Source organism: Thiofilum flexile DSM 14609 (assembly GCF_000380185.1).
In the GTDB taxonomy this organism is placed as follows: Bacteria; Pseudomonadota; Gammaproteobacteria; order Thiotrichales; family Thiotrichaceae; genus Thiofilum; species Thiofilum flexile.
Genome location: NZ_KB904751.1, coordinates 1 through 57671, shown reverse-complemented (window position 1 = coordinate 57671; position 57671 = coordinate 1). Strand labels below are relative to the sequence as shown.

Sequence of the window (57671 nt, the reverse complement as noted above, 5' to 3'; positions counted from 1 at the left end):
AACCCTGTTTAGTCAAGGTTTGGCGCATGGAGTGGCACAAGGAGTCATTTCTAATCTACGCAGCGGGAGCTTTAAGTCGGGTTTTGTAGGAGCTGTTATAGGCAAGCTCTCAGGTGTAGCAACGGACGGCATGGGTGGCTCAAGTGGTATGGCGATCACCCTACGCACGGTCACGGCTACAGTATTTGGCGGGCTAGCAGCAGAGGCTACAGGTGGGAGTTTTCAGGATGGAGCTTTGAGTGCGGCGCTTACTCATTTGTTTAATGAGGAAAAGGGATTGTTGGATAAGACTATAAGCTATGGGTTACGAACACTTGGCTTTGTAGGCGGAGCAGCACAAGCAGGATTAGGTGGAGCCTTATGTTCTACTGTTGCGGGCTGTGTATTAGGTGCTCCTATTATTGGATTAGGAGCTAGCAATATGTATGAAGCATATACCACAGAAGATGGACCAGCCAGAAAGCTGACTTATACTGTTGTTGGAAAAGAGTATGGCGATTTGGCCTATGCAGGGGTTAATATAGGTGGCGGACTAGCTAGGCCGGTTCTACGTCAAAATACTTTAAATAATTATCCTTATATGAGATCTATTAATGGGAGAAATAGCTTTCCTGGAGATTATGAAATGGCAATAAGACAAGTATCACGAATCGGTTTTTCTTCTGAGGTAGTATTTTCTTCAGACGCAATTCGTGATGCTTATAATAGAATGACAATGAAGGCTGGTTTATGTTATTCATAATAGCGGTAATTGGTTTATTTTTTATTAGCTATAGTTTGTATAAATTACATAGATTAATATCTAGTTATAGTAGTAAACTAAAATTATTAGGGGCATGGTCATTAAATTGTTTAAACGTATTGGTTATGGTTACAGGAGTTTATCCTTACCTTTTTTTACTACAGGAAAAGAATGTTGCAAAGAAAATAGGAATTAATATAGAAAATCCTATTTCAGCAGTATTATTATTGCTTGGTCTAGTATATTGGATTTATAAATTTAGTTATGTTGTATTTTTAAATAAAAATCATCAATAATGGTGGGTGGTGTTGAGGTAAGGTGGAACTATGATATTTCTAATCTAGTAGAAGAAGGTACTTTGATTACAAAAGAGTGTCCCAGTGGCAAGTATTTAGCCTCTGGGAGTTTTACTATTGATCCTAAAATATCGCCTGATAACCAAGAAAAGCTGGCAGAAGTAGTTTGTGTTTTATAAAAAGCCTATTCAGTACTACATAACGGGCACCGACCTAATAGCTCTCCTATTAACTCATGCTACATATAGCCATCCTCCATCAGGAGTATGGCTATAACACAAACAGTTAGCCTACCTCCCCTCCCTCACCAGCCTCGGTTTTACAAAACTCTTTTAGTTTTGATCTGTATTAGCAGTGACAGGCCTCACCCGCTTCATAGAACAAGCAAATACCTCAATTTAATGGTTTAGTGGATAGCAATACCTTTGGACGTTACAGTTAGTCATAGCTATCCATTATTTTTTATAATCTAGTATAAATCATACTTTTATATTCAATTTTTTTGAATTGAAAGCATAGAAAAATCGAATTTTTTTACCACTCATTCTCCTCTATAGTTAACTCCATACAAGACATTAACCACAAGGAGATTAGTTATGACACTATCTGAGCAAAGCTGGAACGCTATTATGAGCATGGTGTTACTAGCTAATCACGATGAGCCACAAGCCTTACGTCTCAAAGACTTACAAGCTCATTTAGGTGTATCGCGCCCACAGATGGAATTGATTATGGCGCGGCTACGTGAAGCTGGTTTGGTCGAAGGTATTCGTGGCACAGGTGGCGGTTATTACCTCAAGCGTGCGGCTTATAAGATCAACCTCGCCGATATTGTCAGTGCGGTGGAACCGTCAGAACATGGGTTTGCGTGGTTAAATACTGGCACTGAAACAGAGCGGGCGTTAGCCAAACAGGTATGGCAAGACCTTAATAACAAACTTAACGCCCTGCTCTCTGGTATGTCACTAGCCGTATTAGCTCATCAGGAAAAACCGCGTCTAAAACCGCGTATGGGACAAACTGCGAATATGATTGCGAATATGTTTCCCGCTCATCATGCGAGTTTAGTGGTGGAATCGAATCATATGATGGCCTAGACCCTTTTGATTGACCTTAAATTGATTGACCCAGATAATATAAAAAATTCTTAATAATCCCCCTTAACCTACTGGTTTATACCAGTAGGTTTTTATTATGGGGTTTTAGTTTGACTTAGGCACTCGCCACAAAATAAGTCCCCCCAGCACGAATAAAATTAATAAGGCTAATAAACCAATCCGTGAGGAACCTGTCCATAATCCCACCCAACCGACTAAAGCAGGGCCTAATACCGCTGCAAATTTGCCGAGCATATTATAAAAACCAAAAAACTTAGCCGCCTCATCGGCAGGAATCAGACTAGCGAAATACGAGCGACTTAAGGCCTGAATTCCCCCTTGGAATAACCCCACACTAAAGGCTAGTCCATAAAATCCGCGTACCGTTTCCATTTGACTCGCCCCAATAGTAATCAGAGCATACCCAACAATAGCGATTAAAATACCATTTTTAGCACTATATTTTGTCCCGATCCAACCAAATAATAAGGCGGCAGGGAAAGCCGTAAATTGCGTCACGAGTAAGGCGGTAATCAGACTATCCGCCGGTAAGCCTAAACTTTGCCCATAATCCACCGCCATCACCACAATGGTGTCAACACCATCTATATAAAACCAATAGGCTAATAAAAATAAGGCCACAGTGCGATGCTGGCGAATTTCGCGGAAGGTGGCGATAAAATCAACGACGGCTGATTTTAATAACGCAAAAAAAGGGAGTTTATCACTAGCCACTTTATGCTCACGCACATAGAGGAATAAGGGGATAGAAAAAATAGCCCACCATAAAGCGGTTAAAGCAAAGGCGACCTTCACTCCGGTGGCTTTATCCGCCAAACCAAACCATTCTGGATGTAGCGACAATAAGATACTCAGAATTAAAAATAATCCGCCCCCTAAATACCCTAGGCTATATCCCAAGGCTGACACCCGATTAAAGGCTGGCTCCGCCGCCACATCCACTAAGAGCGAATCATAAAAAATATTCCCCCCCAGAAACCCGATCATACCTAGCGCAAACGCAAACAACGCGAATTGCCATTGGTTTTCCCCTAGCGTTGCTAAAGCAAAGGTAGCGACTACCCCAAGGAGTAAAAAGCTGGCTAATAAGCCTTTTTTCTTACCACTGCGATCCGCTATGGCTCCTAGAAAAGGCGCTAGTATGGTAATAGTTAAGCTCGCTAGAGAGTTGGCATTACCTAGATAAAAGGTGACTTGCTCGGAGGGTAAGTCTTTTGCCCAATAATTACGGAAGAAGATAGGAAATAAAGCCACCACGACGGTGGTAATAAAGACTGAATTGGCCCAGTCATAAAACGCCCACGCCCAACGCTCACGCCACGAGTGCGGCACTAATGGATTCATATAACCCCCTCTTTAAACCTATGAATGCCTTGCATCATAAGCTTAATTTTTTCCGGGTGTCATGCTCTTTTTGTGGCTGAGTGGTAGGTGAAACAAAGGTAAGCAGGCATTTCCTCCTCAGTCACTGTGAAAATCGTCAAGAACGCCTTTTCACAGTGGCTCAGGAAGCGCAGTGGGTGCACCGAATGATACTTCCTTGTATGTTAGAAATACCTGCTTACCTTTATCAGCTCATCAGCTATTCTGTTTAAACCAAACATATAACCAATAAGCAGCAACCGGAACACCAAATAGCATCAAATGAATGGGTAATTCCTCCGCTAAGGTGTAACCGTGTGATAAACCTGTGTTTAGGTTCCAAAGTGTTGCTAGCAACCAACCCACGGTAAACACAGCACCAAATAGCAAACGCTTAGCGGCTGGTGTGAACCAGAGGGTCAGTGCTGCAAGCGCTAAACCAATGCAGATAATGATTAAAGTACGCAAGGGCGTCCTCTCCTAATACTTTGAAATGTCACTATGATGTTCAGTACTTGAGTCAAAGTAAGCGGGTATTTCTTAAGCAGTCTTGGCGGCAGGGATGCCTCCTTGTAGCATACAGGGAGGTATTCACAGCGGCTGCGGAGGAAATACTCGATTACTTTGATAGACCTACTTATTTAGTGGTATAGCCACCATTAATCAAAATAGTTTGTCCGGTAATCCACCAGCCATCAGTAACTAAATGACGAATGAAAGGCACTACATCCTCAATATGGGTTAAACCCGTAGGGCTAAAAGCCGATAGTGCCGCAGCAGTTTTATGATAAGCCACCGCCTCAGCTCCTTCAGCCGGATAAAAGAATGGGGTATCCATGGGACCCGGTCCCACGGCAGTCACCGATATACCACGAGCGCCAAATTCTTTTGCTGCCGCACGAGTATAATGTTCAACGGGTGCTTTGTTGCCTGCATAGGTGGAATAAAAGGGAGTAAAGGCACCTAATAATGAGGTTACAATAGTAACCACTTTGCCATTATCGGCTAGCTGCTTACCAGACTCTTTGAGGAATAAAAACGCGCTTTTATTATTGACCGCGTCCATTTCATCAAATTCTGCCTCGCTAGTTTCCAGCATAGGTTTTTTAATCACTTTGCCTATGGTGTTAATGGCAATATCAAGCTGACCAAATTGTGCTTTAGCTGCCGCAAATACTTGCTCAACCACCGCGCCCTTAGTCAAATCACCTTGTATAGCGATGGCATCCGCGCCTAAGGCTTTAATAGCAGCGACAGTCTTGTCTGCATCGGCTTTACTTGATGCACTATTGTAATGCACTACAATCGCACGAGCACCGTGTTCAGCCAGATCACGCGCTAGTAAACCACCTAGGTTTTTAGCACCACCGGCAATCAATACAACTTTATCTTTTAAACTGTGGTTAGCCATCTCATACCACTCCCTACTCATTATTTGACCAAACAGTCTAACTGTTTTTAATGATTAGATAATACCCTGAATAGTGGATAAACTATCCATGATAAACGAACAATGGATCAAGACATGGATAAAATAGAGGCTTTACAAGTATTTAATACCGTCGCACAACAACATAGCTTCACTAAAGCGGCTGATTTATTGCAATATCCGCGCTCTAGTGTGTCCGCACTGATTCAACAACTAGAACACCACTTAGGGGTTAGGCTATTTTTTCGCACCACCCGTACCGTACGCCTGACTCATGAAGGGGAAAAATTACTAGAGCGTAGCACCGCACTTTTGCAGCAATTAGAAGAGCTTGAGCAACTCTTTCAGCCCTCCACCACACTCACAGGGCAACTCCGCGTTGCAGCGCCCAGCCGTCTCGTTACCCAGCTCATAGCGCCTCACTTACCCAGCTTATTACAAGAACACCCCAAGCTCTATATCGAACTCAAAGCGGCTGATCAAATCAGCGACTTGATTAAAGAAGGTATTGATTGTGTCATTCGCTTTGGGGCTTTGGCAGATAGTAGTTTAATTGCTCAACCCTTAGGTCAGTGTGCCATGATGAATTGTGCCAGCCCTGCTTATTTAGAGCGCTATGGCACACCAAAGACCTTAACCGATTTAGCACAACACTATATGGTCGGGTATACCAGCCAAACCCCACAGCTTGAGCAATGGGAGTATCTCCATGGCAGTGAGGCAGGCCAATTTACCCTTAGAACCCAAATAGCGGTAACCGATACGGAGTCGTATATTGCCTGTGCCTTGGCAGGGCTGGGTTTGATTCAAGTGCCCGCTTATGATGCTCAGCAGTATTTATCGAGTGGTCAATTAGTGAGTATTTTGCCGCAATTTGCCGCTCCACCGATGCCTGTTTATGCCCTTTATCCGCATCGCAAATACCTATCTGAACGCACACAAGTATTTATCCAATTCATGAGACAAATTTTGCAACAGGCTTTAATTCCTAATCAGTGAGCCTGTTTCAGTAGCTCTAATGCTTTTTTAGCATCTGGATGGCCTTGTTCAGCGGCTTTGCTAAACCATTTGATAGCCTCTTGCCTATTCAGCTTCACCCCTTGCCCCATTTCATACATTACCCCAAGGAAAATTTGGGCATTCATATAGTCTTTTGCTTTGGTAAACCATTTAATAGCCTCTCCCTTATCCTCTTTTACCCCTTCGCCATAAGCATACATTTTCCCAAGAGCAAATTGTGCTTTATCATTACCTTGTTCAGCCGCTTTGGTATACCACTTAACAGCCTCTCCCTTATCCTCCCTCAACCCCAAACCCATTTCATACATCCGCCCAAGATTGAGTTGGGCATCCGTTTCACCCTGCTCGGCCGCTTTGGTATACCACTTAGCAGCCTCACTTTTATCTTCCTTCACATCCAATCCTCTATCATACATCTGAGCAAGACTGAATTGAGCACTTGCATCATTTTGCTCAGTCGCCTGGGTGTACAATCTCATAATAAGCACACTCTTACCGCTCTTTAAGCTCTCATCAATTTCATGTTTTAATTTAATTAAACGTTGATCCTCCGTACGGATTTGTGCTTGGTCAAACCACTTAGCAGCCTCTCTCTTATTCTGTGTTACACCTATTCCTTTGTCATACACCTGAGCAAGACTGAATTGAGCATCAGCATGGCCTTGCTCCGCTGCTTTGGTATACCACTTGATTGCCTCTTGCTTATCTTGCTTCACCCCCTCGCCTTTGTCGTGCATTTGCCCCAGTTTGTATTGAGCGGAATTACTACCTTGCTCGGCTGCTTTGGTATACCACTTGATTGCCTCTTGCTTATCTTGCTTCACATTCTTTCCAAAGTCATATATCAATCCAAGGTAAAATTGAGTTTCAGTATCTCCTTGTTCCGCTGCTTTGGTATACCACTTGATTGCTTCATATTTTGCCAATGCATTCTTTTCATCATAAGAAAAATCATATGTCTGTCCAAGAAGGCGTTGAGCCTCAACATCACCTTGCTCGGCTGCTTTGGTAAGCCATTTGACCGCCTCATTTTTATCCTCTTTTACCCCTCCCCCCGTTTTATACATTAATCCAAGGTAATATTGAGCCGCAACATTACCTTGCTCGGCTGCTTTGGCATACCACTTGATTGCCTCTCGCTTATCCTCTCTTACCTCTTCTCCGTAACCATACATCCACCCAAGATAGCGCTGAACATCAACATTGCCCTGCTCAGCCACCTTGATATACCAATTAATAGCCTCATTCACATCCCGCTTTACACCCATCCCTGTTCTATACATCAGTGCGAGGTAGAGTTGAGCATTAACATTGCCTTGCTCGGCCGCTTTGGTAAACCACTTAGCAGCTTCACTCTTATCCTCTTTCGCCCCCTCTCCCCTGAAATACATCAGCCCAAGATTAAGCTCCGTGCTACCTGAATCAGTTAGCGACTTAGTTATTTTCAAGGCAGTGGTATAATCTTGTTTCTCATGATTAACATCAGCCCATAACACCGAGCTGCTCAATGCCAAACTAAAGACTAAAGCAGGTAAAAAACGCATGACCTTCACCTCTTTCATAAAATAAAATTCATAGCTTAAAAGAATAGACTATGAGCTATAAAAATCGCGTAAAAACCTATCGCTTTAAATCATGACGAATCTAATCAGTTAAGCTAAGGGTAGATACCCTGCTCTGCTTCGATCAATAGGTTCTATTTTAATTGGGTGTTTAGTCGTTTTTTTTAGTATAGAAATTATCTATTCTTTATAATCCCCCTCCCCTACCGTATGTTACAAAGTAGTTAGTAATGGCGACGCTTATTCCCACTCTTGCTAGTTGTATTGGCAAAAGACCACACACAGCAGCAAATGCCTAGTGTTTTCTGAGTGTCATGCTCTTTTTGTAGGCTCACTCTTAAACGGCTATTTATAAGGTAATCTTTAGTGAATTTATAAGTTGCAGTGAATTATTCACCTTTTAAGCACTTATTAAATCACCGTCTTCCGTTCCTAGGGAGCGTATTTTAAAACTGTAGTCTGTTTAAAAAAGGGTAGAAATAATACCAAACCATGCGAGGGCACTGAAATGAAAAGCATCTTAATAGGTTTGATAGCTATGGCCTTAGTAGGAGGTATGAGTATAGCAAGTGCTAAGCGTGTACCCCCTGAGCTTATCGAGGGCAAAACTATTATCAAACCAAAATTTAAACTTCCTATTCCCCCGACCTGCTTAAGTTGTCCAACACTTGATCAAAGCAAGATTAAGGGCAAAGTCATTGATCCTAAAATCATTACCCCAAAAATAGATCAATTGAACAACATACCCAGACGTTAATTTTGTTTGGTTTAACAGGTTGTGCCAGCTCCTCCAGCTCAACCTGTTAGTTTTTAGGTAATTTCCAGCCATTAGCTATGTTTAAACCAAACAGACAACCAATAAGCTGCAACCAGAACACCAAACAATATCAACTGGGTGGGTAATTCTTCGGCTAGAGTGTAGTCGTGTGCTAAACCCGTGTTTAGATTCCAAAGGGTTGCGACCAACCAAGCGGCTGATTTTATTATTTGCACCTTTGACGCAGGGTCTTGCTGCTCGAAGCTACCCCCCACATCTTTGCGGCACTCCCCCTTATCAATCTCCCTGCCTGCAAAAATCTGCTTAATTTATCAGTTTCGCCGTAAAACCCCGTCCGTTCACGGCGGGGATATCAGGCGAATCGGTTGGAAACCGATGATTCGGTCGTTCACTTGAGTTAGAATAGTAGCATGACATATCCCCTAGTGACGGTTCTCAAAACCCTAAAGGTACGTGTCAAGGATAAGCACAAATCTATCCTTGAACGTATGGCCTTTGAGGTGAATCAGGTCTGGAATGCGGCCAATGAAGAAACGGCCTATTATGCACATTTACCGATTCCTGAGGTTGGTTGGCTTCATGTATACCTGAGCGCTTTTGATCTTGCCAAATCTCAAGCGGCTTTACGCAAAGAACGGGGGTTTCTGATTCACTCTCAAACAGTTCAAGAAGTGACGGAAGCACATGAGCGCGCGCGTAAACAGTTTAAGAAAAGTAAATTGCGCTGGCGTATTTCTAGTGGTTCTAAGCGTTCCTTAGGTTGGATACCCTTCAAAAAAGGTGCAGCCGTTTGGAAGAGTGGACAAGTTCGCTATGCGGGTCACTATTTCAAGGTATGGGATAGCTATGGACTAGCTCAATACGAGTTCCGCTTCGGCTCATTCTCTCAGGATGCTAGAGGTCGCTGGTACTTCAATGTGGTCGTAGCAGTCCCTGTTATAGAGTCGATAGCTCAAGGGCAAATCGGCATTGATCTAGGACTCAAAGACACGGCAACGTGTAGCAATGGATTAAAACTGGAGTCCAAACAGTTCTATCGAGAGCTGGAATCTAAATTGGGTGTAGCTCAAAGAGCTAAACAGAAAAAACGGGTGAAAGCGATTCATGCCAAAATCAAGAATCGCCGCCTAAACTCCATTCACCAATTCACGACCCAAGTCGTTAAAAATAACAGCTTAATCATCATTGGCAATGTCAGTAGTTCAGCCCTAGCCAAAACCAAGATGGCTAAATCCGTCTTGGATGCAGGGTGGCACATACTCAAGACACAACTGAAATACAAAGCGAGTGCGCGGTCAGGTGTGTGTTTAGAGGTCAATGAATCGTACACTACCCAAGCCTGTTCGTGTTGTGGCTGCATAGGCTCCAATAGTCCAAAAGGTAGAACAGGCTTGCGAATAAGAGAATGGTCTTGCTCTGAGTGTGGAGCAACGCATGATAGAGATATCAATGCAGCTAAGAACATTCTCGCGCTCGGACATGAGCGTCTGGCAGCAGGAATCCCCGTCCTTTAGGTCGGGGAGGATGTCAAGCTATATACAATCATAGGCTCGGCTTTGTCAGAGTCTGTTAACTGTTAATTTAAGAGGGAGAATAGGATGAGTGCATTAGTTGCTATCGCTTTTAAGGACGAAAAAACCGCATTTGAATTACGTGACAAGCTAGTCAATATGCAAAAAGAGTATCTCATTAACTTAGAAGATGCGGTGGTTGTTACTAAAAATGCTGATGGAAAAGTGAAACTACATCAAGCCGTCAACCTCACTGCCGCTGGTGCTATAGGCGGAAGCTTCTGGGGTATGTTAATCGGTATGCTATTTCTTAATCCATTATTAGGCGCGGTGGTCGGCGCAGGAGCAGGCGCACTGTCGGGCGCACTGTCAGATATTGGTATTAATGATGACTTTATGAAAGATTTAGGTTCTTCTATTGCTAATGGTGGCTCCGTATTATTTGTCTTAATACGCTCAGCAACACCTGATAAAGTACTAGAGGGCATTAAAGGCTACGGTGGCACCGTGCTGAAAACCTCTCTGACAAAAGACCAAGAAGAGCAATTGCGTGAAGTACTGGCAGCGCCCGGTGTTCAAGAAGCCATGAAACAAGGGGAAAGTGTCACACTAGATAAACCTGCTGACAATACTCAACCGAGTACGCCCGCCACGTTTACCCCCTAATTCACTAAGATAAGGGCGGTATCTACCCTATACCGCTCTACCCTTCGCCTTCTTGTTGGCTTAATGTTTGCCCTTGTGTTTGGGCTTGTTGTTTAAGTTTTAAATGTAATGCGGCTTTCGCCAACATATAGGCACTTACTGGTGCGGTAATAAATAAAAATACCGTAATCAGAATTTCATGCACACTAATCTCACCTTTAGTGAGTGAGAAATAAAGCGCAGACGCCACTAAAATAGCCCCCGTCCCTAAGGTTGACGCTTTCGTAGGGCCATGCAGGCGCATAAAAAAATCGGGTAATTTTAGCAAGGACAAAGAACCTAATAAGGTAAATATCGCACCGATAATAATTAATAAAGAAATAACCACTTCCATAAAGCCTGACATTGATTTTACTCCATAATATCGCCGCGTAATAAGTACTTACTCAATGCCAAAGTACCTACAAATCCCATGACTGCAATTAATAAAGCCGACTCAAAATATAATGTTGAGCCTTCTGTAATCCCAAATAAGATCAGTAAAGCAATGGAGTTAACATATAAAGTATCCAGCGCTAAAATTCGATCCGGCAAATCAGGGCCAATTAACAGCCTAACTAAGCTCAAAAAGCACGCCCCACTGACCAAAATAAAACCCAACACTAAGGCAATATTTAACATTATTTAATCATCTCCAAGAGTGGCTTTTGATAACGCTCATGCATTTGAACTAAAGCAATGCTGATGTTTTCTACATGTAGTGAGTGAATCAGTAAGCGGCGCTTATCGGCTGAAAGGCTGCAGGATACAGTTCCCGGCGTGAGTGAAATGGTGCTAGCTAAAATACTAATCGCTAAAGGGGAGGTGAGTTCTATTGTTAACTCCATAAATGCTGGTCTTAAGGTCTGACTACGCCCTAATATCCAACGTGCCACTAAAATATTCGCTGCTATAATATCATAAATAACCACACCAAAAAATTTGACCCAAAGCCAAGGCTTTTGGGCATCAACCTGATCAGGCCAGAAACCAGTAGTAATAATAGGTATAACCACGCCTAAAATAGCACCTAGAACCATCTGCCCAACAGAAAAATCATTATTTAACAACAACCAAATAATAATCAGCATCACGCTTAAGATAGGATGAGGAATGAGCTTTTTAAACATTAGTGACCTCCTTGCATAGGATTCGCTAATACGGCTTGGGTATAATGACTCAAATCAAGTAATTGTTGTGCCATTTGCTGCGTAAACTCGGTAATAGGGTGAGCCAATAGGACTAAAAGTGGGCTAATGAAAAGTAAGGCATAGATGGGTAATAGCGCTGTTTTTTGGAGCGGTATTATTGCCCTGCCATCACGAGGGGGTAAACGATAAAATAATAAAGTGCCCGCTCTGACCATACTCACTAACATAATTAAACTAGATCCGAGTACCACTGCGAAAATCCATCCATACCAAGGATGAGCGAGCGCGGATTGCAAAATTAAAGCTTTCCCTAAAAAGCCAGATAAGGGGGGTAAACCCACCATACCCACCACTACGGCAAAATAAACTATCCCTAAATATTTAGCTCCCGGCATGATAGGGGCTTTTTCTAAGCGATCTCCTATATCCTCTCTGCCTTCGCTAATTAAATCCGCCAATAAGAAAAAAGTGGCAGCTAATAAGGTAGAGTGAACTAAATAAAATAAGGCGGCAGCTAATGAGGCGGGCGTATTAATTCCTACTGCAATTAATAAAGTTGCCACTGAAGCTAATACCCCATAAGTAACCAAACGGCGTAACTCTTGCGCCGCCACTACCCCTAAAGCAGCCACAAATAAGGTCACTAGTCCAGCACTTAATACCCAAGGCTGATAGAAATAAGCCAAGCCCTGTGCTTCGGCTCCAAACATAGTGCCATGCACACGAATCAGTGCATAAATGCCCACCTTAGTCATAATCGCAAATAATGCCGCAACCGGAGCCGATGTGCTGGCATAGGTCGCCGGTAGCCACATATATAACGGAAACATTGCCGCTTTTAAGCCAAATACCACTAATAACAATAGCCCAGCGGTCTTAATCAAACCCTGCCGTTCTAACGGTGCTTGTCCGACTTTCAGAGCTAAGTCGGCTAAATTCAGCGTACCTAAGGAGCCATAAACGGCACCGAGGGCAAATAAAAACAAGATTGAGCCGACTAAATTCAGTGTTACATAATGCAAACCTGCTTTAGTACGCTCCTGCCCTAAACCGTGTAACATCAGGCCATAAGAGGCTAGTAATAATACCTCGAAAAAAACAAAGAGATTAAAAATATCGCCTGTTAAAAAAGCCCCATTTAAGCCAAATAACTGAATTTGAAATAATACATGGAAATGCAACCCTAGCTGGTCTATTTGTCTGAGCATGGCATAACTCATTGCCATTAAGGCTAATACAGCCGTGAGTAATACCATCATGGCAGAAAGTTGATCTAGTACTAATACAATGCCAAAGGGAGCAGGCCAATTACCTAAATAATAAACATAACGCTCGCCTTGTAAGGCAACTATAAACATCCATAAGGCCAGTAAGACTAAACCACTTAGCAATATCAGTGATAAACCACGCTGTGCTGCTACCCCCGCTTTATTACGTATTAAAAGCTGTAGTAGTCCACCTAGTAAAGGAAATAAAATAGCCCAAATAGGAAGATAATTCATTTTAAAATATCCTGCTGGGAGGTTGTCGTCGATTCAACTCTTTCAGGCTGGTCTTTTGAGCTGCCTTCAGTAGGCTCTATTAGCTTATTATCGGTAAAATTAGATAAGTAAATTTTACCATCAATATGGTCGGTATTTAAATTATCCCGTGCTCTTAATGACAAGACAATTAAAAAGGCGGTCATACCAAAAGAAATTACAATCGCTGTTAAAACCAATGCCTGTGGTAATGGATCGGTATAGGTAGTAACTTTTTCATCTAAAATCGGTGGCATACCCACCTTTAAACCGCCCATAGCAAATAAAAATACATTTACGGCATAGGATAAAAAGGTTAATCCTACTACCACGGGAAAGGTATTGGGTCTTAGAATCAAATACACGCCACAAGACACCATAATACCAATACTCAGCGCAATTAATAGTTCAGTACTCATGGGGTAGATCCTTTTGCTGGTTGTAAATCGCCGGTATCTTCGGTTTCAATATAATTCAAACGTCCTAATTGCACTAGAATCATCACGGTAGCGCCCACCACTACTAAAAAGACGCCGGTATCAAATCCCATCGCGCTGGCTATTTCAAACTTACCCACAATAGGCCACTTTAAATAGGTAAAGGTGGAAGTTAAGAAGGGGTAATGCATTAACATAGCGCCTAATCCGGTAAAGGTCGCAATACCAATACCTGCGGCTAATACACTGTGCATATCCCAACGAATACGCGCGGCTGTCCAAACAATACCATTAGCTAGGTTTTGCAAGACTATGGCTAAGGCCGCAATCAAACCGGCAATAAAGCCCCCACCCGGCAGATTATGCCCGCGCAGGAAAATAAAAATTGCCACCATCAGCATCATGGGAAATAGAATACGGGCTTGCACTTGTAAAATCAGTGGATGTGATTCTTGACTCCAAGGCACTCCTTCGGCATTACGTTTCGGCGCATAGAGTTTAATCCCTTGTAACAGTGCCACAATGCCTAAACCAGCTAGGGCAAGCACTACAATTTCGCCTAAGGTATCAAAACCCCGGAAGTCGACTAAAATCACATTGACGACATTGGTTCCGCCACCGCCGGTTTTACTATGCGCTAGGAAGTAGCCAGAGATCGATTGTAAATCGCGGGTCAAAACAGCGAGGGTCAATAAAGCAGCGCTGAAACCTAATCCCATTGCCCAAGCAATATCTTGATAATGGCGTTTATGCGAACTCAGCATGTGGGTGTATTGCGGTAAGAAATACAAGGCCAACATCAGTAATACTACGGTTACAATTTCCACAGAGAGCTGGGTTAAGGCCAAGTCAGGGGCAGAAAATTTAGCAAATCCTAATGACACGACCAACCCCACGACCCCTAGCATCACCAAAGAGATCAGGCGTGAACGGTGTTTGAGTACGGTGAGTAAGCTACTTAATATCAAGCCCGCGATAGCCATGGCGGTGATCCCATCCACTGGCATTAATTCACGCGTACCCAATAAAGCCTCGTCCCAAAAGCCCACAACACCTGCTAATAAGGTCACTCCAAAAAACCATATCAACATATTGCGAAAGGTGCCACGATCTAAACGCCGTGTCACACTTTGCGCCCAGTGAATCAGGCCATTGACTAGCGCTTGATAGACTATACGCGCATCCCATTGACTAAGCCCACGGTCATACCAAGCAAATAAGGGCTTACGTATCAAATACACAATAAGACCCACTACTAGGGCAATAAAACTCATTAACAAAGGCGCACTAAAACCATGCCAAAGCGCTAAACTATACTCCGGTGGCGTCGTTTGCAACGCCCCCGCAATGGCTACATACAGGACTCCAGCAATGGTATAGACCGGAAACACCCCCACCGCAATGCACGCAAGTACCAATAAGCCCACCGGGATTTTCATATAGAGTGGTGGCTCATGAGGTTTTTTGGGTAAATTAATTGGCTCGCCATTAAAAAATATGTCATGGACAAAACGGGCGGAGTAAGCGACGGAGAATACCCCCGCCAAGGTCGCTAATACCGGAATCACCCAAGCCAGCGGTGAAATGGCGGAGACAGAAACCGTTTGATCAAAAAACATTTCCTTACTCAAAAAGCCATTGAGTAAAGGCACGCCCGCCATGGCAGCCGAGGCAATAATCGCGAGTATCCCCACTTGCGGCATATACTTCATCAGACCATTCACCCGGCGCATATCGCGCGTTCCGGTTTCATGATCCACAATGCCCGCCACCATAAATAGGGAAGCTTTAAAAGTGGCATGATTAATAATATGAAACAAAGCCGCAACCACCGCCAGAGGCGAACCTATCCCCAGTAATAAGGTAATGAGTCCCAAATGGCTAATAGTTGAATAGGCCAATAAGCCTTTAATATCGTGCTTAAATAAGGCTGTAAAGGCTCCTAGCAATAGGGTCAACATCCCCGCTGTCCCCACGAGCCAATGCCATTCAGGTGTACCGGAAAGCACCGGAAATAACCGCACTAATAAAAAAATACCCGCCTTTACCATCGTCGCCGAGTGTAGATAGGCTGAAACGGGTGTCGGTGCTGCCATCGCATGGGGCAACCAAAAATGAAAGGGAAATTGTGCCGACTTGGTAAAAGCACCCAATAAAATCAACACCAGCATAGGGGTATACCAAGGACTCGCATGAATGAGCGAGCTTGCTGCAAGTACTTCAGTGAGATTAAAACTGCCTACTATATGCCCTAGTATCAGCACCCCGCCGAATAAAGCCAAGCCTCCCATGCCTGTAATGGTGAGCGCCATTCGCGCCCCTTGCCGCGCATCCGAACGGGTATACCAATAGCTAATTAACAAAAAGGAACTTAATGAAGTTAGCTCCCAAAAAATAACTAATTGAATCAGATTTTCCGAGAGCACAATACCCAGCATAGACCCCATAAAACTGAGTAAAAAGGCAAAAAAGCGCCCCATGGAGTCTTGTGGTGAGAGATAGTAGCGGGCATAGATAATGACTAATAAGCCAATGACCAAGATTAATAAGGCAAATAATAAGCCCAAACCATCTAAGCGAAAGGCAAACTCTAAACCTAGGCTAGGAACCCATTCCCAGCGTTGGATTAAAGTCTGCCCTGCAAAGGGTAATGGTAGGGCTGGCAATAATAGTATAAGTGCAAGAATCGTAATAACAGCAGCGGTTCCTGCTGCGGCAAGGCGATTAAATCGTGCTGCTTGCGTGGCTAATAGTGCCCCTAAAAAAGGTAATAGCACCACCACCGGTAAGTTAAAATCCACTAATGTCATATCCCTGCTCCACGTCAAAGCCCCTTATCCTGCTGGTAATACGCTGCTCCCCTCACGATCTTTTAGCTTAACCGTGTTGGGGCAACGGTGTACTCAACAGGAAAGAAAACTCAAAGATAGAGTGAGATAATATCGACTATTATATTTAGGTGAAAATGTTTTGCATAATGACTTACATTTGCGCCTGTAGGTAATTCTGCAAGCCTATTTTATCAATCAAACCTAATTGCTTCTCTAGCCAATAGGCATGATCCTCTTCGGTATCAAAGAGTTGGGCTTTTAGCATATCACGGGTCACATAATCTTGCTCGGCTTCACACAATTGAATCCCCGCCTTCAATGCGCCTACTACATGGTACTCTAATGCTAAATCATTTTTTAGCATACTAATCACATCACTGCCTACATTTAAACTATCTTGATTATTTAAATCGGGTACAGCGCCTAAAAATAATAAACGCTTAATAATCGCATCGGCATGCTCCGTCTCTTCTACACGCTCGTGATCTAAACGCTCATAGAGCTTGCTCAAGCCCCAATCCTCGTACATGCGCGAATGGATAAAGTATTGATCACGCGCCGCTAACTCACCGGCGAGTAATTTTTTGAGTTCATCAATCACTCGTTGACTACCTTGCATAGCCATTCTCCTTACATCATGGATTGTAAATAATTTGGTAGACCCATATTAGCAATGGCCCATTCTTGGCTTTCTAACCAATCGACATACTCTTCTTCGGTTTCGAGCAATTCCTCTAATAAATCGCGCGATACGTAATCTTGCTCTTGCTCACATTTGGCAATAGCACTGCGTAATTCGGCAATAATTTCCGTCGTTAAACGTAAATCATTGACCATGATTTCCGGCACATCTTCGCCAATATAGAGTTTGCCTAGATCTTGTAGGTTAGGTAGTCCTTCTAAAAACAGTATCCGTGCAATCAGTGTATCGGCCTGTTTCATGGCTTTAATAGAGCGGTGATACTCTTTGTCATTGAGCTTATCTAAGCCCCAATTGCCACACATGCGTGCATGGAGAAAGTATTGATTAATGGCAGTCAATTGACTGCGTAGTACTTGATTGAGTACCTGATTAAGAGCGGGGTTACCTCGCATAGTCGGCTCCTGTAGCTGAAACAAAGGGGATAGAAATAGTTAGAATGCTATGCAGTCAACGCTTAGCTGTCAAATAGGGACATATATCGCATTAACTTGATTTAGACACTAAGAGTTTATATGATCGTTATATAAATACGAATCAATCTCATTTACAGGTAACAACCTATCATGTATGTGTGCGTTTGTAATGCGGTGACTGACCGTGATATTAAAAAAGCTGTGGCTCAAGGCCATGATACTTTTGACAAAGTAAGCTGTCAGCTAAAAGTTGGCTCTTGCTGTGGGCGCTGTCAATTTATGGCACGGCAAATTATTGATGAAGCTCAACAAGAGCAAACCATTCTACCTGCAACCGAGCTAGGTGTCGCATTCGCCTAATTACCCATACTTAGGGAGTACAGATGTACTCCTTATCAAAGTATTAATATTAATAGCCCCTAGGTCAAGTTGAAATGTACTGGAACACGGATGCGTGAACGGATTGCCTGACCATTTTTGCGTGCTGGCTCAAATTTCCATGCTCTTACTGCGCTCAATGCAGCACTATCTAGCATACTATGTCCTGAAGACCGGTGGACTTTAACCACGGCCACATTACCATTCGCATCTAATTGCGCCTCAATGATCGCTGTACCTTCATACCCCTCCTCTTGCGCACGACGCGGATAGGGGGGTTGAGTGGGTGGTACACGATAACGCGGACTACTAACCAATGGATTACTATCCAATGTATCCGATTCACCTGCTATCTTTGCTGTACTAGGCTTAGTAGCAGGTGTGGCGGCTTTTGCAGTTTGTACCGCTTTGGCTGCTTTTGCGGCTTGATCCGCTTCCCATTTTTTGCGTGCCTCGGCTTGTTGACGCGCTTGCTGTGCCTGTGCTTTTGCTTGGGCAGCCGCTTGCTCGGCCTCACGCTGTTTACGTGCCTGATCGGCTTCCCATTTCTTACGCGCATCAGCCTGAATACGTTCTTTTTCCGCCTTTTGACGCGCACTATCAGCCTCACGCTGTTTACGTGCCAGATCTGCTTCCCATTTCTTACGCGCATCAGCTTGAGCACGCTCTTTTTCGGCTTCACGTTGTTTACGTGCTTGATCCGCTTCCCATTTCTTACGTGCGTCGGCTTGAGCACGTTCTTTTTCTAGCTTTTGGCGAGTAGCCTCTGCTTCACGTTGTTTACGTGCTTGATCTGCTTCCCATTTCTTACGCGCATCGGCTTGAACACGCTCTTGTTCCGCCTTTTGGCGAACTTGTTCCGCACGTTGCTCGGCTTCATGTTGTTTGCGAACTTGTTCCGTTTCCCAGCGTTTTAAGGATTCCTGTTTAATACGCTCTTGTTCGGCTTTTTGTCGAGCCGCTTGCTGCTGTAATTCAGCCGAACGATCGGGCTTAGGCGGTTCCACTTTTTTCGGTTCCGGTTTAGGCGGTTCAGCCTTTTTTGGTTCCGGCTTGGGCGGTTCCGCTTTTTTCGGCTCTACCTTTTTTGGATCGGGCTTAGGCGGTTCCGCTTTTTTCGGTTCTGGTTTGGGTGGCTCTACCTTTTTTGGCTCCGGCTTGGGTGGCTCTGGCTTTTTCGGCTCCGGTTTCGGCTTGGGCGGCTCTGGCTTTTTCGGCTCCGGTTTAGGTGGCTCTGGAATCGGTTCTGGTTTGGGTGGCTCCGGCTCTAGAATCGGTTCTGGCTTGGGTGGTTCCGGCTCTGGAATAGGCTCCGGTTCCGGCGGAGGGGGCTGGAACATAGCAAGATCAATGGGGACTAATTCTGGCTCGGGTTCAGGGGGTTTTTGGGCTAGTACCAAAGGCACCACCACTAGCACTAAAGCGGCATGAATCGCGGCGGATAATCCATAGCCTGTGACTTGATTCCATTTCATGGTTGCTGCGCTTGAATGGATACGTTTTTAAAAGGACGGCTTTTTAGCGCGTCTAGTACTTTCACAAATTGCTCAAAGGGAACACCTTTATCAATGCGTAGTACAATCAGCTCATCATCTTGATAACGACTTAAGCGCTCAATTAATTGATCAAAGGCAATCGCTTCTTCTTGTATAAAGAGCTGGCGTTGTTCATTAATAGCCAGTTGTACCGGAACTTTATCGCCCTGTGTGGCGGTGACACGCTCCGCATCAGGCAAATTCACTTCAATCAGACCCTGTGATACAAACGTCGCCGTTGTCAGCACGATAGCCAATAGCACTAGCATAATGTCGATAAACGGAATCATATTAATCTGGTCAAAACGCTTCATGCCTTGACCCCATCTTGTAATGCAGTCCAACGCCCGACTAATACATCCACTTTGCGTAATAAACCGTTATAAAACAACATGGCTGGAATAGCGACCACAAGACCTGCAGCAGTAGCTTTAAGTGCCATCGCAAGACCTACCATAATGCTATTCACATCAATCTTACCGCCCTGCCCCATTTCATAAAACGTCACTAAGATACCTAAAACAGTACCTAATAAACCAATATAGGGCGCATTAGAACCCACCGATGAAATAGTGGTGAGATTGCGTGTCAGTGTGACTTTAAGTAACTCAATATGCTGAAAGTTTTCTAATTTCACGCGAATAAAATAGATATAGCGCTCAATTACTAGCGCCAACATAACAAAGCTCATTAAACCCAAAATACCTAATACCGCATGATCTAAGTAGAGTTTCAGTAATTCCATTAAAATACTCCTAGAGGTTCCACAGATGGATACAGCACAGTCAATACTGTGGGCCGCACTCTAATTGAAAATAATTCTCATTTCAATATTGACATTAATAAGAATCATTCTCATTATAAAACCAACTAAGTCAGTCAGAAAAATTTTGGGAGTTTTTATGGTGAGTTTGGATTACAAACCCTTGTCTTTACGTTCGACTACACAATTAACTACGCGTCACGCCTCATTAGCCTCTGGTACTTTATTAGCCCTAGGCAGTACCCTACTCATGCCTATTAGCTATGCGGCGGAAACAGCCGCTACCACCGTTACTAACGAAACGACTCTCGAAGGCGTAACTGTTACCGCAAAGCGTAAGCCTGCGACTGCACCAGCCGCCAACCCTAATGCCGATCATGAAGCACCATATAAAATTGATAAGTCCGGTAATAATAAATTCACTGAGCCATTACTCAATGTCTCTAAAACCATTACCGTCATAGGAAAAGAGCAATTAGCCGATACTGGTACAACTGCTCTACGCGATTTAATGCGGACACAGCCCGCTATCACCTTAGGCACCGGGGAAGGTGGTAATGCACAAGGCGACCGTTTTATTATTCGTGGCTTTGAAGCACGGGGTGATGTATTTGTAGACGGTATGCGTGATCCAGGGGTTACTACCCGCGAAGTGTTTGCTGCTGAACAAATTGAAATTGCCAAAGGAGCCAGTTCTACCTTTGCAGGTCGCGGTACAACGGGTGGAGCCATCAATAGTATTACTAAAAAACCGCAAAATACTAATTTTACTAAAGGCTCTCTGACTTTAGGTGATGACAAACGTGCCACCTTAGATGCTAACCGCGTTATTAACGATAAGCTCAAGGTTCGCGCCAATGTGATGGTACAAGACTCGGATATTGCTGGACGTGATGAGGTATATGATAAACGCAAAGGCATAGCCTTATCTGCCGATTACAAAGCAACTGATAAAGTTAAAATCCTCACCGATTACTATCATCTCAAAGGGGAGCAAATGCCCGATCGTGGGCATCCATGGGATCGTGCTACCAATGCTCCAGCAGCAGTCGATCGTAATAATTTCTATGGCATAGTCGGGCGCGATTTCCAAGATACCTCAGCCGATATTTTCACCTCCACTATAGATGTGGACTTTACCGCCAACACCCGTTGGACAACAAAAGTGCGTAAAGGGGAAACCACCAATGACTATATCGTTTCAACACCGTCTAGTATTAATGGTTTAACCGATAGCACCACTATTACTAATCGTGCCTCGACGGCTAGCTTTACCAATAAATTTCAAGGTATTAACTCACAAATTACTCATGAACTACATAAGGGCAATACGGAGCATACCCTAGTCGGTGGTGTCGAGTTCAGTAAAGAAAAGGTGACGAATCAGGGCTATGTATTAGATACCTATAATGCCAGCACTAACCCAACAGGGGTTGTCCCGCCTAATATAAACGTCAAAGACCCTGATAATCATGCTATTGCGCCGGGTATTAAAAGTCGCAGTGACAGCACCTCTTTAGTCGAGGCGGATGTTAAATCTTTCTATGTGATGGATACGGTAAAATTCGGGAAAAAATGGCAAGTCTTCGGGGGGTTACGCTATGAGCAATTTGATATTACCCGCCAAGCCCGCGAGGGGACTTATGACTCCAACTCAGACTCATCTGATAGTACAAACTTTAGCAGTGGACACGTCGGATTAATATATAAACCGCGCGAAAATGCCAGCTTTTATGCCTCGGCGAGCACCTCGGCGAACTTACCAGGCGAAATGTTTGACTCTGGCGGTGTGGAGTATGGTGGTATCACACCATTAACCGTTGCACTCAAAAAGCCTGAGGAAAATAAAACCGTAGAGGTCGGTACTAAATGGAATATTCGCGGCGATAATCTCGCGGTGGGAGCGGCTATTTTCCAAACCGATAAGAAAAATAAAATCGAAGTTACGGGGACGGGTACGAGTCAAGAAGCGCATCAATCGGGTGAGGTGCGTGTACAAGGGGTAGAGCTTAATGCTTCCGGTAATATCACGCCTAAACTCAGTGTCACAGGTGGCGTTGCCTATCTGGATACCGAAGTGACGAACTCCGCAACAGCCTCTAATATTGGCCTAGAACTAGCCAATGTAGCACCTAAAAGTGCCTATATCCAGACCAAATATCAAGTAACACCTAAGCTCGCGGTGGGTGGAGCTGTCACCTATAAGGACAAAATCAAGGCCGGAACCTTTGCCGCAAGCGTTAAAGATGCGAATGGTAATGAGGTCATGCTCCCCTCATCTACCCGCCTTGACTTAATGGCACAATATAAAGTATCCAAAAAATTAACGACACAACTGAACATTAACAATGTAGAAAATAAAACGATTTATGAAGCGTTTTATCGCAGCTCTGCCCCCTTTACCTATGTCGCCCCCGGTCGCTCGATTAATGTGACCTTTAATTACGATTTCTAACCCTCATCATATGTCCCGGATTCAGTGCTCTGTTGTTTGGCTCCACAGAGTTCGGTATCACCGGACTGGTTTACTCTCTTGTCCTAGGATAAGAGAGTATTTTAAGGATAAAAACTATGTTACTCGCCATTCCTCAAGTACTCAGTCCTGATGCGGTTGCTTATTGTCGTAGTCAGCTTTTAAGTACCGAATGGGTCGACGGCAAAGTCACTGCCGGACTACAATCAGCGCAAGCCAAGTATAATAGTCAGCTCTCCGAATCGAATCCGGTCGCTCGTGCGTTAGGTGATTTTATTTTGGATGCGTTGGTCAAATGCCCGACCTTTGTTGCCGCCGCCTTACCCTTAAAAATCTTCCCACCCTTATTTAATTGCTACCAAGATGGGGGGCATTTTGGCACTCATGTCGATAATGCTATTCGCCATATTCCAGGCACTATAGTACGTATGCGTACCGATTTATCTTGCACCCTATTCTTAACCCCACCGGAGGATTACGAGGGCGGCGAATTAATCATTGAAGACACCTATGGCAATCAAAGCGTCAAACTCCAGACGGGCGATATGGTGTTATACCCCTCTACTAGCTTACATCAGGTCATGCCGGTAACACAGGGCGCACGTATTAGCGCCTTTTTTTGGTTACAAAGTATGGTACGTGATGATGGTGAGCGTGCCCTCTTATATGACCTTGATCAAAGTATTCAAACCCTAGCCTCCGAGGTCGGACTTAATCATCCTAATGTCGTGCGTCTCTCAGGGGTCTATCACAATCTAATGCGCCGCTGGGCCAATACCTAAAGGATTTTAAGTATGCGCTTTATCTATTTACTGCTAGCAAGTACCTTGCTTAGCTCTACCGCTTTAGCTAATGAAGTGAATGTGTATTCTGCTCGTGAAGAACCCTTAATCAAACCCTTACTCATCGCGTTTAGTAAAGATACTGGTATTAAAGTCAATCTTATTACCAGTGATGATGATCCTTTACTAGAGCGTTTAAAACGGGAAGGTGCCAACTCTAATGCGGATGTATTGATCATGGCGGATGCCGGACGCCTAGCACGCGCCGCTCAATATGGTGTCTTACAACCCATCTCTTCATCACGTTTACAACAAGTTATTCCTGCTCATTTGCGCGATCCTCAACAACGCTGGTTTGGGCTAACTTCACGGGCACGAGTGATCTTTTATGCGAAGGGGCGGATTAATCCTAATGACATTCGTAGCTATGAGGATTTGATACTCCCCCAATGGAGAGGTCGTATTTGTGTGCGCTCCTCTAACAGCATTTACAATCAATCCTTAGTCGCTGCAATGATTGCAAATTATGGTGAAGCTAAAGCGGGTGAGTGGGCAAAAGGTTTAGTAGCCAACTTAGCTCGCACCCCATCAGGAGGTGATAGAGATCAAATTAAGGCACTAGCAGCCGGTGAGTGTGATATAGCCCTAGGCAACACCTATTATTATGCTCAAATGCTATTTGGGGGTGACAGCAGTCAAAAAGCAGCTGCCACTAAAGTGGGACTGCTTTGGCCTAATCAAACGAGTACCGGTGTCCATATTAATATTAGTGGTGCTGGTATCACAGCGTCTGCTCCTAATAAAGCGAATGCCATTAAGCTATTGGAATATATGACGCTAGACGATGCTCAACGCTGGTATTCAACAGTAAATGGTGAGTATCCAGTAACCAATAAAAGCCTTACAAGCGAGCAACTAAGATCATGGGGGAACTTTAAAGCAGATACGCTGAATTTAAGCGCACTAGGTCAATATAATCGAGCGGCGGTGAAATTAATGGATCAGGCGGGTTGGCGGTAGCGGTGAATTTGAGTATGGGGGCAATCTATAGTGACTGCCCCAGATGCCTATTACTGACGTAATTGGCGCATTTTGCTAATAAATTCGTTTTTATCAATGCCGGTAGCCATAATGCATTGACTGAGTTGCGCCACATCGGGACCTTGTAAATCAATCGCTGTACCAGAGGTAGCTAGCGCCACTAAATCGCCCATCGCTTTAGTACCACACTCAGGAGCCGTACAAGCACAAGCGGATTTGATCAAATCTGCTAAGGGCCCTGTAGCGGCGGCAGGTGCTGCTACTGGAGCAGGAGTCGGTGCCTGAACTGCAGCAGCGGGTGCTGGAGTAGGCGCTGGAGTGGATGCAGCGGGTGTAGGTGCTGGAGCACTAGCAGCAGGTTTAGTCTCTGGTGCTTTAGGCGCGTCTGATGATCCCCCACAAGCTACTAAAGTAGTAGTCCCCAACATTAAAGCGACTAATAAGTACTTTTTCATCGTTATTTCAGACCCTTTTTAATTCAGTTTATAGTGTTATCAATTTAATAATGGTGGGCGCATCTTAACATAGCCCTACCGACTGTGCTACTGCTTAGTTATCAATCAAATCCCCTAAAATAATGGTTTCGCCCCCCATACGCTCCACATCTTCTTGTTGATGGGTCACTAGCAATACCGTTTTACCCTGAGCCAACGCTTGTTCACGTACCCAATCCGCCGCTAAAACTCGGCTTTTAGCATCCAGCTCCGCGAAAGGCTCATCTAATAACACCAAGGGTTCGGGTCTTAATAAAGTACGAATTAAAGCCATACGTTGACGCTGCCCACCGGATAATTGCGCGGGCATTTTATAACGCTGCTCCTGCACTTCTAACTGCATGAGTGCCTGCTCTAAACGTTGCTCTAGACACTGATTATCTTGTAAGGGTAAACCTAGCGCTAAGTTTTTATCAATACTTACATGCTCAAATAGATTATGTTCCTGAAATAACATCGCGACCGGGCGCTTAATAATAGGCAGCCTTACTAAGGACTCGCCTTGCCAGACAATATCGCCACTCAAGGGTTGCTCAAATCCGGCAATGGTTAATAATAGCGTCGTTTTTCCCACACCACTGCGCCCTTGTAGAGTGATGATTTTGCCACTCGGAATAGTCAGGTCATAGTGCAAAAGTGTCTTACCGCGCTGCACTTGTAGTTGTTTAATGGCTAACATGAATAGACCTAACTTTAGTATTGCGTACCTGCATATATTCCCATAACCCCACAATCCCGCCGCATAGAACCAATAAGACTAAGGAAGCCAAAGCCGCTTCAGGCAAGCGGTACGTACTCGCATAACTGTAAATCAACCAAGGTAAACTCGTTGCTTGTTCAGTACCAAAAATGGCAAAGATAGACACCTCACCCATCGCTAATAGCAATACCAATACCCCCGCTGCGCCTAAAGTATCTCGTAACCACGGTAGCTCCACACTCAAACGCGCCCGCCACGATAACTTTAAGGTCAAAACGAGGTTTTCATACTGGGCATCAAATTGTAATACTTGCGGCTTAAGCTGTTGTACGGCAAACGGCACTAATAAGGCGGTATTAATTATCCCCACCCAGACTAGCCCCCAATGTTCTAAATCCATCACCCGTAACACGACAATATAAATACCTACCGATAACACCATAGCGGGTGCAACTAGATTATGTAAGCTAAGCCATTCCCACAACCAATAAACTCGCTGCCGCGCTAGCACTGCTTGACGTACCGGAATCAAAACTAAATAGGCCATCACTACCGTACTAACCGCACTCGCTAAGGCTAAACCCAAAGTGACTAGGGTAGGTTTTAAGAGTTGCATAGATTGCCAATGCCCTGATCCTAACCCCCACACCTCCACTATCAAGGTCAAAATCGGCAATACCAGCAGCACCCACGCCCCACCATACAGTAAGACATAAACGCCACGTACCCAAGGACTAGGCGTGGGCAAATAACGCTGCGTCCCCGTATCAGGTGACAGCCACGCCCCCGAACTAAAACGCGCTAATACCGCAAATAACACCCCCGCGATACCAAACTGCAACCATGCTAAGACTAATGCCTCACTAATATTAAAGTCGTACTTCAGCGCTTGATAAATGGCGACCTCTAGCGTAGTAGCTTGTGGCCCACCCCCTAGGGCTAATACCACCGCAAAGCTATTAAAACACAGCACAAAGACAAAGCCCGCCAATACAATTAAACGCCCCCCCACACTAGGCAGCTCCATATAACGCCAACGCTGCCACGGGCTGAGCTTTAATTGCAACGCTAAGCGCCAACTACTCTCTGGTATGGCCTGCAATTGCAGCACAATGGCGCGAATCACAAAGGGAATATTGAGATATAAATGCGCTAATAAAATCCCTTGCAAGCCGTATAAATTCCAATCCGCCCCTAAGAAGGGGCTTAGCCAACCATTACGCCCTAAGAGTGCGACTAAACCTGTTACCAATACCAAAGTCGGCATCACAAAGGCGAGTAAGCATAGGCTCAAAAACGCTGCTCGCCCGCGCAATTGTGGCGAGTAATACAGCGCTCTAGCAATTAGATAGCCCAACACTACCGACAACAAAGCACTTAAAGCGGCCTGTTTAATCGAAAACCAGACAATCCCATGAATATAGGGATCGGCTAAGGAGTTAAGGGTAATATCAGAGCTAAAGCGCAATAAACCATAAAAGGCTAATACTGTGAGGCCTACTAAACTCAATAGTGCTAATAGGCCTAACCCAATGAACAAACGTGGCATAGGTGGTACTAATATTTTTTACCAATCAGCTCAATAGCATAACCATCGGGGTCTTCAATAAAAGCAATAATGGTCTTACCCGCATTCATAGGTCCTGCATCACGTAGAATCTTGACACCCTGCGCTTTCATTTGCTCACAGGCGGCATAGACATCATCCACTTCAAACGCCATATGCCCATAGGCTGTACCCTTTTCATAGCTACTCACGCCGTAGTTATAGGTCAGCTCTAGCGCCGTATGTTCGGATTCCGCGCCATAGCCTAAGAAAGCAAGCGTAAACTCACCTGCAGGATAGTCGTTACGGCGTAACTCCCTCATACCTAGCACTTGAGTATAAAAATTTACCGAACGATCTAAGTCACCCACTCGTAACATAGTGTGTAAAATACGCATAAGGTTGTCTCCCTCTAAACCCATCAACTATAGCGGCCTAAGATAACATCCTAAGGACTAAAGCTCTAATCTGCCCTATGCTATTATCGAGCCATGACTACCTCTTTTCCTCAAGCAGTGAACCGCCATGATCCGTAAAAAGCTCCCTATTGGTATTCAAACCTTTTCCGAAATCCGCCAAGGGGGTTATTACTATGTTGATAAGACGGCACTGGCCTATCAACTCATTAATGAAGGCAAACACTACTTTCTGTCGCGTCCGCGTCGCTTTGGTAAAAGTTTATTTCTCGATACCCTCAAAGAGTTATTTGAAGGCAATGAAACGCTGTTTCAAGGCTTGGCGATACATGAGCACTGGAATTGGCAAGTACGCTATCCGGTACTGCGTTTTAGTTTCGGGCGCAAAAACTATAGCCTACAACAAAGCCTAGAAGAATCTTTGCATCAGCAACTAACTCAATTAGAGCGCAACTTTGAAGTACAACAAACATTTAATGATGTCGGTAGCCGCTTTGCCGATCTACTTGAAACCATTAGCGCCAAAACGCAATCCCCCGTAGTTGTGCTAATCGATGAATATGACAAACCCATTTTAGATGCTTTGCACTACCCTGAAGTGGCACGTATCAATCGTGATTTTCTACGCGGTTTTTATAGTACGATTAAAGATTATGACGCTTATATTAAGTTTAGCTTTTTGACGGGTGTTACCAAGTTTTCTAAGGTTAGTCTATTTTCTGGACTCAACAATTTAAAAGATATTACTTTAGATGAACGTTATTCTGCCTTATGTGGCTATACTGATACTGATGTAGATCAGGTATTTATGCCAGAACTATCAAGATTTGATCGAGATGAAATTCGTAGATGGTATAATGGCTATCACTGGCTAGGTGACGGTGTTTATAATCCCTTTGATGTTCTGCAACTTTTTGATACCGGAAAATTTAAAAACTACTGGTTTGAAACCGGCACACCTACCTTTTTAGTAGATTTGCTACTTAAGCGCAAAGTGACCTCCATCTCATTAGACAATAGTATTAGTAGTGCGACTGTCCTCTCTAAATTTGACGTAGATGATATAGAAACCGATGCTTTATTATTTCAAACCGGCTATTTAACCATTAAAAATACTCTTTGGGCAGGCGATAAGGAGTTTTATACCTTAGGCTATCCTAATCAAGAAGTTTATCAAAGTCTTAATGAGATTCTCTTATCCGCTTGGGTAAAAAACCAAAAGGCGCAAGGCATTCAGACCTTACGTTTATATGACTTATTAAAAGCTAATGACTTACTGGGCTTAAAAACGCTATTTCATAGTTTCTTTGCTAGTATTCCCTATAACTGGTATAGCAATAATGATATTCAAAACTATGAAGGCTATTATGCGAGTGTATTTTATTCTTATTTTGCCTCATTGGGCTTAAATGTTACTGTTGAAGACGCTACTAATTTAGGGCGTATTGATATGACGGTGCAATTCAATGGAGCTATTTACCTGTTTGAATTTAAAGTCATCGAAAACAGTAGCCCCGAAGCCGCTATGGAGCAGCTAAAAGCCAAACGCTATGCTGATAAATATCGCGCACTAGGGCAACCTATTTATTTGATCGCGGTAGAGTTTAGTAAATCATCACGAAATATCGAGGGTTTTGCGGTGGAGTGCGTCGCCCCATAGCCCCACTAGTAGTCCTAATAGGGTGGCTACTAGCTAACACTAACCCACAATTGCAATATTTTTGTTAATCTCTCAGTCAGTTCCCCTTCACAAGGGGGGGACAAATGGTAAACTCAAACCTTTGTTTCTACCCTGGGATCGATCTATGTCACGGCAAATCAAGAAACTCCTAGTCGCCAATCGTGGCGAAATCGCTATCCGCATTCTGCGGGCTGCTACTGAGTTACGACTCAATACCGTTTCCATTTACACCCATGAAGATCGCTTCTCACCCCACCGTTATAAAGCGGATGAAGCCTATCAAATCGGTCGTGATGATGAACCCTTGAAACCCTACCTTGATATTGAAGGCATTATTGAGATCGCTAAGCGCTATCATGTCGATGCTATCCATCCGGGTTATGGTTTTTTATCTGAAAACGTCACCTTTGCCCGTCGCTGTCGCGAGGAAGGGATTAAGTTTATTGGCCCATCACCAGAGGCGATGGAAAACTTAGGGGATAAAGTGGCGGCTAAGGCCATTGCCATTGCAGCGGGCTTGCCAATTATTGAAGACAGCAAAATCCCACTCACGACATTAGACATTGCTAAAGCCGAAGCAGCGCGAATTGGTTTTCCGCTCATGATGAAAGCCGCAGCGGGCGGTGGCGGTCGTGGCATGCGGGTGATTCGCAAGGCAGAGGAATTAGAGCGGGCTTATCACGATGCACGTAATGAAGCACTCAAGGCGTTTGGTGATGCTACCGTTTTCCTTGAAAAATATATCGATTCGCCCAAACATCTAGAGGTGCAAATCCTAGGCGATGAACACGGTAATTTAGTCCACCTCTATGAACGGGATTGTTCGGTACAACGCCGCTTTCAAAAAGTGGTTGAGGTTGCGCCTAGCACCGGCCTAAAAGCTGAAACCCGCGAAAATCTTTATAAATATGCCCTTGCGATTACCCGTTATGTGGACTACTCCTGCGCGGGTACGGTCGAGTTTTTAATCGATAAAGATGAAAATATCTATTTCATCGAAGTCAACCCACGGGTGCAAGTCGAACACACCATTACCGAACAAATCACGGGTATTGATATTGTTCGCAGTCAAATCCTCATCGCGGGTGGCGCACGCCTGACCGACCCGGAAATTAATATTCCTAATCAAGAGTCTATTCGCTGTAATGGCTATGCGGTGCAATGCCGGATTACCACCGAAGACCCTATGAACGGCTTTAAGCCTGATTATGGGACTATTATTGCGTATCGCTCGACCGGCGGTTTTGGTATTCGTCTGGATGTGGGTGCGGCTTATCCGGGCGCGAAAGTATCACCCTTCTTTGACTCCATGCTCGTCAAGGTAACCTCTTGGGGACGCACCTTAGAAGATGCGATTGGGCGGAATTTACGTGGCCTCACCGAATTCCGTATTCGCGGGGTGAAAACTAATATTGGCTTTTTAGAAAACGTCCTCGAACATCCTATTTTCGTAGCCGGAGATGCAACGGTTACCTTTATTGATAATCACCCTGAGCTATTTAATATTACTCAGCGGTTTGACCGGGGAACTAAAACCTTAAAATTCATCGGTAATATTACGGTTAATGGTAATCCCGATGTTAAATACATCGACCCGCATAAACATTTCCGTAAACCTATTATTCCTACCTTTGACCGGCTCGCGCCTTACCCTAAAGGTACTAAAGACTTACTCACCGAAATGGGAGCGGAGAAATTTAGCCAATGGGTTAAAGAGCAACCCACTGTTTTCTATACCGATACCACCATGCGGGATGCGCATCAGTCGCTCTTAGCCACGCGGGTACGTACTGAAGATATGCTCAAAGTAGCTGAAGGACTCGCCAAAAACCATCCGCAACTCTTTTCTTTGGAAATGTGGGGCGGTGCGACCTTTGACGTATCCATGCGCTTTTTACACGAGTGCCCGTGGGAACGTTTACGCTTATTACGTGAAGCTATTCCGAACATTTTATTCCAAATGTTATTTAGGGGCGCAAATGCCGTCGGTTATACTGCCTACCCTGATAATGTGATTGAATCCTTTATTGAAAAATCATGGGAACAAGGTATTGATGTATTCCGTATTTTCGATTCCTTGAACTGGATCGAAGGCATGCGGAAATCGATTCAAGTGGTACGCGAAAGAACCGGAGGTATTGCCGAGGGTACGATTTGTTATACAGGAGATGTATTACGCACCGAGCCGGGTTATAAATATAATCTGCAATATTATTTAGATTTAGCACGGCAATTAGAGGATGCTGGGGCACATATGCTCGCTGTAAAAGATATGGCTGGCCTATTAAAACCTTATGCAGCTACTAAACTGATTACCGCTTTAAAAGAAGCTGTCAATATCCCCATTCATCTACACACTCATGATACCGCCTCGATTCAAGCCGCTACCCTATTAAATGCGATTGAAGCCGGTGTGGATATTGTAGACGGTGCATTAAGCTCTATGTCGGGTTTAACCTCACAAGTGAATTTAAACTCCTTAATTGCCGCCATGGAAGGACAACCGCGCGAGCAACCCTTTAATCTCAAGTCATTAAATGACTATGCCAATTACTGGGAAGATGTACGTGAAATGTACTATCCGTTTGAATCGGGTTTAAAAGCCGGTACAGCGGAAGTCTATAATCACGAAATTCCGGGGGGTCAATACTCGAATTTACGCCCACAAGCGATTGCATTAGGCTTAGAGCATAAATTCGAGGAAGTTAAAGCGAATTATGCGGTCGTGAATTGTATGTTTGGCGATATTGTTAAAGTCACCCCTTCCTCAAAAGTCGTGGGGGATATGGCCATTTACATGACCTCTAATGGCCTCACCGAAGAAGATGTCATGGAGCGTGGTCGTACCTTAGCGTTTCCAGATTCCGTCATTGATTTATTCAAAGGCGGTTTAGGTCAGGTTCCGGGTGGTTTTCCTCCTGCCTTAAGCAATATTATTCTGAAAGGTGAAAAGCCTAATGAAGGTCGCCCTAATGATCATTTAAAGCCGGTTGATTTAGACGCTGAATATGAAGCCTTTAAACAAGAGTTTAATGAGCAACAAAGTTATTTAGATTTCCTATCTTATAAAATGTACCCCTCCGTTTTCCGAGAGTTTTACAAACACCAGCAAGAATATGATTCCGTCAGTCATATTCCGACTCCGGTATTTTTCTATGGCCTAAAGCTTAATGAAGAAGTCATGATTGAGCTAGGTCAGGGGAAAATGCTAATTATCCGGATGTTATATCGCTCTCCGGCTGATGAAAATGGTATGTGTACGGTGACTTTTGATTTTAATGGTCAGATTCGCTCGGTATTAATTCGTGATTTAGCCGTAAAACCGACTAAAGCGAGTAATCGTAAAGCCGCAGGATCGAAAGAAATTGGCACATCATTACAAGGTCGCTTAGCTTCTGTAGCGGTACGAGTAGGCGATGAGGTGGATATCAATACACCTTTATTTGTCATCGAGGCCATGAAAATGGAAACCACAATTACTGCACCGATTGCTGGCAAGGTGAAAGCTGTTCACCTAAAAGCCGGTGAATTGGTGGAGCAAGGTGATTTAGTGGTGGAGTTTGAGTAACTAGCCATACTGGAAAAAGGGCATTATTAGTAATGCCCTTTTTCACTCATTAAACAAATTCACATGACTACCCAATTAAATTATTCTAATCTAATCAAGCAAAGACGCCTTGAACACATTTAATATAAATCTACCCAGTACCCACCCCATTCGCGGCTCGACAATGACAGAAAGAAGCTAACCAAATAGTAAAAAATGCAATAACTCAGATAGAACGTATTATTTTAGGAGAAGCATAACCCCATGACTGAACCCTTTTCTATTACCCTATTCGCCACTACAGGTGATCCTCATGGTATACGCCATGTTGATAAATCCAACTGGTCAGGCTTTGGCGTAGTATTCACTAAGGCATTGTTTAAAAACCTTAAAACCGAAAAAGGCTTTGACCAAGCAGGTGTTTATATTCTTGTAGGTAATGCTGCTCAGGAAACTATTTATATTGGTGAAGGTGATCCTGTAGGAGAGCGCCTAAAGCATCATGTGGCTAAGCGCAAAGATTGGGAGTGGGGTGTTTATTTCTTTGATCAGAACAAAAAAATTGGTAAAACTGAAGTGCAATTTCTAGAGGCTGAATTAATACAACGTGCTAAAAAAACGAATCGCGCCATACTCACCAATAAAAACAAAGCTACCCATCCTAGTATGTCTCCTGCGAGCCATGCAATGGCTACTACCTTTCTGAGCAGTATGTTACAAATCCTACCTATGCTGAGTATTAATGCTTTTACTGAGCAATCTTTAAATGATGATCAAAGTAATGTTCAAGAACCTAGTCTCAATCAAATCATAGACTTCGACACAATAGTAGTTCCTGCACAACAAGGCGGCTTTATCAGTGAGTTTCTAGAAAATCAGCGTTGGTTTGCTATTCGGATTAAAGAAGCCAACATTCCCAAGATCAAATATATTGCCGCTTATCAAGTATCTCCTATAGCCGCCATTACTCATATCGCCTCTATCGCGAGTATTAAGCCGCACGAGGACACAGGTAGATATATGGTGTATTTTAAAGAACCTGCTCAACATATTAATAATATACCACGTCTATCAACTAGCAAAATTAATATGCAATCACCCCGCTATGCTCAATACGCGAAGCTACTAAAAGCAAAACACTTAGATGAGGTTTGGTAATAATTTTTACTCTATGCTTACTCTAATGTCGTTAATGGTTAAATAGAGTTTATTTAAACTATCTATAAATGATGTGAAACCAAATTTTTCATAAAACCCTATAGCGCCATCTTTAGCATCGACAACCACTAAAGGAAAAGCGACTAACTCACTAGCCTCTAACAAACGCTTTAAAGCATCAATTAGTAATAACTCACCAAAACCTTTTCCAGTATAACGCTTATCGACTGCCAAACGAGCTATTAATCCGGCCGTATTAGCCGTGTGATGCTTTTCTTGTAATTTTTCAGGTAAATTCTTTAGGTCAACGGAGATCATCGTTAAGGTGTAAAAACCAATAATAACACTAGCATATGTTTCATCCTCTAAAACAAACGTTCTGGTATTATCTTTTTGAGCTTGTTGACTCGCCATGGTTTTCAGGTAGTTATTCAATACCACTACGCCACAATCAAACTGATCTCGATTGTGCTTAGCTTTGTCTAACCTGACAGTGATCATACAGGAGTCTTAGCTGCATAGCGTTGCGCCGCCTGTTGTAAACGTGGGTGAACTTTAGGAGGCGCATCTAATGCTTCCACTAAACGCATAGCATCACGTTTACTAAGCATTAGCATCTGCTCACGCTCAATAATTTGTTTAGCTTTCTCAATCGCTGCATTGAGTACAAACGAATTAATGCTGGTCATACCGGATAAAAATGCTGCCTTTGCTAACAATCCTTGGGTTTCATCATCTACTCGTGCGGTAATACGTGGTAATAGACTAGCCATAACAACCTCAATATCATGTGACACTATGGCACACGAGTATAGCATAAATGCCTGTGTAATAGGGTCAAACTATTGAAGGATAAATATTAAACCATCGGTACTTGCAGGCGCAGTTTTTCCAAGTGCTCATAGATAGCAAACCCATCCGCAGGATAGCCTACATCCATTTGCCAACGCCGTAGAGCGGCACGACTATTAGGGCCTAAACGTCCGTCAATTCCGTCAGTGCTATAGCCTGCTATAGTCAGTAGCTCTTGTAATTCGGCTTTTTCGGCAAAGCTTAATTCTCGCATATCGCGAGGCCAGGTGGCTTGCAGTGCAGGCTCGCCCCGAATTTGATCGGCTAGCGTTCCTACTGCCATGACATAGCTATAGGCATTATTATATTTGAGCAATACATTAAAATTATGGTAGGCCAATAATGAGGGGCCACGATATCCAGCAGGGAGAAAAATAAAGCCTTGATTATCCAAAGGTAAAGGTTGATTCGAGGCACTACTGACTAGCTCCTGATCTACCCATAAACGTACAGGTAACCAGTAGGTCGGATCGGCACGTGACCACTCAAAGGTGCTAGGGAGTTTTACTTCTTGCGCCCAATGCTCACCATCTATCCAGCCGGATTGCGCTAAATAATTCGCCGTAGAGGCCAGCGCATCGGGAATGCTATTAACCAAATCGCGCTTACCATTACCATCAAAATCCACCGCATAGCGCTCAAAGGTGGTGGGAATAAATTGCGTATGCCCAAACGCCCCCGCCCATGAGCCAATTAGGCTATTAATGCCCATATCATTATTTTGCACAATACGCAGCGCTGCGACTAATTGCTCGCGCCAAAACTCGCGCCGTACCACGCGCCCTTGATAAGCTAACGTTGCTAAGGAACGAATGGTGGAATAGCCGCCCATGAAATTACCATAGTCTGTCTCCACACCCCAAATCGCTAAAATATACTCTGGGGGTATATGATAGGCTTGGTGAATGCGCTCTAGTAGCTCGCCATACTCCGCCAATAAACGCCGCCCCTTCGCGACTCGTGCGGTCGACGCGGCACTATCGAGATAATCCCAAATCGGACGGCTAAATTCGGGTTGGTGTGCATCCAAACGCAATACCTTACGATCCGGCAATAATCCCGCAAAGGCTAAATGTAACACCTCGGCTTTGATACCTTGTTGCTCAGCATATTGGCTAAACTCCAGCTTCCACTGATCAAAATCAGGATCGGCAAAGAAGCTATAACCAAATAAAGCCACTACAAATAACAGCGTCAGTTGTATACTACGAACTATCTTCCGAATCATTGAATTCCAATTTAGTTAGTGCTAGGTCACACCGCCATTGTGCCAGTATATCAAACCACGCTACCCTCGGTGAAAAGCAAATGCCCACAGTAGTATTTTTAGACACTGCTAGTACTCAAGCAGGTGATTTAGATTTAACCCCTTTATCCACAGCCTGTCAGGGACAGCTTACCCTATGGCCTCATACCCCAGCCGCTCAAATCCAAGAACATATTGGGACTGCCAGTATAGTGATTAGTAATAAAGTCCCCATAGATGCAGCCTTAATGCACTCACAACGAGACACTTTAAAGCTTATTTGTGTTGCGGCTACGGGAACCAATAACATTGATTTAAACGCTGCACGCCAGCTCAATATACCCGTGACCAATGTCCGTGATTATGGCTCACAATCGGTGGCAGAACATGTATTTAGCCTGATTTTTGCCTTGAGCCGTAGTTTACCTGCCTACCAGCAAGAATTAAACCAAGGCGCTTGGCAACGCGCGGAGCAATTTTGCCTCCTGAATCATCCTATTCGTGAATTAGCCGGTAACACCCTGCTCATTATTGGAGGGGGTACACTAGGCCAAGCCACCGCCCGTTTAGGACAAGCCTTAGGCATGAAAATATTATTTGCTGAACGCCCCCATGCCCCCACTCGTGCCGGTAAAATTGCGTTAGAAGCCGGTTTACAACAAGCCGATGTGGTATCCTTACACTGCCCTCTCACGCCTGAAACCACCCATTTAATCAATGCTGAGCGCCTAGCACTCATGCAATCCCATGCTTTATTAATCAATACCGCGCGGGGTGGCATTGTGGATGAAACAGCGCTGTTAGCCGCTTTAAGACAAGGTCAAATAGGGGGAGCAGGGATTGATGTTTTGCCACAAGAACCACCGATTCAGGGTAATCCTCTCTTAGAGGCTCAACTACCGAACTTAATTGTCACTCCCCACATTGCCTGGGCGAGCCGCACCGCACGGCAACGCCTTATTGAACAACTCGCCCAGATTATTAGCACCTTTATTAACACAGGTGAGGTGCTAAATCAGGTGGCTTAAGCGGGTTGGGTATTCGCTAATACACTGACCCGATAGCCTTTTAGGCGTTGAGCAAACTCCTCAAGGCGTTGAATACCCGTTTGCTCGGCGTTGGCTATCCATTCTTGTAGCGCCGCTAAACGTGCCTCTTGGTTATTAGCGGTACGCTCCCATAAATGATGCAAGTTTTGCTGGAATTGATAGACCGTAGTCAACACTTGGCTTTCAGATAGTAATACTTGTAAGCGTTCACGAGCGCTCTCATCTAAATGCGGTTGACCTAATAACTGACGCACTAAACGTGACTTTTCTTTGTAGTCACCACTGGATTGACCTAGCTCTTGTTTAATCACCGGATGCACGACTTGACGGGCAAAATTGGATAGCACTTGCAACCGATTACCAATCACAGCACTTAAGGTTTCTAAATCAACCACTTTAGTTTTTAAATCCACTTTAATGCGCGGTGCAACTCGTTTCACTTGTGCTAGTTTTAATACTTCCAACAGGCGAATATAAAACCAACCAATATCAAACTCATACCATTGGGTCGAAAAGCGGGCTGAGGCTGCAAAAGCATGGTGATTATTATGCAGCTCCTCACCCCCAATAATAATACCGATAGGGGAAATATTGCTCGATGCATCAGCAGTATTCCAATTGCGATAGCCCCAAAAATGCGCCAAGCCATTAATCACCCCCGCTGCCCAAAACGGAATCCAGATCATTTGCACACCCCAGATAATCAGCCCCGCCCCGCCAAAGAGTGCCAGATCAATGAGTAGCATGAGCGTAATACCTAACCAAGGAAAACGAGAATACAGATGGGTTTCAAGCCAATCATTCGGGGTGCCTTGACTATATTGTTGAATAGTTTGTAGATTTTTAGCTTCTTGACGGTAAAGTAATGCACCACCCCATAATACTTTATTTAAACCACGGGTTTGCGGGCTGTGAGGATCGTCGGGGGTTTCGCATTTGTGGTGATGTTTACGATGAATCGCTACCCACTCCCGCGTCACCATACCTGTAGTAAGCCACAACCAAAAGCGGAAAAAGTGAGCGGGAATAGCGTTTAACTCCACCGCTCGATGCGCCTGATGCCGGTGAAGATAAACCGTTACCGCTACAATCGTAATATGGGTCATGACCAAAGTGATTAACACTAATTGCCAGCCCGTCAAATCTGCTAATAATCCCATATGCATTCTCTTTACTACTACAAAATTCTCCTAAGATTTCAGAGTGCTTAGCCTCCACATGGGCTTAGGAGTAGCAGAATGTTACCATAGTTGCCTGAATCAAAACGCACTAACGTAAGCTGAAGCTCACCCAAAATAGGGTAAATAATAACGGCTGATGCAGCATGTAAACAATAAGGCTATGCTGCCCTAACCAGAGCAAGGGTTTCCACGCAGCATGTGTCAATGGACGCTGTAAATAGGTTATTTTTCCCCATTGCGCTCCTAAGCTGATGCCGATTAATAAGACACCAAACCAAGGCAATAAGGGTACATAGTCCTCGGTAAAAGGCTTATGAGTCATCAGCCCAATAAACTGCCACGACTGCTGATCGAAGAAGGGGAAGCTTAAAAAATTACCAATAATAATCAATAAGATACCCAGTATAATATTAACTTTTCCGGCATGAATAAAGGGTAATGCCAGTACACTACCTAGCAGCATAAAATGGAGTACGCCAAAAAAGATCCAAGTGTCTTTAAATAAAAACCAAGTTCCAATACTAATGAGGCTACTACAGATCAGTAATAATCCCTCACGCTTCCAAAATCCGCGCCCTACTCCCTGATGATTAGCGCAATACAAGCTCATCCCAGCAATGATGACAAACATAGCCACAATCAAGGTACGACTATGTAACCAAAACGGGGCGGTATATAGCTCAAATGTAGCGAAACCAAAATAATTTAGGTCATAGCAAAAGTGAAAGGCGATCATCAGGACAACCGCAAGGCCGCGCAAGGCATCTAGTAGGGGATAACGAAGATTAGACATGGATAAGAGACATCAATTAGAACAATGCCCCTATTATGCTTAGTTAGTAAGCAATTCCAATAGGCCAGCAGAAAATCTGCTATCACTAAGGAGCTTATAATTAATAAGAAGCTCCTTTTACAAAAATTTAGCTTATTTTAAGCCTAGGCTAATCAAAAAAATTAGCCGCAATACTGTTACTAAATTTATTAATCAACAGCATTTCTTACTCTATCATTAATTAACTGTGAGATTTAAAATGATTATAGCCTGAATATAGCTATTATTTCTTTAGACGAATGACTTGTCTAAACGCTAAAGCTCGCCCATCTTGAGCATAAATTGTTTTGTTTTCAATATGATGCGCTGTTAGTAAGCGATGAGTATAAACCAAAGGAGGTAAAATTTTCTGGGCTTGTTGAGATAATGGTAATGTCACAATGGACTCCTAGATAATATATTTATTGCTTATGGTTTATTAAGTAACATCGTTATTGAATAAATCAACCGATGACTATTTAAACCAAAGTGTAGCTAACCCTAAACACATATCCAAAATAAAGGTCGACCAAAGGACGACCTAGCTCGATTACAACTATTAACGTTTACAAATTTAGGATATATGGTGGTGATCCCTATCCATCCACTTGGAATGAAATGCGGGCGGCTATCGTAGGAGACTGTTAGGAAAATAGCAAGAGCTGTAATAGTTACACTCTCACCTAAAAACTATATGATCACGCAACCTATTTAGTTTGGGTGATGAGTGTATATCGTGAGCAGGGATGTTGTTTTAAATGAGTCGTTCAAATGTGATTATAATTTGAACGACTGAGTTCTTGCTAAGTTATGAGGCTTTGACTTTCTCTAATGCCACCGCATTCATACAATAGCGTAAACCACTCGGAGCGGGCCCATCGGGAAATACATGTCCTAAATGGGCATCACAAGTATTGCAAAGCGTCTCCACTCGCTGCATCCGGTGGGAATTATCTTCATGATACGAAACGGCATTTTCCTGAATCGGCTGGGTAAAGGAAGGCCAACCCGTACCAGACTCGAATTTTTGTGAAGCATCAAATAATAAAGTCCCACAACACACACATGCATATAATCCCGGCTCAAATAATGAACACATTTCCGAACTAAAGGGATGTTCTGTGCCATGTTGGCGTGTCACATGATACTGCTCGCGCGTTAATTGCGCCCGCCATTCTTCTGGGGTTTTGACAACTTTGTGGTCAGGAATAGGATTGCCAGTGCGGGCAAACTGTAAAATATCACTCCACTTCAACATAACTCACTCCTCATCAGTGATTAATCCTAGAGGGGGAATTTAATCGAATTGACTGCAAGATACCAATAACACCCTTTTTAAATTGGCACTCAACCGTAATCGGGTCTTTCTGGAGCAAGATTACGGTTGCTCAGCGACTTAATTCAACCAATCTAAAATGCAGGATGAGGATGGGGTTGAGCGCTTTAAGGCCACCTCTAGCACCTCTAAGCTAGCAACTAAACGCAGCTTCTTGCGGGTACGAGTCACCCCCGTATAGAGTAATTCTCGTCCTAATAAAGCATTATCGGTATTATCTGGCATGACCAATAATACCTCATCAAACTCAGACCCCTGACTCTTATGAATCGTCATCGCCCACGCACTTTCATAGAGAGGTAAACGTACTGGAGTAATCGAACGATACTCCCCGGCCTTGTCATCAGGAAAATACACCCGTAATTGACCGCTACTATCCATTAAGGCAATACCAATATCTCCATTAAATAAATGCTGCACATAGTCATTTTTAGTCACCATCACCGGACGCCCCACATACCAACCTTGCGCCCGTAAGGTTCCTGAGGCTGCTGGCAAACGCTTACTGGCTAATTGCTCGATTTTGCTATTCAATAGTTCGGTGCCACGCCCACCTTGGCGCATAGGTGCTAAAATTCGATAGCGATTAAACGTCTGAAAACACTGTTCAATATCACCCTGCTCTACTGCGGCAAAATAATCACTCCAGCCTGCGATTAATTCATCATGCGCTAAAGAGGTTTGATTGATCCACTCTAATTCAGCATCAGGATGCTTTAATACCGTGCTTAATTGTTTAAAGTGCGCCGTTTTAATCGCCTGTGCTAATTGACCAATACTCGAATTCGTATTAAATCGATAACTTTGCTCTAAAACCACAATATGATCATTTAAGCCCGCTTTACCTAATGCATTGGGTAGCTCAATGTCAAATAGCTTTAGCCTGTCCGCTACTGGAGATGAAAAATGATTATTCGCATGAGCACATAAATCTCTAAATACCGAACCCGTTTCAACCGCCGCTAATTGATCTTTATCACCCAATAAAATGAGACGTGCTGTTTTTGGTAAAGCCTCCAATACCTTAGCCATTAAAGCAATATCCATCATTGATGCCTCATCAATCACCAATACATCCACCGGCAAAGGACGCTCACGATGATAACTAAAGGTATTACTCGTCGGCTTATAGCCTAATAGGCGATGCAAAGTCTGACTCGGAATCTGGAGCTGCTGCTGTAAGGTACTGGATAAATCCAAGCGCTGCTGAGCAAGCTTAATAGACTCCTGCAAACGCATAGCGGCCTTTCCCGTTGGTGCTGCGAGTTGAATACGGCTAGGATGAATCGAGGGTAATTGTAATAATAAGGCTAAAATGCGCGTTACGGTTGTCGTTTTCCCCGTTCCTGGCCCTCCTGATATAATCATAAAACGCTGATTAAGTGCCAAAACCGTTGCTATTTTTTGCCAGTCTATTTCGGATGTAGTGGTAAATAAGTTATTAATCGCTTCCTTTAATTGAGTAGGCGGCTCTGTTGCTTGTAATAGTTCTTTTAAGGCTTGCCCTAATTCATACTCATATTGCCAATAACGATAAAACCACGCATGAGTCTCCGAAATAATTAATGGCTTCCGCTCAAAGGGTTTACCCACTAAAGTTAGGGTTGCAATTAACTCTCTATTTAAAGGAGGGGTTAAATACTTTAAAGGAGCCGCAATCACTCCCGCTTGCGTTTGCTCTACGAGAAAATGTAACAAACGGCGCAATTCCTGTGCAACATCAGGGGAAGCGGGCGGCATTAGACGTATCAGCAAATCTGCCAATTGTCGTGCAAATGGATCATAAGACTCAAATACTGTCATAATGGTTTTCAATAACCCCAATTAGTGATAAGTACCTGTTAGTACTTAGGATAAATTTATGTGTCATTTAATCATATAAGGGAGGTACTGTGCGTTTAGTGCTTTTAATGCTCAGTTTAACGACTCTCAGTAGCTGTGCTGCTAGCCATCCGGCTCCAACCGAGTTACCCCAACCCAAAATTCGACCGCCGATGATCGGTTTTTCAGCACAACGCTATCCGAATCAAACTAATCAATGTGCCGGTGAAGTGAGTGGAGAGCGTGGTAGCATTCAATGGGCTAGTGCCACCACTACCGACTCTATTGCCAATACCACGCGTTATTATAATCGCCAAACTGGTATTGCTAAACGCCGAACCAAAAAGGACGAGCATTTATGGGTAGTCGTTAATAAAACCAAAAAACCACGCCGAGTATTAACTGTTATGTCTATAGCTAAGGCTCAGCATTTAAAATTACTATGCAGCAATCCCATACCAGAAAACGCACAGAGTGCGATTATTGTTAGTACGTTTATGCCCAAACCACCACCTGAACCGGATTATAAACATGCTGCTCCTTAGATAAGTACTTAAGCCAAAGTAATCGAGTATTTCTTCCGCAGCCGCTATGAATACATCCCTGTACGCTACAAGGCGGCATCCCTGCCGCCAAGACTGCTCCAGAAATACTCGATTACTTTTTATAAATAACTGAGAAAAATAATCGTGTATTTTCTTGAGTAACTTAACTCATTAGCTGATCCAATGCATTAATAAACTCTGCCTTAGGTCGAGTGGCATAAATGCCACTCTCCCCCCCAGCGGAGGGCTGCATCCCACGAATAAATAAATAAAATATTCCACCAAAGTGGGCATCATAATCATAATTAGACAAACACAGGCGCAGATAACGCTGCAAAGCAATACTATAGATTAAATACTGTAAATAATAATGTGACTCGGCAATAGCCTCCTCCATACGCTCTTGATTATAACCCGCTGGATCATCGGCTAGCTTATTAGACTTATAATCAACGATATAGTACTTTCCTTTATATTCAAATATTAAATCAATAAATCCCTTCATAAAACCTTGCACTACTTGAGGCTTTAAACGTTTAATGGCCTGATGCTGAGCTATTTTATTGGGGGAAATATATTCTTCTAATACCTGCTGGAGCTTTTTAGTAGTTAAATACTTAATAGGGAAATAAAACTCCAATTCATCTAAGCGCTGCTCTTTAGTAATACTCGCTAGCTTTAGCTCTTTATTAGCTCTTAGCGGTGTATTTAATGTATTACTGACTAACTGCATAGCCGCATTGAAATAAGGCTCTTCAAAACCAGAGGCTAATAAGGTACTAGTTATTAATTCTTTTTGCGATTCAAGGTTTGCTTTAAAGTCCAATTCCTCAAATATTTTATGTAGACAAACACCGGCTAATTTACCTGCCGGAAACTGAGTATAATCAGGTATAGGCACAGGTCTAGTACCCCATTCACTATCATAATCAGGGGCATCATAATGATTACCTACACTTAAACTACTAAAACTTTCAAAACGTTGGGGGCTAACTAGCGTGGTCTTAAAATAGGGCGCTGATCTTAATAGGCTCTCTTGACCTAAACTGACCTTTAAATCACTCAATTCTTCAGGTAGGGCGGTATAACTAATAGTATTATGACTTGCTTTAACTAAATCTATTAGTCCCTGTTTAAAGAGTTGGGTACGATCTTCAGGAGTGATTTTAGCTTTTTTAGCTGCTTCAGAGGACGCTACACTTAGTAAAGCCTCACTATTAGGCAAATGCCCATAGAGCAACCAATATAAAGCACTATCATAGTTAAAACCGTCTATTTTACCAATGGGTACTACAATAGAGCAATGATAAATAGCACGAGTCAATGCCACATAAATTAAGCGCAATGATTCTTGTTGAGCCTCTTGTTTATAAGCAGCATAAGCAGAATCACGCTCATCATCTTTAAAGCGCGAGGCAAAAAGAGAGGTTTTACCAGTGGCTAAATCATAATAATTAAACCAATCATGCGCTCGGCTATTACCCTCATTCCATAAAAAAGGACAATAGACTATGGGATATTGTAATCCCTTACTTTTATGAATAGTAACAATTTGCACCAAGGCCTCATCGCTTTCTAAGCGTAACTCATTATCCTCATTACTACTTTGCTCAGAACACTCCATAAGCCAACGGATTAAGGCCTGCATGCTTTTAGCGCCGTGGCGTATTTCATTATATAGTAGCTCAGCTAAATGCCATAAATTCGTTAAGCGGCGCTCACCATCAATAAAGCCTAATAAATATTGCTGCTGTGTGAGGCTCTGATTTAGTAAGTTAGGTGATTGCAGCCAATCCTGAAACATTGCCATAAAACCTTGCTTAGCCCATAATAATTGCCAGCGGGTAAACTGCTCAACCCAACTCTCTAATAAACGATTATCCGTTTCTTTACTTAGCTCTAAATCAAGTAGGGTTTTTACTGTTCCGCCTAGCAATTCTGTTGTTAAAGCGCGGCGTAGTTTTGCCTCATGCGTAGGCTCAATAATAGCCTCTAAAAATAAACGTAACTCATAAGCTTCTGGGGTAGCAAAAATAGGCTCTTTAGAACGTTGAGAACTGGCAATATGGTGTGCCTGTAATGCCTCGCTCATTAATTTACCTTGCTTATGACTCCGCACTAAAATAGCAATATCACGGCTTTGTAAAGGCTTTGCTTCCCCCTCACCAATCACTGCCTCACCTCGTTTAGCCGCCATTAATAGCTCGGCTATATCGCTGGCCACGGCTTTAGCAATTATTTGCTCTAATTGCCGCGCTGAATATTTTATTTTCTCTTCAGCTTCTTGTGCCTCAGCTTCCCATGTCCAAAAGCGTAAGGGCGTATTCAGCAGTGGCACTTGAAAAATCAAATTATTTTTACCTGCTTGTACGGCCTCATAAGCAACACTGAGCTTATTTCTAAAAGGATCGTTTGAACAACTAAAAAAGCAATTAAAGGCTTCTAGTAAAGGAGCTGTAGAGCGAAAATTACGATCTAGGGTATAATGATGGTTTTTTTCAATATCTTGAGCGGCTTGTAAATAGGTATGAATGTCCGCTCCGCGAAATGCATAAATGGCTTGTTTAGGATCACCGACAAAAACTAATATGCCTCTATTAGCATAAATACGGTTAAATATCTCATACTGTATGGGGTCGGTATCTTGAAACTCATCGATTAGAGCAACTGGATAATCACTTGCGAGCTGACTGGCTAAAATTGGACGTTCGTTTAATGCGCGTTGTAAATTCACTAATAAATCATCAAACGCTAATACCCCTAATGCCGACTTACGCTGTGGTAGTTTTTCGCGTAAGAATAGCATTAAATCATAACAAAGTTGATCAAACCCTCTATCCAGAGCATTCGTTAACTCAAGTTCTTCATTAATAGCTGCTTCAATTAAGCTAAAAATAGCATGTACTGGGGTTATTTTATTTTTTTTAGTGCCTTGAATTAACTTACTAGTTGTAAATAAATTACAATTATTTGCCCAACCATTAGGCCGTTCACCTTGCAGTACTTTTTGCAATATACTTTCAGCATGTAATAATGTATCTATGGTTTTATAATGAGTTTTGCTTAAAGCCTCTGACTGAATGGCTTGAATAATTAATTTTATGGCTTGTGAGCCTGCTATTTGCCATTGCTGTTTAATAGCCTGCCAATTATTAGCTAAGCTCGCTTGGCGCTCGACATATTCTTGTGCTGTTAATAGCTCTTTAGGTTGGCGATCTAAATAAGGCCGCCCAATATAAGGTTTTACCACCGCCAATAGATCATCAGGTGTACAGCCTTTATGGCGAATAATGGCTTCTTGTAATGGATCAGGATGCAGTAAATAGCGATGCCAAAAACTATCGGCTAAACTAATTAATAAAGCCTGCTCATCACTAATTAACTCACTTTCAAAAGGCATGCCGACTTCAAACGCATTTTCTTTCAGTGCGCGTTGGCAAAAGCTGTGAATAGTATAAATAGCAGCCTCGTCAAAATTCAGTAAGGCGCGTTTTAAACTTAAAATATACTCTGCACTAGTCGGATATTGCTCTAATAAACGGGCATATTCTGCGGTGGCCTGTTCTGGTTGCTCATATGCACTCAGTGCCTCTTTTAAGCGCAATAAAATACGCGCCCGCAATTCAGCCGTGGCGGCATCGGTATAGGTTACTACTAGAATTTGATCAACGGTTAAACTGTGCTCTAGTAATAAACGTAAATATAACAATGAGATAGTATAGGTTTTACCCGTACCAGCACTCGCTTCGATCAATAGACGTTTATCTAGAGATACTGTCATGGGGTTAAGGGGGTTCATCCATTATCCTAATAATAGCCCGATCCTGTGACACTACACCAACCGCCCCCGACACTCAATCCTTATACTTTGCTGCGCATAGGGTCTTCTAAACTGCCTAATTGTTTAGCCAATGCTTGCAGAAAGTAATGGCGTAAAGCTTGATGTTTAATTTGCCCAATAGGCACATTACGCTCGGCTTGATAGGCCTCTTTGAGTGCATTTAATTGTGCTTCAGACAATATTTGGCATAAGCGTCCTAGCCAGTCATGAAATAGGCTGTCTAAATTCGTTTGTAAGGCTAATAAATACTCTATGGTGACACCGGATAGATGCTGTTTAAAACGCTCCAGCGGAAAGGCATAGAGATTAGTGTCCCCAATAGCACCGCTGCGATTTTGGGGCTGATAACGCTCATCTCGTACATGGGGATAAGGATTGGCGGGGTCACTCCCCTTATCACTGTCAGGTATCATCTCACTTAAAGGGGCATAACGATGATCCTCATCAGCGGCAAATGACAAAATCCACACATTACCGGTCGCTAAATTGCCGCCAATACGCAAAGGACCTAAATAAATGGGCAATAATTTGCCTGCTGCATCGCGATTATTACTAATCTGGCCTGACAGTAGCCCATTCAGGGTGATCTTATGCTCGGCTTGGGTATTAATGCAGTTATTCGCGATGCTGATATTGCGAAATACCCCATCCGAGGCAAAGATACCTTGTAATAAGCCCTTAGACTCAATGTGATTATCCTCAATCACAATATCCTGCAAAACACCCGCCATAAACTGATAATTACCCACCTGAGCTTGGGTTGGGATGAGCTGTACACCATCCCGATGTGCGCGTTTGGCTAGCCCCTGCTGTTGGTCTAATGCCGAACCTATAACCGTGTCGATAATGCGATTACCCTTAATACATTGCCCATTGGCTTTGATATTAATGGCATCTTCGCTAAAAGGCTGGTCAATCAACTGCTCACAAGGCGGCGGAACGCGATCCGTTTGATACAGTACTCGTGCAATGCTCTCTAGTGGTGCTTGAAGTTGTAAGTCAGGTGCATCCGCCTTACAGTCGATTTCAGTACTAGGCGGAACTGTATCCGCTGCACGTTCTTCGGATTGACTGCTGAATAAACGGCTTAATTTATCCCAAAAACTATCGCTCGACTCAGGCGCTGCTGGCGACTGCTTAGACTCTTTCATGGCAACATCCTACTCATAGTATGGTAAATAATATATCTACTCGTCATCAACAGGCACTGACGCTTTAATCACTAATTAGTCGCTGAATATCGCAGATTACATTTCATTAATTGGAAGGTTTTCTGTCGCTATAAGCGGTAATCTATCCCCCTAATATTAATTTCGTTTATCAAAAAAAATAACACCTTTCGTCAAAGAATATCCACACCAAGTCAGTAAGGTATTCATTTAAATATAAAGGTTAATGAAGTTAAGGGCAGCTATAGGAGGTGAGGGTAGCCGATCTATCACTACGGATCTCTGCTCAATACAAGAGCAAAACTAACAATTTCTTATCTATTTTTTGGGGGAGCATAGGATGAAAACTATTATTAAATCGTGCTATTACGTAGCCTGTGGCTTATTAATGCTTACTTGTGGAGCGGCTGAAATTGTCTATGCGGCCTCTAATCGGGTCAGAATACCCACCTCGACCATCAGTGCTACAGAACAACTAGTTGCAAAACAATATAACTCTGAAAAACACTCATCCAACTCTCATATCATACTAGTCACCAACTGGTACAGTACACTCATAGAAAATGAAAATTTCATGAAATGGCAGGATATGGCACGCTACTTTTGGCAGCAGCAGACGGGAGAACAGCGCCTGATGAGCAATAGCTATAAACGTTTCTCTAAACGCCCCCCACATCCCCTTAATCACACAACACCCAATACCCCTACTATCCCCCCTACGTTCTAAACCTAAGCTATTGATAGCATCACATAAATGGGTGTGACGTGACCTGCGCACACCCACAAAATAATGACACACTAATACTACCCATTTGCAAGCTTAAACCTTAGTGTTAGCACGCAAAATCCAAGCGGCTGCTTTTTCCGCAATCATTAAAGTGGGTGAGTTAGTATTGCCACTGGTAATGGTTGGCATAATGCTCGCATCCACCACACGCAAACCCTCGACACCGAATACTTTTAATTCACTATCAACTACCGCCAGAGGATCAGACCTTTTACCCATTTTACACGTACCAACGGGGTGAAAAATTGTGGTTGCAATATCACCGGCTAATTGAATTAGCTCCTCATCGGTTTGAAACTGTGTGCCCGGCTTCCACTCTTGGGGTTGATAGGCTGCTAAAGCAGGTTGTGCCGCAATCTCACGCACTTGACGTAAACTTTGCGCCGCAATTTGTTGATCATCTGGCGTGCTTAAATAGTTAGGTGCAATCGCGGGCGCATCCTGAGCATGCGGCGTTTTAATATGTACATAGCCCCGACTACTCGGATTAAGATTACACACACTCGCCGTCATAGCCGGAAAGTTATGTAACGGCTGCCCAAAGGCATCAAGACTTAGGGGCTGCACATGATATTCTAAATTAGCATAGGGTTGATCAGGGCTTGAGCGCGTAAACGCGCCCAATTGCGAAGGTGACATACTCATGGAGCCGGTACGTTTTAGCGCATACTCCAAACCGATTTTAGCCTTACCTAGCCAACTATTAGCGAGGGTATTTAAAGTTTTAGCCTGTTGCAGTTTGAAGACTGCACGAATTTGCAAATGATCTTGTAGGTTTTCCCCTACCCCGCGTAATTCATGTACGACAGCGATCCCCTTATCGTGCAATAGCTCCCTGGCCCCTATACCTGATAATTGTAATAAGTGGGGGGAACCAATCGCACCCGCACTTAGAATCACCTCACGTCGTGCTTGCAGCGACTGTACTTGCCCTTGATGTAATACGGTTAAACCAGTGCAACGTAATTGCTCCTGTTCCGTGCTAAAATTCAGTTTTTGTGCCGTCGCTTCGGTCCAAACGGTAAGATTAGGGCGCTTTAAAGCCGGACGTAAAAACGCTTTGCTAGCATTCCAGCGCCAACCGGATTTTTGATTAACCTCAAAATAGCCCACGCCATAATTATCCCCACGATTAAAGTCGTCGGTATTGGGAATACCCCACTGATTCATGGCCTTAGCAAACGCATCGAGGATATCCCAATGTAGGCGCTGTTTTTCAATGCGCCACTCGCCGCCGTGTCCGTGCCAATCTGCATAGTGGCCTTGAGTACCTAGCTCAAAATCCCCTTGATCTAAGCGATAATGGTTTTCGTGACGTTTGAAATCGGGTAATACCTGCGCCCATGACCAAGCAGGATTTCCGCTCAATGCGACCCATTGCTCATAGTCACGGGCTTGTCCACGCATATAGATCATGCCATTAATCGAGGAACAACCACCCAAGGTTTTACCGCGTGGATAGCGTAAGTTGCGCCCATTTAGCCCCTGATCCGGCTCGGTAAAATACAGCCAGTCGGTGCGCGGATTGCCAATGCAATATAAATAGCCTACCGGAATATGAATCCAAGGATAGTTATCACGCGGCCCCGCCTCCAACAGTAAGACCGAATACTGACCACTCGCACTGAGTCGATTCGCTAATAAACAACCGGCTGTACCGGCACCCACAATAATAAAATCATACTGTAGGGACATAAGATGTACCTTCCTAACAAAAAAAGCAGAATCAACTTGTAGTTGTTTTTGGAAGGCTACGCAAGTGCTGTAATTTAGTACGGATTTTGATTTCTAAACCGCGCTCGACCGGCTCATAGTAGTGTTTACCCTGTAACGCATCCGGTAGATAGTGCTCACCTGCTACATAAGCATCGGGTGCATCATGGGCATAGTGATAATCTTTGCCATAATCGAGCTTTTTCATAAAAGCGGTTGGTGCATTGCGTAAATGGAGCGGTACTTCGAGTGAACCATACTGAGCTACATCGGCTTGAGCTAGTTTTAAGGCTTGATATACTGCATTACTTTTAGGTGCACAGGCCAAATACACTACTGCCTGAGCCAACATTAACTCACCTTCTGGACTCCCCAAACGCTCATAGGATTCCCACGCATTGAGTGCTAAGGTCAGTGCTCTAGGATCTGCATTGCCAATATCCTCACTCGCCATGCGAATAATGCGCCGTGCAATATAAAAAGGATCACAGCCACCGTCTAGCATACGTACTAGCCAATAGAGTGCAGCATCGGGGTCTGTACCGCGCACCGATTTATGTAAAGCAGAGATTTGCTCATAAAATACATCCCCGTCTTTGTCAAAACGCCGCGTACTTTCACCCAATACGGCTTGTAAGGTACTCAATTGAATGAGGTTTGACGGCTCATCACTGCTGGCTAAGTCAGCCGCCATTTCTAAGGTATTTAAAGCACGCCGCGCATCACCATCCGCCCAATGCGCTAAATACTCCAAGGCATCGGGTTGCATGCTAATGGGTACAGCTAAATCCGTATTGAGTCCCTGCTCTGTAGTGAGTGCTTGCTGGAGTACTTGTTGAATGTCATTTGCCGTTAATACTTTGAGTACATAGGTCTTAAGGCGCGATAGCAACGCATTATTCAAGGCAAAAGAGGGATTTTCAGTAGTCGCACCAATAAAAATAAGCTGCCCACTCTCAATCGCGGGCAAAAAGGCATCTTGCTGGGCTTTATTAAAACGGTGTACCTCATCCACAAATACTACCGTAGGCTGAGGAGCATAGTGCTGAGCCTCGGCGAGTGCGGCACGTATCTCTTTCACCCCCGCCAATACTGCCGACAAATTAATCCAATGAGCTTGCCAATAGCGAGCGATTAAACGGGCAAGAGTAGTCTTTCCGGTGCCGGGTGGCCCCCAAAATAGTAGAGAATGATAATGCTGCTCTTCAATCGCACGACGTAGGGGTTTACTCGGGGCTAATAAATGTTGCTGCCCCACATACTGTTCTAAGGTGGTGGGGCGCATTCTTTCAGCAAGCGGTTGATAGCTAGTAGTATTCAAGAGCCAATGAGGGGTAGATTAAGAGGGTCTACCAATCACATCCACACCTGCAGGTGGTTTAAACTGGAAACGTGTAGGCGGAATATTAGGATTGAGACTCATACCATTGAAACGAATTTTAGTCTCTTGACCAAATTTGTCTCTTAAGATCATTTCTTGAATACCACGATCACTAACCCCTAGATCCATCGCCGTAAAATCCGAATCGCGACGGTGAGGAATCAAATTAAACCAAGCCAATCCGCCCGAAGGTTCTAACTCAGTCACTCTAAATTGTTTTTCTACCGGCTGTTTATTCAGCAATAAACCTACGGGGGCGGCGGATAAGGCTTGAGACATGGGTTTGACCGTAACTTGATCTAACTCCACATCATGTACCCATACATTTCTGCCATCTGCCACAATACGATGAGCTTCAGGAGAGCGATACTCCCAGCTAAATCTACCCGGACGGCTTAAAAAGACCACGCCTTGGGATTTTTGGCGTAATCGTCCCCCTTCGTCATAAACTTCCTGAGTAAACTGCGCTTGCATGGTGTTTACTTTGGTAAAGAAATCATTCAATGTGCTACGATCTGCTGCCAAAGCAGCCAAACTACTGATCGCTAAACTGACACCTAGCAACGTTTTTAATAAGATTTTTTTCATTAATAACCTCAATCATTTACGGGTGGGGGGGCGAGAACCTCGCGCGTCCCATTGGCTAATACTGGGCTGACAACGCCTGCAGCTTCCATATCCTCAATCATACGCGCGGCACGGTTATAACCGACCTTTAAACGTCGTTGCAAATAAGAAATGGACGCGCGACGCGATTCTGTCACCACAGCAACCGCCTCATCATATAATGGATCTGCTTCTTCGCCCTGTTCCCCTAAATCAGCACCAGAGCCTTCTACTACAGTGCTAACATCCTCTAAGACCCCCTCAATATAATCCGGTTCCATTTGCCGCTTGAGGAATGTTGCCACATCCTCAACTTCTTGGTCAGTGACTAATGCACCATGTACCCGTTGCGGCATAGAAATCCCCGGAGGCATATACAGCATATCACCATACCCTAATAATTGCTCCGCTCCCCCCTGATCTAAAATTGTGCGTGAGTCAATTTTGGTCGATACCTGAAAGGCAATACGGGTGGGGATATTAGCTTTAATCAATCCGGTGATCACATCCACGGAGGGGCGCTGGGTAGCTAAAATCAAATGAATCCCTGAGGCACGCGCTTTTTGTGCTAGCCGAGCAATCAACTCCTCCACTTTTTTACCCACCACCATCATCATATCAGCAAACTCATCCACCACCACCACAATAAAGGGCAAGGTAGTCAATGGTTTAGGATGGGGATCTAAAGATTTGGTAGGATCAAATAAGGGATCAGGAATTTGCTCGCCGCGCTCTTGGGCTTCCAGAATTTTGGTATTAAACCCTGCAATATTCCGTACCTTGAGCTTAGCCATTAATAAATAGCGGCGCTCCATTTCTGCCACACACCAGCGTAGCGCATTCGCTGCCTCTTTCATATCAGTGACGACCGGGGCTAACAAATGAGGGATATTTTCGTAGCTACTTAACTCCAACATTTTGGGGTCAATCATAATCAGGCGAACTTGCTCTGGTGTAGACTTGTATAGCAAGCTCAAGAGCATGGCATTAACAGCAACGGATTTACCCGAACCCGTAGTACCTGCCACCAGTAGATGCGGCATTTTGCTTAAATCAGCCACAATGGGTGTACCTGCAATATCCTTACCCAAAGCCAAGGTTAGTGGGGAGCGGCTATTTTTATACACATCCGAGGCAAACATTTCGCTAATGGTGACGACATCCCGTTTTTCATTAGGAATCTCAATGCCAATGGTTGGGCGTCCCGGAATGACCTCCACTACGCGCACACTGGATACGCATAAATTACGCGCTAAATCATTGGCTAACCCAGACACTTTACTGGCTTTAGTCCCATCGGGTAATTGCAGTTCAAAACGAGTAATCACCGGCCCTGGATCACTCGCGACCACTTCCACATCGCGCAAACCATAATGACTCAGAGAGAGCACTAATTGCTCTGCCATGCGCTTGAGGCTTTCTTTACTTTGTGTCACCCGCTCGCGTGCCGGTGGAGGGAGATTGAGTAAATCTAAGGATGGCAGTACTAGCTTATCGGCACTGGCAACGGGTTTAGGTATTTGCGGGCGACGTTTAACCTGCCCTACTTCTTCCACCACCAAGCTACTCGGCGCTGGCGCTGGTACAGGAGCGGGATTAGGCGCTGCTGCGACTGTCGGAGCACTAGCAGCGGTATTATGCGTACTTGCTGCTCTTAAAAAATCGGGATCTGGCGTTTGTAGACCTTGGGTTTTAGGTGCCTGATTACGGCTATCCTCGGTACGCTTAGTCTCACTAAAGAGCGGATCTTGCTCCTCACCGTACACTGTATCTAAAGGATTTTTCCGTCTTAGATTAGAGAAGGGTCGCCTAGCAGCAACAGTACCCACCGCACTAATAGGTGTTTTACGCCCCCAACGACTCACTAAACCGGATACCACGCCCCCTGCTTGTTTAGTGCTATTTTTAATCCAGTCTTGCGTGCTAGCAAATAAGGAAGTATCGGAGTTACGCCCTGAGCGCGAGCGAGGATTCGCATAACCTCCTGCGGTACTCATTTGCGCATTCGCGGTGAGCGGCAGGTTCATAGTGGCAAAACGGGTCGATACTTTACCAAACATCTTAATGACCCAGTCCCCTACCCGCTCGGTTACTTCACCCCACTGAATATCAGCGACTAGGGTAATACCGACTAAAAATAAGGCGGTTAATAATAAGACGGTGCCATGAAATCCGAAAAAAGTTTTCTCTACTAGGAAACCGGCGATGATGGCACCGAAAATCCCGCCACCAATGCCTTGCGGATAAGGCGTAAATAAAACATGAGCCAGCGCACTACCCGTTAGCCCCGTCAATACAGCGCCCCCAACCGTGATAGCGGTATTCACGCCACCATTTTCTGGCGAACTCGGAGCGGCATTGGTCTTAGGCTTATCTCTAAAGGCATTCCAACCAAAAAATACGATGCCAAAAGGCAGTAAATAAGCAAAATAGCCCAATAAGCCGAACATTAAATCGGCAAGCCATGCACCATTACAGCCAATGAAATTTTGACAATTTCCTTGAAAAGAGGCATTACGATGAAATGCTCCCGGATCCGATGAGTCATAGCTAATCAACATCAGCAGAAACATAAGTGCCACGCCTGCTGATAAAATGATACTAGCCTGCTGTAAGCTAGCGCGTTTTTGCGCATTGAGTTTGGCTTTACTCAAAGTAGAATTCCTTATTCCGTTCTGGTTAGTGTCTAACGCTGCCTGTCAGATTCACTGAAAGATAGAGAAACTCGTACCCTTCCAGACATTCGCCCTATGGGTCAAGACTCTTCTTTACCCCAACTATGATATTCGCATAGGATTGCTGAAATTGTCCTATAACGCATACACTGATGCCCAATAGTGATAAAAAAATTTAGTGTAAAGGAGTAACTCTTGAACCGTCCTAATCATTACCGTTTACTTATTTTAGGCTCTGGCCCTGCGGGTTATACGGCTGCGGTTTACGCAGCTCGCGCCAACCTTAAACCTGTGCTCATCACGGGTATGGCACAAGGCGGTCAATTGACAACCACAACTGATGTGGACAATTGGCCCGGTGACCACGAAGGCGTACAAGGCCCCGATTTAATGGAGCGCATGAAACAACATGCCGAACGCTTCAACACCGAAATCATTTTTGATCATATCAAAGAAGTCAACCTACAGGAACGCCCATTTACCCTAATCGGTGATAATACCACGTATACCTGTGATGCTTTAATTATCGCCACCGGGGCTTCAGCCATGTATTTAGGGCTACCTTCAGAGGAAACCTTTAAAGGACGTGGTGTTTCTGCCTGTGCGACTTGCGATGGTTTTTTCTATCGTAAGCGTAAAGTTGCCGTGATTGGCGGGGGAAATACTGCTGTAGAAGAGGCATTATATCTCTCTAATCTGGCCTCAGAAGTAGTATTAATCCATCGGCGCGATAAGCTTAAAGCCGAAAAGATTATGCAAGATCATCTGTTTGAAAAAGAGCGCACTGGCAATGTCAAAATTCTCTGGAATCATACACTTGAGGAAGTGCTAGGCGATAAAAGCGGCGTTACTGGTATACGGGTTAAAAGCACCCTCGATGATAGCACCCAAGAGATTGATTTAATGGGTGTTTTCATTGCGATTGGTCATCACCCTAATACTGAAATTTTCCAGAATCAATTAGAGATGGAAAATGGCTATATTAAAGTCAAAGGTGGCGCTCAGGGTAATGCGACCCAAACCAGTATTGAAGGGGTATTTGCGGCGGGTGATGTGATGGATCATATCTACCGTCAAGCGATTACTTCAGCCGGAACAGGTTGTATGGCGGCCTTGGATGCTGAAAAGTATTTAGATAATATAGGTTAATAATTAACCTACTCTCCTCTTTCTATGGCAGGAGGAGGAGAGTGTAGGATTATTAAAAACATTCGGAATATTGCGCTATGTCACAAGAAATGAGCTTAACTCGGCTAAATCCCCACCGTCCTGATGAGCCTTTTCCGCCGGTTGAGTTAGCTTGTAATTTTCCCAATGGTTTAATCGCAGTGGGCGGAGATCTAAGCCCTGTCCGCCTGCTGACTGCTTATCAGAGTGGTATTTTCCCCTGGTTTAATAAGGATGAGCCGATTTATTGGTGGAGTCCTAATCCACGCGGGGTATTATTTCCTGAGCGGATTAATCTCACCCGCAGCCTGCGTAAAGTGATCCGCAATAAAGGCTATAAAATCACCATTGACCAAGCGTTTGATGCGGTTATTTTTGGCTGCTCATTACCTAGACGTTATTCCCATGACACATGGATCACGTCGGCTATGCAAAAAGCCTATGGTCGCCTGCATCAAATGAATCTGGCTCATTCCTTTGAAGTGTGGAATCCACAGGGTGAGTTAGTGGGTGGCTTATATGGGGTGGTCACGGGCGGTGTATTTAATGGTGAATCGATGTTTAGTATTGAGCCGAATACCTCTAAAATTGCCCTCACCGCCCTATGCTATTCGGCTCAACAGTGGGGCTTTAGACTCATCGATTGCCAAATGCCCAATCCTTATTTATTGGAGATGGGAGCCGAAACGATTCCACGGGCGGATTATATTCATTACCTACAGACCTGCCGCCATACGCCGCCTAATGCGACTTGGAAAGTCGAGTTTGATAATGAGCTATTATCTAATTGGCAGCCTGAAATGCGCTAGCCATAATAACCCCACCCTAACCCTCCCCTTGAAAAGGTGAGGGAACTGAAGGAGCCGATTTGAGCTTTTCTTCTAACACCTGAAATGCGCTAGCTACAATAACCCCACCCTAGCCCTCCCCTTGAAAAGGTGAGGGAACTGCATTTGAGCTTTTCTCCTATCGAGAGAGGTGTGTTAACTACAATAACCCCACCCTAGCCCTCCCCTTGAAAAGGTGAGGGAACTGATTTGAGCTTTTCTCCTATCAAGAGAAGTTTAATGACCTCGTTAAGGCAATAATGGCAAACCCAACTCTTTTAAAAAGGCATTATGTCGCTGGGTGCTTTCCATGATTTTCTTTTCTAACCTGAGTTCGACATAAGAAAATCTGTTAATTCATTGATTACAATGCAATAAGTGCAGAGCTACTAAGATTTAACGAGGGTTTTCGGGGTTGATAGGTATAAGCAATCAATCCCGCGACCACATCTGCCATATAATTCGTCAAAGAACGATGACGAGAATGCTCGACTTGAGATTGATTTTTTAGTTGATCATTGATGGTCTCAATAATCGCCCGCTTACGCAGTAATAGCTGATCCCATAGGCTTCTCACAACGGGTTTCATATTC

At 44.0% G+C, this 57671-nt stretch carries 53 protein-coding genes (1 of these 53 running past the window's edge); 19 read left to right on the top strand and 34 right to left on the bottom strand.

The window, feature by feature from the left end:
* The 3 genes from A3IK_RS0104290 to A3IK_RS0104275 form a co-directional block, all read left to right on the top strand.
* Positions 1 to 742 carry the 3' portion of an RHS repeat-associated core domain-containing protein gene (locus tag A3IK_RS0104290; RefSeq protein WP_083915660.1) on the top strand. Its footprint begins 548 nt before the window's first position, so the window shows 742 of its 1290 coding nt (coding positions 549-1290); the start codon falls outside the window, past its left edge; the stop codon is at positions 740 to 742.
* On the top strand, positions 730 to 1038 hold the full coding sequence (locus A3IK_RS0104285) for a hypothetical protein (RefSeq protein WP_020558744.1): 309 nt from the start codon (positions 730 to 732) through the stop codon (positions 1036 to 1038). The genes A3IK_RS0104290 and A3IK_RS0104285 overlap by 13 nt, the downstream gene beginning before the upstream one ends.
* A gap of 596 nt (positions 1039 to 1634) precedes the next feature.
* Positions 1635 to 2135 carry an RrF2 family transcriptional regulator gene (locus tag A3IK_RS0104275; protein ID WP_020558742.1) on the top strand — a complete coding sequence of 167 codons (501 nt, stop codon included), beginning with the start codon at positions 1635 to 1637 and terminating at the stop codon, positions 2133 to 2135.
* Positions 2136 to 2240: 105 nt separating this feature from the next.
* Here the strand turns inward: A3IK_RS0104275 and A3IK_RS0104270 are convergent, their stop codons facing one another.
* The 3 genes from A3IK_RS0104270 to A3IK_RS0104260 form a co-directional block, all read right to left on the bottom strand.
* Entirely contained in the window at positions 2241 to 3500 is a 1260-nt protein-coding gene (locus tag A3IK_RS0104270) for an MFS transporter (RefSeq protein WP_020558741.1), read from the bottom strand.
* A 234-nt stretch (positions 3501 to 3734) separates the two neighbouring features.
* A complete protein-coding gene (locus A3IK_RS0104265; RefSeq protein WP_020558740.1) occupies positions 3735 to 3986 on the bottom strand; it encodes a hypothetical protein in 252 nt (83 codons plus the stop codon).
* 169 nt (positions 3987 to 4155) lie between these two features.
* The gene (locus A3IK_RS0104260) at positions 4156 to 4929 is read right to left on the bottom strand and encodes an SDR family oxidoreductase (protein WP_020558739.1); all 774 of its coding nucleotides are present in this window, start codon (positions 4927 to 4929) and stop codon (positions 4156 to 4158) included.
* Positions 4930 to 5043: 114 nt separating this feature from the next.
* Between A3IK_RS0104260 and A3IK_RS0104255 the strand changes: the two genes are divergently transcribed.
* Positions 5044 to 5946, top strand: a complete 903-nt coding sequence (locus tag A3IK_RS0104255) for a LysR family transcriptional regulator (protein ID WP_020558738.1) — start codon at positions 5044 to 5046, stop codon at positions 5944 to 5946.
* Here A3IK_RS0104255 and A3IK_RS20125 read toward each other — a convergent pair.
* A complete protein-coding gene (locus tag A3IK_RS20125) occupies positions 5940 to 7511 on the bottom strand; it encodes an SEL1-like repeat protein (protein WP_162596612.1) in 1572 nt (523 codons plus the stop codon). The two genes, A3IK_RS0104255 and A3IK_RS20125, sit on opposite strands and share 7 nt — an antisense overlap.
* Positions 7512 to 8085: 574 nt before the next feature.
* On the opposite strand from A3IK_RS20125, the gene A3IK_RS0104245 reads away from it, so the two are divergent.
* The 3 genes from A3IK_RS0104245 (at position 8086) to A3IK_RS0104230 (ending at position 10484) form a co-directional block, all read left to right on the top strand.
* Positions 8086 to 8286: a hypothetical protein gene (locus A3IK_RS0104245; protein WP_211209407.1), complete on the top strand. Its 201-nt coding sequence runs from the start codon at positions 8086 to 8088 to the stop codon at positions 8284 to 8286.
* A 431-nt stretch (positions 8287 to 8717) separates the two neighbouring features.
* The gene (locus A3IK_RS0104235; protein ID WP_020558734.1) at positions 8718 to 9821 is read left to right on the top strand and encodes an RNA-guided endonuclease InsQ/TnpB family protein; all 1104 of its coding nucleotides are present in this window, start codon (positions 8718 to 8720) and stop codon (positions 9819 to 9821) included.
* Between the two features lie 84 nt (positions 9822 to 9905).
* The gene (locus A3IK_RS0104230) at positions 9906 to 10484 is read left to right on the top strand and encodes a DUF1269 domain-containing protein (protein ID WP_020558733.1); all 579 of its coding nucleotides are present in this window, start codon (positions 9906 to 9908) and stop codon (positions 10482 to 10484) included.
* 37 nt (positions 10485 to 10521) lie between these two features.
* Here the strand turns inward: A3IK_RS0104230 and A3IK_RS0104225 are convergent, their stop codons facing one another.
* The 8 genes from A3IK_RS0104225 to bfr (A3IK_RS0104190) all read right to left on the bottom strand — a co-directional run bounded on the left by A3IK_RS0104225 (position 10522) and on the right by bfr (A3IK_RS0104190) (position 17536).
* Positions 10522 to 10869, bottom strand: a complete 348-nt coding sequence (locus tag A3IK_RS0104225; protein WP_020558732.1) for a Na+/H+ antiporter subunit G — start codon at positions 10867 to 10869, stop codon at positions 10522 to 10524.
* 5 nt (positions 10870 to 10874) lie between these two features.
* A complete protein-coding gene (locus A3IK_RS0104220; protein ID WP_020558731.1) occupies positions 10875 to 11144 on the bottom strand; it encodes a K+/H+ antiporter subunit F in 270 nt (89 codons plus the stop codon).
* On the bottom strand, positions 11144 to 11632 hold the full coding sequence (locus A3IK_RS0104215) for a Na+/H+ antiporter subunit E (protein WP_020558730.1): 489 nt from the start codon (positions 11630 to 11632) through the stop codon (positions 11144 to 11146). Before A3IK_RS0104215 ends, A3IK_RS0104220 begins: the two co-directional genes overlap by 1 nt.
* Positions 11632 to 13155, bottom strand: a complete 1524-nt coding sequence (locus A3IK_RS0104210; protein WP_020558729.1) for a monovalent cation/H+ antiporter subunit D — start codon at positions 13153 to 13155, stop codon at positions 11632 to 11634. Before A3IK_RS0104210 ends, A3IK_RS0104215 begins: the two co-directional genes overlap by 1 nt.
* Positions 13152 to 13592, bottom strand: a complete 441-nt coding sequence (locus A3IK_RS0104205) for a Na+/H+ antiporter subunit C (protein ID WP_020558728.1) — start codon at positions 13590 to 13592, stop codon at positions 13152 to 13154. The genes A3IK_RS0104210 and A3IK_RS0104205 overlap by 4 nt, the downstream gene beginning before the upstream one ends.
* Positions 13589 to 16420, bottom strand: coding sequence for a monovalent cation/H+ antiporter subunit A (locus A3IK_RS0104200; protein WP_020558727.1), 2832 nt, complete (start codon positions 16418 to 16420; stop codon positions 13589 to 13591). Before A3IK_RS0104200 ends, A3IK_RS0104205 begins: the two co-directional genes overlap by 4 nt.
* 172 nt (positions 16421 to 16592) lie before the next feature.
* Positions 16593 to 17060 carry a bacterioferritin gene (gene bfr, locus A3IK_RS0104195; RefSeq protein WP_020558726.1) on the bottom strand — a complete coding sequence of 156 codons (468 nt, stop codon included), beginning with the start codon at positions 17058 to 17060 and terminating at the stop codon, positions 16593 to 16595.
* 11 nt (positions 17061 to 17071) lie between these two features.
* Positions 17072 to 17536, bottom strand: a complete 465-nt coding sequence (gene bfr, locus A3IK_RS0104190; RefSeq protein WP_020558725.1) for a bacterioferritin — start codon at positions 17534 to 17536, stop codon at positions 17072 to 17074.
* Between the two features lie 171 nt (positions 17537 to 17707).
* Here bfr (A3IK_RS0104190) and A3IK_RS0104185 point away from each other — a divergent pair, with 171 nt between their 5' ends.
* Entirely contained in the window at positions 17708 to 17917 is a 210-nt protein-coding gene (locus A3IK_RS0104185; protein WP_020558724.1) for a (2Fe-2S)-binding protein, read from the top strand.
* A gap of 59 nt (positions 17918 to 17976) precedes the next feature.
* On the opposite strand, the gene A3IK_RS21270 is transcribed toward A3IK_RS0104185, so the two are convergent.
* The 3 genes from A3IK_RS21270 to exbB are packed head-to-tail and all read right to left on the bottom strand — an operon-like array spanning position 17977 to position 20215.
* On the bottom strand, positions 17977 to 19410 hold the full coding sequence (locus A3IK_RS21270) for an energy transducer TonB (protein ID WP_020558723.1): 1434 nt from the start codon (positions 19408 to 19410) through the stop codon (positions 17977 to 17979).
* Positions 19407 to 19784 carry a biopolymer transporter ExbD gene (locus tag A3IK_RS0104175; protein ID WP_020558722.1) on the bottom strand — a complete coding sequence of 126 codons (378 nt, stop codon included), beginning with the start codon at positions 19782 to 19784 and terminating at the stop codon, positions 19407 to 19409. The genes A3IK_RS21270 and A3IK_RS0104175 overlap by 4 nt, the downstream gene beginning before the upstream one ends.
* Complete coding sequence (gene exbB, locus A3IK_RS0104170) at positions 19781 to 20215, bottom strand: TonB-system energizer ExbB (RefSeq protein WP_020558721.1); 435 nt, start codon at positions 20213 to 20215, stop codon at positions 19781 to 19783. Before exbB ends, A3IK_RS0104175 begins: the two co-directional genes overlap by 4 nt.
* 157 nt (positions 20216 to 20372) lie before the next feature.
* Between exbB and A3IK_RS0104165 the strand changes: the two genes are divergently transcribed.
* The 3 genes from A3IK_RS0104165 (at position 20373) to A3IK_RS0104155 (ending at position 24508) form a co-directional block, all read left to right on the top strand.
* Positions 20373 to 22688 carry a TonB-dependent receptor gene (locus tag A3IK_RS0104165; RefSeq protein ID WP_020558720.1) on the top strand — a complete coding sequence of 772 codons (2316 nt, stop codon included), beginning with the start codon at positions 20373 to 20375 and terminating at the stop codon, positions 22686 to 22688.
* A 116-nt stretch (positions 22689 to 22804) separates the two neighbouring features.
* Positions 22805 to 23488 (top strand): Fe2+-dependent dioxygenase, encoded by a 684-nt coding sequence (locus tag A3IK_RS0104160; protein ID WP_020558719.1) that lies wholly within the window; start codon positions 22805 to 22807, stop codon positions 23486 to 23488.
* Positions 23489 to 23500: 12 nt separating this feature from the next.
* Positions 23501 to 24508 (top strand): Fe(3+) ABC transporter substrate-binding protein, encoded by a 1008-nt coding sequence (locus A3IK_RS0104155; protein ID WP_020558718.1) that lies wholly within the window; start codon positions 23501 to 23503, stop codon positions 24506 to 24508.
* A 50-nt stretch (positions 24509 to 24558) separates the two neighbouring features.
* Here A3IK_RS0104155 and A3IK_RS20115 read toward each other — a convergent pair whose 3' ends face one another.
* From A3IK_RS20115 to gloA, 4 genes are all read right to left on the bottom strand, one after another.
* On the bottom strand, positions 24559 to 24984 hold the full coding sequence (locus A3IK_RS20115) for a hypothetical protein (protein WP_020558717.1): 426 nt from the start codon (positions 24982 to 24984) through the stop codon (positions 24559 to 24561).
* 94 nt (positions 24985 to 25078) lie between these two features.
* Positions 25079 to 25702: an ATP-binding cassette domain-containing protein gene (locus tag A3IK_RS0104145; protein ID WP_020558716.1), complete on the bottom strand. Its 624-nt coding sequence runs from the start codon at positions 25700 to 25702 to the stop codon at positions 25079 to 25081.
* Complete coding sequence (locus A3IK_RS0104140) at positions 25689 to 27272, bottom strand: ABC transporter permease subunit (protein ID WP_020558715.1); 1584 nt, start codon at positions 27270 to 27272, stop codon at positions 25689 to 25691. The genes A3IK_RS0104145 and A3IK_RS0104140 overlap by 14 nt, the downstream gene beginning before the upstream one ends.
* Positions 27273 to 27280: 8 nt before the next feature.
* Complete coding sequence (gloA, locus tag A3IK_RS0104135) at positions 27281 to 27667, bottom strand: lactoylglutathione lyase (RefSeq protein ID WP_020558714.1); 387 nt, start codon at positions 27665 to 27667, stop codon at positions 27281 to 27283.
* A gap of 127 nt (positions 27668 to 27794) precedes the next feature.
* Between gloA and A3IK_RS0104130 the strand changes: the two genes are divergently transcribed.
* From A3IK_RS0104130 to A3IK_RS0104120, 3 genes are all read left to right on the top strand, one after another.
* Positions 27795 to 29345: an ATP-binding protein gene (locus A3IK_RS0104130; protein WP_020558713.1), complete on the top strand. Its 1551-nt coding sequence runs from the start codon at positions 27795 to 27797 to the stop codon at positions 29343 to 29345.
* Between the two features lie 145 nt (positions 29346 to 29490).
* The gene (locus tag A3IK_RS0104125) at positions 29491 to 32934 is read left to right on the top strand and encodes a pyruvate carboxylase (protein WP_020558712.1); all 3444 of its coding nucleotides are present in this window, start codon (positions 29491 to 29493) and stop codon (positions 32932 to 32934) included.
* 243 nt (positions 32935 to 33177) lie between these two features.
* Positions 33178 to 34071 carry a GIY-YIG nuclease family protein gene (locus tag A3IK_RS0104120; protein WP_020558711.1) on the top strand — a complete coding sequence of 298 codons (894 nt, stop codon included), beginning with the start codon at positions 33178 to 33180 and terminating at the stop codon, positions 34069 to 34071.
* A gap of 6 nt (positions 34072 to 34077) precedes the next feature.
* Here A3IK_RS0104120 and A3IK_RS0104115 read toward each other — a convergent pair whose 3' ends face one another.
* The 3 genes from A3IK_RS0104115 to A3IK_RS0104105 form a co-directional block, all read right to left on the bottom strand.
* A complete protein-coding gene (locus tag A3IK_RS0104115) occupies positions 34078 to 34572 on the bottom strand; it encodes a GNAT family N-acetyltransferase (protein WP_020558710.1) in 495 nt (164 codons plus the stop codon).
* Complete coding sequence (locus A3IK_RS0104110) at positions 34569 to 34844, bottom strand: type II toxin-antitoxin system TacA family antitoxin (RefSeq protein WP_020558709.1); 276 nt, start codon at positions 34842 to 34844, stop codon at positions 34569 to 34571. The genes A3IK_RS0104115 and A3IK_RS0104110 overlap by 4 nt, the downstream gene beginning before the upstream one ends.
* 86 nt (positions 34845 to 34930) lie before the next feature.
* The gene (locus A3IK_RS0104105; RefSeq protein WP_020558708.1) at positions 34931 to 36151 is read right to left on the bottom strand and encodes a lytic murein transglycosylase; all 1221 of its coding nucleotides are present in this window, start codon (positions 36149 to 36151) and stop codon (positions 34931 to 34933) included.
* Between the two features lie 80 nt (positions 36152 to 36231).
* Between A3IK_RS0104105 and A3IK_RS0104100 the strand changes: the two genes are divergently transcribed.
* Positions 36232 to 37197, top strand: coding sequence for a D-2-hydroxyacid dehydrogenase (locus A3IK_RS0104100; RefSeq protein ID WP_020558707.1), 966 nt, complete (start codon positions 36232 to 36234; stop codon positions 37195 to 37197).
* Here A3IK_RS0104100 and A3IK_RS0104095 read toward each other — a convergent pair.
* The 5 genes from A3IK_RS0104095 to recD all read right to left on the bottom strand — a co-directional run bounded on the left by A3IK_RS0104095 (position 37194) and on the right by recD (position 42349).
* On the bottom strand, positions 37194 to 38378 hold the full coding sequence (locus tag A3IK_RS0104095; RefSeq protein WP_020558706.1) for a DesA family fatty acid desaturase: 1185 nt from the start codon (positions 38376 to 38378) through the stop codon (positions 37194 to 37196). The two genes, A3IK_RS0104100 and A3IK_RS0104095, sit on opposite strands and share 4 nt — an antisense overlap.
* Positions 38379 to 38487: 109 nt before the next feature.
* Positions 38488 to 39192 carry an acetyltransferase domain-containing protein gene (locus tag A3IK_RS0104090; protein ID WP_020558705.1) on the bottom strand — a complete coding sequence of 235 codons (705 nt, stop codon included), beginning with the start codon at positions 39190 to 39192 and terminating at the stop codon, positions 38488 to 38490.
* A gap of 262 nt (positions 39193 to 39454) precedes the next feature.
* Entirely contained in the window at positions 39455 to 39610 is a 156-nt protein-coding gene (locus tag A3IK_RS21265; RefSeq protein WP_020558704.1) for a hypothetical protein, read from the bottom strand.
* Between the two features lie 408 nt (positions 39611 to 40018).
* Positions 40019 to 40468: a peptide-methionine (R)-S-oxide reductase MsrB gene (msrB, locus tag A3IK_RS0104080; RefSeq protein ID WP_020558703.1), complete on the bottom strand. Its 450-nt coding sequence runs from the start codon at positions 40466 to 40468 to the stop codon at positions 40019 to 40021.
* A 138-nt stretch (positions 40469 to 40606) separates the two neighbouring features.
* On the bottom strand, positions 40607 to 42349 hold the full coding sequence (recD, locus tag A3IK_RS18475; protein WP_020558702.1) for an exodeoxyribonuclease V subunit alpha: 1743 nt from the start codon (positions 42347 to 42349) through the stop codon (positions 40607 to 40609).
* An 89-nt stretch (positions 42350 to 42438) separates the two neighbouring features.
* Between recD and A3IK_RS0104070 the strand changes: the two genes are divergently transcribed.
* Positions 42439 to 42912, top strand: a complete 474-nt coding sequence (locus A3IK_RS0104070; RefSeq protein WP_020558701.1) for a hypothetical protein — start codon at positions 42439 to 42441, stop codon at positions 42910 to 42912.
* Between the two features lie 163 nt (positions 42913 to 43075).
* On the opposite strand, the gene recB is transcribed toward A3IK_RS0104070, so the two are convergent.
* Together recB and A3IK_RS0104060 are read right to left on the bottom strand one after the other, a co-directional pair.
* Positions 43076 to 46711 (bottom strand): exodeoxyribonuclease V subunit beta, encoded by a 3636-nt coding sequence (gene recB / locus A3IK_RS0104065; protein ID WP_020558700.1) that lies wholly within the window; start codon positions 46709 to 46711, stop codon positions 43076 to 43078.
* Between the two features lie 62 nt (positions 46712 to 46773).
* Complete coding sequence (locus tag A3IK_RS0104060) at positions 46774 to 47904, bottom strand: hypothetical protein (protein ID WP_020558699.1); 1131 nt, start codon at positions 47902 to 47904, stop codon at positions 46774 to 46776.
* 358 nt (positions 47905 to 48262) lie between these two features.
* Between A3IK_RS0104060 and A3IK_RS0104055 the strand changes: the two genes are divergently transcribed.
* Complete coding sequence (locus A3IK_RS0104055) at positions 48263 to 48649, top strand: hypothetical protein (RefSeq protein WP_020558698.1); 387 nt, start codon at positions 48263 to 48265, stop codon at positions 48647 to 48649.
* Between the two features lie 93 nt (positions 48650 to 48742).
* On the opposite strand, the gene A3IK_RS0104050 is transcribed toward A3IK_RS0104055, so the two are convergent.
* The 4 genes from A3IK_RS0104050 to A3IK_RS0104035 are packed head-to-tail and all read right to left on the bottom strand — an operon-like array spanning position 48743 to position 55063.
* Positions 48743 to 50404, bottom strand: coding sequence for a GMC family oxidoreductase (locus A3IK_RS0104050; RefSeq protein ID WP_020558697.1), 1662 nt, complete (start codon positions 50402 to 50404; stop codon positions 48743 to 48745).
* A 31-nt stretch (positions 50405 to 50435) separates the two neighbouring features.
* Positions 50436 to 51707, bottom strand: coding sequence for a replication-associated recombination protein A (locus A3IK_RS0104045; protein WP_020558696.1), 1272 nt, complete (start codon positions 51705 to 51707; stop codon positions 50436 to 50438).
* 54 nt (positions 51708 to 51761) lie between these two features.
* The gene (gene lolA / locus A3IK_RS0104040) at positions 51762 to 52391 is read right to left on the bottom strand and encodes an outer membrane lipoprotein periplasmic chaperone LolA (protein WP_020558695.1); all 630 of its coding nucleotides are present in this window, start codon (positions 52389 to 52391) and stop codon (positions 51762 to 51764) included.
* 8 nt (positions 52392 to 52399) lie between these two features.
* Positions 52400 to 55063, bottom strand: coding sequence for a DNA translocase FtsK (locus A3IK_RS0104035; protein WP_020558694.1), 2664 nt, complete (start codon positions 55061 to 55063; stop codon positions 52400 to 52402).
* A 216-nt stretch (positions 55064 to 55279) separates the two neighbouring features.
* On the opposite strand from A3IK_RS0104035, the gene trxB reads away from it, so the two are divergent.
* Together trxB and aat are read left to right on the top strand one after the other, a co-directional pair.
* Entirely contained in the window at positions 55280 to 56233 is a 954-nt protein-coding gene (gene trxB, locus A3IK_RS0104030; RefSeq protein WP_020558693.1) for a thioredoxin-disulfide reductase, read from the top strand.
* Positions 56234 to 56310: 77 nt separating this feature from the next.
* Entirely contained in the window at positions 56311 to 57060 is a 750-nt protein-coding gene (aat, locus tag A3IK_RS0104025) for a leucyl/phenylalanyl-tRNA--protein transferase (RefSeq protein WP_020558692.1), read from the top strand.
* A gap of 382 nt (positions 57061 to 57442) precedes the next feature.
* Here aat and A3IK_RS18470 read toward each other — a convergent pair.
* A partial coding sequence (locus tag A3IK_RS18470) for a transposase (protein WP_020558691.1) occupies positions 57443 to 57671 on the bottom strand: 229 nt, incomplete at its 5' end.

Bases quoted from the DNA above. Each gene is read 5' to 3' on its own strand.
- A3IK_RS0104285 (WP_020558744.1), top strand. From the start codon at position 730: ATGTTATTCATAATAGCGGTAATTGGTTTATTTTTTATTAGCTATAGT.
- A3IK_RS0104275 (WP_020558742.1), top strand. From the start codon at position 1,635: ATGACACTATCTGAGCAAAGCTGGAACGCTATTATGAGCATGGTGTTA.
- A3IK_RS0104270 (WP_020558741.1), bottom strand. From the start codon at position 3,500: ATGAATCCATTAGTGCCGCACTCGTGGCGTGAGCGTTGGGCGTGGGCG.
- A3IK_RS0104260 (WP_020558739.1), bottom strand. From the start codon at position 4,929: ATGGCTAACCACAGTTTAAAAGATAAAGTTGTATTGATTGCCGGTGGT.
- A3IK_RS0104255 (WP_020558738.1), top strand. From the start codon at position 5,044: ATGGATAAAATAGAGGCTTTACAAGTATTTAATACCGTCGCACAACAA.
- A3IK_RS20125 (WP_162596612.1), bottom strand. From the start codon at position 7,511: ATGCGTTTTTTACCTGCTTTAGTCTTTAGTTTGGCATTGAGCAGCTCG.
- A3IK_RS0104245 (WP_211209407.1), top strand. From the start codon at position 8,086: ATGAGTATAGCAAGTGCTAAGCGTGTACCCCCTGAGCTTATCGAGGGC.
- A3IK_RS0104235 (WP_020558734.1), top strand. From the start codon at position 8,718: ATGACATATCCCCTAGTGACGGTTCTCAAAACCCTAAAGGTACGTGTC.
- A3IK_RS0104230 (WP_020558733.1), top strand. From the start codon at position 9,906: ATGAGTGCATTAGTTGCTATCGCTTTTAAGGACGAAAAAACCGCATTT.
- A3IK_RS0104225 (WP_020558732.1), bottom strand. From the start codon at position 10,869: ATGTCAGGCTTTATGGAAGTGGTTATTTCTTTATTAATTATTATCGGT.
- A3IK_RS0104220 (WP_020558731.1), bottom strand. From the start codon at position 11,144: ATGTTAAATATTGCCTTAGTGTTGGGTTTTATTTTGGTCAGTGGGGCG.
- A3IK_RS0104215 (WP_020558730.1), bottom strand. From the start codon at position 11,632: ATGTTTAAAAAGCTCATTCCTCATCCTATCTTAAGCGTGATGCTGATT.
- A3IK_RS0104210 (WP_020558729.1), bottom strand. From the start codon at position 13,155: ATGAATTATCTTCCTATTTGGGCTATTTTATTTCCTTTACTAGGTGGA.
- A3IK_RS0104205 (WP_020558728.1), bottom strand. From the start codon at position 13,592: ATGAGTACTGAACTATTAATTGCGCTGAGTATTGGTATTATGGTGTCT.
- A3IK_RS0104200 (WP_020558727.1), bottom strand. From the start codon at position 16,420: ATGACATTAGTGGATTTTAACTTACCGGTGGTGGTGCTATTACCTTTT.
- bfr (WP_020558726.1), bottom strand. From the start codon at position 17,060: ATGCAAGGTAGTCAACGAGTGATTGATGAACTCAAAAAATTACTCGCC.
- bfr (WP_020558725.1), bottom strand. From the start codon at position 17,536: ATGCGAGGTAACCCCGCTCTTAATCAGGTACTCAATCAAGTACTACGC.
- A3IK_RS0104185 (WP_020558724.1), top strand. From the start codon at position 17,708: ATGTATGTGTGCGTTTGTAATGCGGTGACTGACCGTGATATTAAAAAA.
- A3IK_RS21270 (WP_020558723.1), bottom strand. From the start codon at position 19,410: ATGAAATGGAATCAAGTCACAGGCTATGGATTATCCGCCGCGATTCAT.
- A3IK_RS0104175 (WP_020558722.1), bottom strand. From the start codon at position 19,784: ATGAAGCGTTTTGACCAGATTAATATGATTCCGTTTATCGACATTATG.
- exbB (WP_020558721.1), bottom strand. From the start codon at position 20,215: ATGGAATTACTGAAACTCTACTTAGATCATGCGGTATTAGGTATTTTG.
- A3IK_RS0104165 (WP_020558720.1), top strand. From the start codon at position 20,373: ATGGTGAGTTTGGATTACAAACCCTTGTCTTTACGTTCGACTACACAA.
- A3IK_RS0104160 (WP_020558719.1), top strand. From the start codon at position 22,805: ATGTTACTCGCCATTCCTCAAGTACTCAGTCCTGATGCGGTTGCTTAT.
- A3IK_RS0104155 (WP_020558718.1), top strand. From the start codon at position 23,501: ATGCGCTTTATCTATTTACTGCTAGCAAGTACCTTGCTTAGCTCTACC.
- A3IK_RS20115 (WP_020558717.1), bottom strand. From the start codon at position 24,984: ATGAAAAAGTACTTATTAGTCGCTTTAATGTTGGGGACTACTACTTTA.
- A3IK_RS0104145 (WP_020558716.1), bottom strand. From the start codon at position 25,702: ATGTTAGCCATTAAACAACTACAAGTGCAGCGCGGTAAGACACTTTTG.
- A3IK_RS0104140 (WP_020558715.1), bottom strand. From the start codon at position 27,272: ATGCCACGTTTGTTCATTGGGTTAGGCCTATTAGCACTATTGAGTTTA.
- gloA (WP_020558714.1), bottom strand. From the start codon at position 27,667: ATGCGTATTTTACACACTATGTTACGAGTGGGTGACTTAGATCGTTCG.
- A3IK_RS0104130 (WP_020558713.1), top strand. From the start codon at position 27,795: ATGATCCGTAAAAAGCTCCCTATTGGTATTCAAACCTTTTCCGAAATC.
- A3IK_RS0104125 (WP_020558712.1), top strand. From the start codon at position 29,491: ATGTCACGGCAAATCAAGAAACTCCTAGTCGCCAATCGTGGCGAAATC.
- A3IK_RS0104120 (WP_020558711.1), top strand. From the start codon at position 33,178: ATGACTGAACCCTTTTCTATTACCCTATTCGCCACTACAGGTGATCCT.
- A3IK_RS0104115 (WP_020558710.1), bottom strand. From the start codon at position 34,572: ATGATCACTGTCAGGTTAGACAAAGCTAAGCACAATCGAGATCAGTTT.
- A3IK_RS0104110 (WP_020558709.1), bottom strand. From the start codon at position 34,844: ATGGCTAGTCTATTACCACGTATTACCGCACGAGTAGATGATGAAACC.
- A3IK_RS0104105 (WP_020558708.1), bottom strand. From the start codon at position 36,151: ATGATTCGGAAGATAGTTCGTAGTATACAACTGACGCTGTTATTTGTA.
- A3IK_RS0104100 (WP_020558707.1), top strand. From the start codon at position 36,232: ATGCCCACAGTAGTATTTTTAGACACTGCTAGTACTCAAGCAGGTGAT.
- A3IK_RS0104095 (WP_020558706.1), bottom strand. From the start codon at position 38,378: ATGGGATTATTAGCAGATTTGACGGGCTGGCAATTAGTGTTAATCACT.
- A3IK_RS0104090 (WP_020558705.1), bottom strand. From the start codon at position 39,192: ATGTCTAATCTTCGTTATCCCCTACTAGATGCCTTGCGCGGCCTTGCG.
- msrB (WP_020558703.1), bottom strand. From the start codon at position 40,468: ATGTTGAAGTGGAGTGATATTTTACAGTTTGCCCGCACTGGCAATCCT.
- recD (WP_020558702.1), bottom strand. From the start codon at position 42,349: ATGACAGTATTTGAGTCTTATGATCCATTTGCACGACAATTGGCAGAT.
- recB (WP_020558700.1), bottom strand. From the start codon at position 46,711: ATGAACCCCCTTAACCCCATGACAGTATCTCTAGATAAACGTCTATTG.
- A3IK_RS0104060 (WP_020558699.1), bottom strand. From the start codon at position 47,904: ATGAAAGAGTCTAAGCAGTCGCCAGCAGCGCCTGAGTCGAGCGATAGT.
- A3IK_RS0104055 (WP_020558698.1), top strand. From the start codon at position 48,263: ATGAAAACTATTATTAAATCGTGCTATTACGTAGCCTGTGGCTTATTA.
- A3IK_RS0104050 (WP_020558697.1), bottom strand. From the start codon at position 50,404: ATGTCCCTACAGTATGATTTTATTATTGTGGGTGCCGGTACAGCCGGT.
- A3IK_RS0104045 (WP_020558696.1), bottom strand. From the start codon at position 51,707: ATGCGCCCCACCACCTTAGAACAGTATGTGGGGCAGCAACATTTATTA.
- lolA (WP_020558695.1), bottom strand. From the start codon at position 52,391: ATGAAAAAAATCTTATTAAAAACGTTGCTAGGTGTCAGTTTAGCGATC.
- aat (WP_020558692.1), top strand. From the start codon at position 56,311: ATGTCACAAGAAATGAGCTTAACTCGGCTAAATCCCCACCGTCCTGAT.